We start from the raw sequence: 50,641 nt of genomic DNA, 5'->3' as shown, positions 1-50,641 counted from the left end.
CCGCCGGGGCCGCCCCCCGGCGGGCGCGCCCGCGCTCCCACCCCCAGCCCGGAAGAACGTCGACATGAACACCACCGCGCACTGCATCCGCCCCCTGTCCGCGTCGGAGACGGTCCCCGCGTCGGCCAAGGAGATCCTCGGCACCCGCTGCCGTACCACCATCGACCTGTTCGCCGAGTGGGCCTCGGTGCTCGGCTTCCCGACCTGGTTCGGCCACAACTGGAACGCGTTCGAGGACTGCCTGGGCACCCTGTCAGACGAGTCCGGACCCGTGACGATCGTGCTCCGCAACGCCGCCCTGCTCCTGGAGGACGAGGACCCGAGGCAGCTCGGCATCCTCCTGGACATCCTGGCCGGCAGCGACTTCGGCCTGCTGCTCCTGGACGACTCCGCCTGCGACCTGGGTCAGCTGGCCCGGCGCATGACGGCGGCAGGCTTCACCTCGCCGGCGATGCCATAAAACCGAGCACCGCCTGCGCCCTGCCCTTCGGACGGTTCCGCAAGACCGGCTCGCCCCGGCCGCCTCTGGTTACCGGCGCCCGGGAGGTCGGAAACGACCGCCCGAAGGTCATTCGGAAATCTACATCTCCCCCTGTGAGCCGGCCCGGCGAATCCGGCTGCCGGCTCACCCTGCGTGAAAGAGGGAAAAGTGAGATCCAGAACGCGAACGAAACGCCTCACAGGGGTGCTGATCACGGCTGCCTTCGCCGTCGTGGCACCATTGGCGATACCCGCATCCTCGGCGACATCCACCGCCTCCTCCGCGGAGCCCGCGCGGCAGCCGAGCCAGGCACAGCTCCAGCAACTGGACAGGGTGGCCCGATCACACAAGGCGCTCGGTGTCTTCGGGGACCCCGAGAAGGGCCATCCGATACTGATGCTTCCGGCCGGGACATCGGCTGCCGAGAAGGCGAAGGTCAAGAAGGAGCTCCCGGCCGGCCTGCAGGTCACCGTCAAGATCAGCAAGGTCACGAAGGCCGAGGTGGACACGGTCTTCAAGACGATCAAGGCGGGCAAGTGGAACAAGGACGCGCGCAAGTACGGCGTCGGCTACACCTATGACGGTGAGAAGGACAAGGTCGTCGTCAACCTTGAGGGCCCCAAGTCCGCCGCGCCCTCGCTGGAAGTCCTGAAGCCGGACGCGATCGAAGTGCAGCCCGGCCGCTTCACGCCGGAAAACACGCGCTTCAACGACTTCGCCCCGTTCTACGGCGGAGGCGCGATCAAAAAGGAGGGCTCTGGCAACACCCACGACTGCACAGCCGGTTTCGCCATCAGGCACAAGCCCGACGGTGAAAAGCGCATGGTCACTGCGGCGCATTGCTTCTATTGGAACGACAAGATCATGACCGGGGACGGGAAGTATCTCGGTAACGTGACTTCGGTCCACCAATGGCTTGACACCGAAGCCATGACGGGCACCAACTACACCGGCCGCATCTTCACCGGCGGCTACAAGGAAAGCGACAGCACCCTCTGGGTCAGCGACTACAGCAACTGGTTCTACTGGGGACGGCAGTTCTGCGTGAGCGGGGCGACGACCTACACCCACTGCGGCCATCCGGTCTCGTACTCCACCTACGGGTCCTGCTACATATGGCACGGCGCCACGTACTGCGTCGACCCGGCTGACCAGTTCCTCATGGACCGAGGCGGCAACAACGGCTGCGGGTGCGGGCAATTCACGGCGCCAGGTGACTCGGGTGCGCCCGTCTTCGAACCAGGGTACAGAGGGGACGACGCGATCATCGGGGGAATGCACCGCGGCGCCGTCTGGAACTACAACGGCCAGGATCGCATGTTGAACGTCAAGGTGAATTCGATCCTCAACAGCGCGAATGCCGAAATCGTGAAGGGCGACTCCTGAGGAGTCGAGAAGCCGTCGAGAAGCCGTCGAGAAGCCGTCGAGAAGGCATGACAGCACGGCCAGGTCCTCCTGACGTAGCGCATCAGCCTCGCCGGCTCCGTGCTTCGTGACGTGCGGCGCGGACGCCGCAGGTCCGGATGTCGCCCATCGAGGGCGGCACCCGGGCTCGCACTCGCCTCCACGAGCGACGCCGTGCCATGCCGGCCCCTCGCGCCCCGCAGCCGACGCGACCGCCCTCCCCCCACCGGCCCCCTCACCGGGCCGCGTTGACGTCTCAGACCGCCGACCACAGGCGCCACCCACCACCGGAGTTCGCGACCATGAACCACTCAGACAACCGGACCACCGCCCTGTCCGCCGCCCCCATGGACCACGGGTCCGACCGCAGCGGCCATATCGGCATCAGAATCGGCGGATGGCTGGCGTCCAGCACGCCCTACATGGCCCCCCTCGCCGCAGTCGGTGGTCTGCTGACCGTCCTCGCCTTCGCCATCAGCGGCCCTGACCTCACCGCGAAGATGTCCTCCGTCCTGAACGACGGCTCCTGGACCCAGCCCGACACCTGGGCCGCACTGCTGCTGCAGACCGGTGCCACCGCGGTGGGCATCTTCGCACTGGTCGTCGCCGGGTATGTCGCCTACGGCATGGCCGGCCTGCCGGCACTGGCTCCCGGACTCCTCGGCGGCATGGCGGCCATGGACTACCGATGCGGCTTCCTCGGCGGACTGATCGCCGGCCTGATCGCCGGTTCCGTCACCGTGCTGCTCCAGCGGATCACCGTTCCGCCGCGGCTGGGCGCCATGACCACCATGGTGATCGGCCCGCTGGTGTCCACGGTGGTCACCACGGCCGTGGTCTACGTATTCGTCGGACCGCGGATCACCTCGCTGTCGGATTGGCTGAGCCATGAACTGCCCCCTCTGACCTGGGGAAGCAGCATCGTGTGCGGTCTGGTTCTGGGCCTGATGGTCTCCTCCGACATCGGCGGAACGATCAGCAAGGCCGCCATCGGCTTCGCCGCCACGGGCCTGGAGACCGCGCCGAACAGCCTCAACTTCACGATCATGGCCACGGTGGTGGCGGCCGGCATGGTTCCGCCCCTGGCCCTGTCCCTGGCCACTGTGGTCCGCGGCTCGCTGTTCACTCCCGCCGAGCGAACCTATGGAAAGACCGCCTGGCTGTTCGGCGCGGCCTTCGTCCCCGAGGGCGCCATCCCCTTCGCGGTGGCCGACCCCCTGCGGGTGATTCCGGCCTCGACGGCGGGCGGCGCCGTCGCCGGTGCCGTGACCATGACGTTCGGCAGTTCCCTGACCGTCCCGTACGGCGGTGTCTTCGCCGCCGGACACCTCGGCAATCCCTTGGTCTTCGTGGCCGCCGTCGCCTTCGGCGTCTTCGTGACCACTGGCCTCGTGCTCGTCCTCAAGAGCCTGCGCCGCACGGCACCGGACGCGAGCACCGCCCGCGTCGCCACCGGCGCCCGCAAGAGGGCCGTAGCGGCCGGCCGAGCCTGACCGCGGCGCCCGCCTTGCGGGTGAACGCGCCACATCAGCAGCCTGAGCATGAAAGACGCCGGCCCTGGGGGAGCGATCTGGAGGTAGCGGGCGCCGCGTTCCTCGGCGAGGCGGGAGCCGTCGAAGCGCAGCCAGCCGCCGTTGTGGAACGGTCCGTTGAGATCTGTGACCTTCTCCGCTTCGTCCAAGGCGCGCTCGCAGGCGGACAGGTTCCCGAGTCCGGCATACGCCTCGGCCTGGACGGAGGCGACCCAGTGGCGGGTGGACAGGGAGCTGTCTTCTCGCCGCGCCACACTCTCAGACGCCGCGAGTGCGGTGGCGGCGTCGGCGTAGCGCCGTTCGTACAGGTCGACGTAGGCGTGTCGGACCAGGGCGCATGCCCAGAGGTCGTAGGACTTGGCTTCCTTGCCGGCGGAGGCGGCGAGTGTGTAGGACGCGGCTGCGTCGGTGTGGGTGGGCATGGTCCCCGCCTTGCGTGCTTCAGAGCGGCAGTCAGGGCGTGATTGCAAGCGTTCGTAGGGCTGCCGCCGAAGCGACCGGGCCCTGCCGCTCCAGCCTGGCGATCACGTCGTCCACTGTGCCTGGCGGCTTTCGCCAACTGTCCGCGATCCTCTGTACCGTGCCGTAGACGACCTGCGGGGCCAGATCGATCTATGCCTCCAGGAAGGCGTCAGGATGCACAGCTTCGACGTCCCAGGGGGCCAGGGCTTCGGGAGGGAAGTCCTTCAGGTTGAAGGTGACGACGACCTGTGCTTTGGCCCGGATCGCCGCGGCCAGGTCATGCCGGTCGTCCGGGTCTGGCAACTCCACGGCATCGATCAGTGGTTCGTGTCCCTTGACCAGGCAGTCCCGGATTGCAGCGTTCATCAAGGCGCGGACACGGTCGAGCTTCTCGGGTGGGATGTCCGGGTGGTTCTTGAGGATGTTACGGAATGTCTCGTCGAGGATCTGATCGGTCCACTTGGCTTGGACGAGGCCACCCTGTACTGCAGGAGTGACGACGCGGTGATCCGCCGATGTGTGCCGACGGTTCGGTATTCGATTTCTCCGGCATCGAGCAGCCCGATCAGGAAGGGCCGCGACACGTTGAGCATGTCTGCTGCCTGCTGTGTGGTGAGCTCGGCGTCGGACGGGACGACCGAGACAGCGCGGCCGGCTCCCAGGTGGGCCAGCATGGTGGCGAGCAGTTCAACGGCCTCGCGGGGGAGGGCTAGGGGCTCTCGCTCTCCGTCCTCGACCGTCACGGTGATCACCGCGAGGTCCTGGTGTGCCGCCAGGTAACTGCCGACCTGTGTGAGCGCGTGCGCTGCGGCCGCGGCCTTCTCAGGTGGCAGCTTCACGGGTCGGATGTCTGTCTTGGTCATGGTGCGCCCCTGTCGGTGCGGGAAGCAGGCGGCGATTCTGCCTCTACCCATTATTCGAAACAAGCGAAGCAAACGCAACAAGTGAAACAAGATGATGGTTCGGGAGGTTGTCGAGCCTGCGGTACTCCGAACATCCGGCCCTCTTCGTCAAGGGAACGGCAAGGTGATGGCTTCGGTCGCGCGACTTACCAGGGGTCCGTGCGCCAAGAGGCGGACCGGGCCGCGCAGTTGAGGAGGGAGCGCTGGTGGTGACCAATGCACCGAGGGGGACCCCGTGCCCTCCGTGTGCCCAATCTCGGGGCGTGTCGGGGGCATGAGGGCCGACGAGATGGTCTGGCCAGCAAATAAGCCCCAGGTCGCTGACCTGGGGCTTCAAGAAGAGCGGGTGACGAGAATCGAACTCGCGCTCTCAGCTTGGGAAGCGACGGCGCTTGGATGGCGGCATGGTTTCTGACCTGCGAGTATGCCGCCCGGGGTGCAGTTTCGAGGGCTGGTTTCGCACCGCTGTTTACCGTGGTTGTCCGGTCTTATGGGCACGCTATGGGCACGCCTCCGCGTGGGGACGCCACGGGGGCGAGACTGCTCCACTGTGGTTCTGCACCTGTGGATGCGGGATGTTCCCGACACATCGGCTTGCAGAAGCACACCCTTCCACGGGCACTTGACGGCCGGTGACGTCCACCTGCAACACGGTCAACAAGTGGGCCGCCTGCATCTCCGAACCCTCGTGCCGGGCATCCTGCGCAAGGCGTACGGCAAGCGCATACCCGCGGCTGTCCTGCGGTACGTGAACTCGGCTCAGGCCGCCCACCCGCGTATCGCCGGAGTCTGGAGCAACTCCGCGAGATGGGCGTCCTGATCATGTCGTACGAGCCGCACAGGCCAAAGGCCGGCGGTGGGGCCGACCGCTTGCTGCGGCCCGAGTTGCTGCCTGTAAACGTAATGATCGCCGCGCGCCTTCTCGGATGCAGGAAGGCACGGCGCCCCCGCGGTCTCCCCGAGCCACATTCACCGTGGCTCACGTGCTGTTCGAACTCGCGGTGCGTGAGCAGGGCGAGCCGTCGGCCTTTCGGCCGTCTGCCGCCGATGGTGCCGGTGCGCACCTGCCTCACAGCCGCCGCTCATGACATGGCGCTCGGTTCTGCCGCGTCAGCCGCCTTCGGGCTGCCTTACGGCACGGCACGGCTCGGGTACGGCTCGCTGTTCACCCGTGACGCCGAGCGCGGCTGCGGACAGGTGCACCGGGCTCCCGGCTGCGACGGCCTGCCAGTGGACGCTCAACTGACGGACTACGCCGCTGGTTTCTCCGCACTGCGGTCCATCCGGTGGGGCTTTGAACCATTTTCGCGGGCCTAGAAGCGATATGGAGCGATCTGCTGGGTAATCTCGCGCTGCCACTGGCCCAATCGCCTCCAGCAGACTCAGGAGAAGCGCCATCACTGAGCAGAAGCCCGGAGAGTCTGGGACCCCTCCGGGAGACCAGCCCCAAGAGGCCGACCAGTTGAGGAACATGCTGCGTCGGCCCGAGTACCGGCGGGCGTTGGTGTTCTGCGCCTTGATCGGGGTCCCGGTGTCCTTGGGCGCGTTCTGGTTCCTCGTCCTGCTCCATGAGCTGGAGAACCTGATCTGGGCGGACTGGCCGCACGATCTCGGGTGGACGGATCCACCGTGGTGGTGGCCCGTTCCCTTGGGTCTGCTGTCAGGCGTGGTCGTCGCCCTCGTCGTCCTGCGGTTTCCGGGCCGAGGAGGACACATTCCGGCGGCGGGCCTGCATTCCGGAGAGGCGTCGAGAGCCACTGTTCCCGGTGTCGTCCTCGCCGCGTTGGCCAGCCTGCCGCTGGGCGCCGTTCTCGGGCCCGAGGCCCCGCTGATCGCCCTCGGCGGTGGTCTGGCGCTGGCTTTCCGGGATCTGGTACGTGCTCCGGCGACCGAGGCGAGCACTGTGCTGCTCGGTGCCGCCGGTGCCGCGGCAGCCATCGCCGCGATCTTCGGCAGCCCGCTCGTGGCGGCCGTGATGCTCATGGAAGTGGCCGGAGTCGGCGGACCGCAGCTGTTCGCGGTGATGCTTCCCGCCCTGCTGTCCAGCGGAATCGGCGCCATCGTCTTCACGGGCTTCGGCCACTGGACCGGACTGAAGACCGGGAGCCTCAACATCGGGCTGCCCACTCCGCCCCTCCTCGACACCGGGGACGTGGTGTGGTCGGCGCTGATGGCGCTTGTCATCGGGGCGGCCGTCCACTAACGAGCGTTCAATCCCTGTCGAGGGTGGGGCTCGAAGGTCCCTTCTCTGTGCCGCGTTCTACCCGGTACGGGGCGTGGGTGGGGGCGTGCCCGTATAGGCCGGTGCGGACGGCAGGCCGGTCTCGGTGGGCACTCCGTCCGGCAGCAGCGGTTCGGACTGCTGTGAGGCGGCCTCGCCGGGCGTGCCGTCGGGGTCCCCTGGGTCATTGGACGCACGGCAAAGGAGCCCGGCAGTCAGGAGGGCCGCGGCGACTGCGTGGAAGACACGGCCCACCCTGCGGCGTCTGGCGGGGCCGTCCATGTCCCGCCATGCCGGGCGGGTCCACACCTCCTCCGGCTCCCAGACCTCACCCACCGCGTCCAGCGAACCCGGACCGGTCTCGCTGAACACGCCTCTTCGGATCTGCCGCCGCTTGCCCTGCGGGTGCGCCGGATCGGGGCGAACTTCAGCCGCCCGCTCCTGCGCGGAGAGTTCCCTGGGTGTGGAGGCTCGGATGGCCTGCTCGGTGTCGTCGAGGAACTTGCGCCATATGGCGTCCGGGACGGGCGGAACGCCGCCCCCGTACCCCGGCGTTCCGCCCTGCTCCGGATCGTCAACGACCATGGCGTCTCATCGCCTCGCCTCTCCTCGACCGGGCCTCTGCTGTGGATCGCAGCGGACCGTGCGGATCGGCGGAAAAGGCGCGGAATGCGCCCATGGCCGAGAACCAGGTGCTGGGAGACCTGCCGGCGGCCGGCATGTCGCTCCTACTCCCGACGGCATGCCGATCACCCCTGGGCGCTGGGCGACACCGACCGCCGACTCGGCCCCCGGGTGCAAATTTTGCATCATGCAAAATCTGATCGCCAGGGCCTTGGGGCGCTCTTGGTCTGGAGTTGAACCCGCGCAGCGCCGGAGCTTCACGGCAGCCGGGTTCCCGGGCCGGCCTCCAGGCGTACGAAGGGGATTGCCCGGCCGGCCTCCCGGAATCCGGCGTCGGTGCCGTCCGACCGCAGGCCCATGAATGCGCACAGACGGCGTGCGGTCCGCGGGTACCGCCGGGCGTAGCGGGCCATGATCTCGGCACCCTCGTCCGGCGTGAGGAAGCGGGCTGTGACGGCGTGACGGCGGGCGCCCACCTCGATCAGGGTCTTCGGCTCCGCGCGCAGATTGCGATACCAGGCCGCCTTCGGGCCGAAGCCGGACGCGACGGTCCAACTGCCCTTGTCCGGTGCGTACTCCACCACCTCCAGGACCACACAGCGGTCGAGTCCAGTGACGCGGCCCGTGTGATGCAGCAGGAGCAGCCGGCCGCCGAAGACCCATCCCAGCCCGCAGCGGAAGAGGAGTATGGGCGTGCGGGCGAGGAACCGCCGCCATCCGGCGGGGAGTCGGGGCCGGTCCGGTGGGATCTGTCTGTGGGGCATCTTCGCCTTCCGACGTCGGACATGTCGGCTCTCGGCCTCTATTGGGCAAAGGGCTGGGTCGAGAGCCCTTCCTCACAGGAACCTTTGCATAGTCTAAATGCGGGGAGGGGTGTCTGTGCCAAAAGCGATCAGACGGCTCTCATGCGCTGGAACTTCCCTGGAGGACGCATGGCCGAGCCGAAGCCGACGCGGGGTTCTGCGGTGCTGTCCTGGATGCCTGTGGCGGCGATGGCCGTGGTGGCCGGGGGCGGATGTCGTCGCCGGGCCGGGGGTGGGGTTCTTGCCGCTGGTCTCGCTCGGGCCGGCCTTCTCCGGGCTGGTCGGCGGATGGCGGCGGACGGCGCTGACCGGTGTGCTGGCGCTGCTCGTGTGCGTGGCCCTCGGGCTGTACGACGGACTGTTCGAGGAGCGGCGGGGCTTCGCGGCGATGGCGTCGGTGGCCGGGGTCACCGGCGTGGGCATCGCGGCCGCGGTGACACGCTCGCGCCGGGAGGCGGAGCTGGCCAGTGTCCGGTCGATCGCGGAGGTGGCACAGCGGGTGCTGCTGCGCCCCGTGCCACGCACGGCGGGCCCGCTGCAGGCGGCGGTGTCGTACACGTCGGCCGTCGCCAAGGCGCGCATCGGCGGTGATCTGTACGAGGTGGTGGCCTCGCCGCACGGGATCCGGGTGATCGTGGGCGATGTGCAGGGCAAGGGGCTGGCCGCGGTGGAGACGGCCGCCGTGGTGCTCGGCGCTTTCCGGGAGGCGGCCCACGACGAACCCGACCTGGTCGGTCTGGGGGAGCGGCTGGAGCGCAGCGTGGCCCGGGAGCTGGAAGGGGAGAAGTTCGTCACCGCCATCCTCGCTGAGATCGGATCGGATCACGGGGTCGTCTTCCTCAACTACGGTCATCCGGCGCCGATGGTCGTACGCCGGGACGGAGGCGTCGCCTTCCCGCAGCCGCCCGGCTATGCCCTTCCCCTGGGCCTGGGCGTTCACGGAGCCGAGGGCCCGACGCCCTATCGAGTGGACTTCGCCCCCGGCGAGCAACTGCTGCTGTACACCGACGGTGTCACCGAGGCCCGGGACCCTCACGGATCCTTCTACCCCCTCGGCGACCGGGCGGACCTGCTCAAGGAGCCCGACGCCGACCGCGCCCTCAAGGCTCTGCGGGAGGACCTGGTGAGGCACGCGGCCGGGCCGTTGCACGACGACGCCGCGATGTTGTTGCTCCGGTACCACGGTCATGGAGGATGAAAATCTGTTCCCATCGGGTGAGTGGGCAGCGGCTTCGGCGCGATAGAAAGGAGCTATGCCGGAGCACGAGAACCCTGCGGGGACCCTGGACGACGTCGACGCCGTCACGCGGGCGGTGCTGACCGCCTCGCGCCTGCTGGTGGCGGTCTCCGCCCGTTCGCTCGGCGAGGTCGAGGAGCGGGTGACGCTGCCCCAGTTCCGGATGCTGGTTGTGCTGGCCACCCGGGGTGCCACCAAGCTGGTGAGCCTCGCCGAGCTGCTCCAGGTGGCGCCGTCGACGGCGATGCGGATGGTGGACCGGCTCATCGCGGCCGGGCTCGCCGACCGGCAGACCAACCCGGACAACCGCCGCGAGACCCTGCTGCAGCTCACCGCCGAGGGCCGGCGCACCGTCGAGGACGTCACCGCCCGGCGCCGCGCCGAGATCGCCGCGATCGTCGCCAAGCTCGGACCCACCCAGCGACTGGCCCTGATCGAGGCCCTCAACGCCTTCAACAAGGCGGGAGCGGAGCCCCCGGCGGCCCCCGCCGCCGACCACCCCGAGCCGCACCCTCTCGGCTGGATCGTGGACGAGGCGATGGCGCACGACATGTGACCCTCGCCGGGCCGGTGCTTCCGGTCGGCGGCGCCGGATTCCGGTCTCTCCGTACGATCTGGACGGGAGTTGTGCTGCTCCGGCGACGCAATCAAGTGCGGCCCCGCGCAGGCGGGTGACATGATTGCCGTATGCATGACACTGCCTGTAACACGGCTGGCGCCACCCGCTCCGGGCTGGTCCTGGGGCTGGCGGTTGGGGCCGCGTTCGTCGTTGGCCTCGTCCTCGCTCCCACGGGGGTCGCACTGTCGTAGAGGGGATCCCTTTCCGCGAGGGTGTCCACGCGGGCGACGATCCGCCCGACGGGTCTCGGGCGCCGCTGAAGATCCATCGTCTGCCGTTTTAATGACCATTGATCCGGGACGCTTTGAGTCTTGCACGCTGCTGCAGCGCGGCTTCGCGGACCGGGAGGTCATCCCGCGGTCGGGGACGCCGTGGGGGCGGGGCTGGTGGTGGGGCCCGTGGGTACTCCGTCACCCGACACCCCAGGCGGGACCGTGAGAGCGATGACGGGTGTGCCCGGCTGCGGTACCGGTGGTGTGACCTGGCTGGAGGGGAGCTTCGGCGGGGTCGTCTCCTGGAAGTTGACCTGGTCGAAGTTGACCAGCCCGGTGTTCTCCATCTGCGTGATGTGGTCCAGGACCACGTCGTTGGCCTGGTCGGCCAGCTGGCGCACGAGGGTGTTCTCGGTGGTGGAGCGGATCTTGGCGATGGTGTTGAAGATCGAGCCATGCGTCATGCGCAGGATGTTGGCGAAGTCGGTGTCGAACTGCTTGCCCCTGTCGGACTTGAACGTGTCCAGGAAGCCCTGCTGCTGCGGGGTGGGCTGGTTGGGGATGGTGACGTTCAGCTCGGGGGCGATCTTGCGGCAGCTGGCGTCGAGTGCGGCGTGCCCGATGACCAGGTGGCGGCCGGCTTCGCGCACGGCCGCGGTCGTCCCCTTCTGCATGGCCAGCTGCCCGGACGGCTGCTCCCACAGTCCGGCGGAGCGTACGAAGACGACGAAGTTGCGGTCGGCCTCGGTGAGCGGTCCCCACTGGGTGCTCGCGATGACGCGGGACTGGTTGCTGGACGTGTTCTGGACTCCGAGCATGCTCGGATAGGCCAGGGCGGCGAGGGTCACGATCAGCGCCCCGCCGACGAAGACGGATCCGACCGTGTTGCGCGATATGGGCATGGTGCCTCCGGGTGCGGACAGTGGTCGTCAGCGCATACGCGGGCGGCACAGAAAGAGAATCTTTGCTCTGAGTAAAGATTGCATGATGCCATGAAGATGCCACGAAGGAGCCTCGCGCGCTCATAGCGGTCAGTCCTGGCGGACGTGCAGCCACACCGCCTTCGAGGGGGTGCCTGCGCCGTCCGTGGCGACGACCGTGTACCAGCCCGGCGGCACGAGCGACGGGTCGCCGGGGATCCGGACGGCGAGTGAACCGTCCGTGTGGCGGACCACCTTCAGGGCCACGGAGCGCTGGTCGAAGTCCGTGACGTGGGTGGCGGATCCGGGCCGCATGAGCCGGACCCGTGTGATGCGGGCGGCGTCGGGGGTGCGGAGCGTGACCTCGTCGCCGAGCGGGACATCGGTGGTGCCGTCGTGCTGGAGGCGGGGCCGGGCGCCGTGGAAGAGGTACGGGGGCGAGTAGACCTCGACGCGCTGTTCGAAGTGGCCGGGGCGGGTGTCGGCCTCGTCGGAGAAGAGCGGGTCGGAGCCGAAGACGGCGACGCGGCCGTCGGGCAGGAGCAGGGCCTCGGTGTGGTAGTTGCGGCCGACGGTGGGGTCGGCGGCCGGGACGAAGGCGCCTGCGGCGGGGTCGTAGAACTGGGCCTTGAGGATGTCGCTTGCGCCCTTGCCGCGGTAGCCCGAGCTGCCGCCGGTGGTGAAGACCGTGTCGTCCGGCATGATCACGCTGTTCAGGTAGCGGGTGTTCTCCGGCAGGTGCGGGCCGGGCCGGAAGGCGGGGTGTGCGGCCTTGAGGTCGACGATCGCCGTGCGGGAGGTGGCGGCGCGTGACTCGCCGACCCCTCCGCCGCCGAGCACCATCACCTTCTTGTCCTGCGCGGGCGGCAGCAGCACGGAGGAGGAGGTCTCCATGATGTCCGGGTCGGTGAGCCCGGGGACCGGGGTGAAGCGGTTGGTCTTCAGGTCCCACAGTCCGGGGGTGCGGCCCTTGTCGGAGGGCCCGTAGCCGGCGTTGGAGCCGGTGTAGAAGATCTTCCCCGGGGCGGTGAGGAAGAAGGACGGGTAGGTGGGGAAGTAGCGGGTGGGGGCCTTCGACCAGGTCTTGGTCGCCGGGTCGTAGATCTCGTTCTTGCCGGGAACGACCTGCCCGATGTCGTCGAGGCCCGAGACGGCCAGCACGCGGCCGTCGGGCAGAGTCGTCATGGTCGGGTACCAGCGGGCCTCGCTCATCGAGCCGACCTTGGTGTACTTCTCGGTGACCGGGTCGAACTCGTAGGCGTTCTTGATGCCCTGGAAGTCCTTCTTGTCCAAGCCGAGTTTGTCGGCGACGCCGTAGAACGTGTCGGTGTCCTTGCCCTGCAGACCCCGGATCTCGTACTGCTCGGTCGTGTTGGTGATCCCGAGCGGTCCTTTCTCGATGGCCTCGACGAAGACGCGGGCCTCGCTCGCGATGACCTTCGCGTTGCCTTCCTGGCTGATGACCTTCGCGTTGCCTCCCCGGCTGATGGGTGCCTTCTTCGCGGCGGGCACGGTTACGGCGAACTGGGAGCGGTACTCGACCCCGGAGGGGGAGCGGAAGACGGTGCCCTTCGGGAAGGTGCGGGCGTGGTCGGGGTCTTTGCTCATGACCAGCATGGCGCCGCCGGCTCGCGTCACGTCGCCTTCGAGGACCTCGTAGCGGGCGGTGCCGCCGGCGATGAGGATCTTGCCGTCGGGCAGTTGCGTGTGGCCGCTGCAGAACAGGTCCGCAGGCGTGTCGATCTTCTTGAAGGTGTCGGCGGCCGGGTCCCACAGCGTGCTCTTGAAGACACCGCCGTTGAAGTGCTTGACGTTGTTGCCGCTCCCGGCGATCAGCAGGACCTTGCCGGTGTGCAGCAGGATCGCGTGGATGGAGTTGAGCCGGTACCTCTCCGGCAGCGCGGCGAGCGCCCAGTGGCCGTACTTCGCCTTGTACTCGGGCCGGCTGATCTCGTACCGGTGATAGGCGTGCTGCGCGAAACCCGTCACCGCCGGGGCGTTGACGGCGGCGAGGACGACGACGGCTGCCGTGCCGAGCAGGTTCTTGCGGTTGGTGAGTCGGGCGAGTCGCTTGGCCATCGGGGGCGCCTCCGCGGCGGGCAGGTCGGGCGTGGGTGTATCGACGACTACCCCGCGTGACCCGTGAGCCCGGATCAGTCCGGGACACCCCACTCGTTTGCATGCTGCAAAATGCCCGATGTGAGCAATGCGGCGGCCGTCAGGGCGCCGGGTGCACCGCGCGCAGTGCGCTCTGGTGGCTGAGCCAGCCGACCGGCTTGCCCTGGTCCGCGTCGAGGACGGGCACCCCGGTCCCGGCGGCCGACAGCAGGGCGTGCAGGGCCTGGGCGAGGGGCTCGTCCGCGGTGACCGGCGCGGGCGGCTCGGCGAGCTGGCCGACCAGCGCCGGTGTGCTCCCCGGCTGTTCCGCGAGGGCTTCGGCCACCGCCTGCGCGGTGACGACGCCGACGTAGCTCCCGGTGTCGTCGATCACCGGGAGCGCGCCGTGGCCGGACAGGCTCAGCAGGTCGGCCGAGTCTGCCAGTGTCGTGGACGCCGGCAGCGGGGACGGCAGCGGCTCCATGACCGCGCCGACGTGCTGGGTGCCGATGACGGCGCCGGGGACGGGGCCGTCGAGGTCGATGCCGCGGCGGCGCAGCTTGAGGGTGTAGATGGTGTCGCGCGAGATCAGCCGGCTCACGGCGGTGGCCAGCACGATCGCCAGCATCAACGGCAGGATGATTGAGTACTCACCGGTGAGCTCGAAGAGGATGACCACGGCGGTGATCGGCGCCCGCGCGGCGCCGGCGAAGACGGCGCCCATCCCGACCAGCGCGTACGCGCCCACCGCACCCGCCGAATGGGGCAGCAGGTGGTGGACGCCGATGCCGTACGCCGAGCCCAGCATCGCCCCGATGAACAGGCTCGGCGCGAAGACCCCGCCCGAGCCGCCGATGCCGATGGTCAGGCTGGTGGCCAGCATCTTGCCCACCAGCAGCAGAAGCAGGAAACCGACCGCGTAGCCGCCCTCGGTCGCCTTCTCCAACACCGGGTAGCCGACGCCGTACATCTGCGGCAGGGCCAGCAGCACGAGGCCGAGGGCCAGCCCGCCGACTGCCGGGCGCAGCCATTCCGGGCCGCGCCACACCCAGTCGCAGGCGTCCTCGACCAGGTACAGGAACCGGGAGAAACCCACGCCCACGGCCGCGGCGACGATGCCGAGCACGGCGAACAGGCCGTACTGGGCGAGATGGCCGACATGGAAGTCGGGCAGGTTCAGGAAGGCGTGGTCGCCGAAGGCGGCGCGGCCGATGACGCTCGCGGTGACGCTGGCGAGCACGGCGGCGCCGAAGGCTTCCGCGCTGAAGGTGGCCAGGATCAGCTCCATGGCGAAGAAGACGCCGGCCAGGGGCGCGTTGAAGGTGGCGGCGATGCCGCCCGCCGCACCGCAGGCGACCAGCAGCTTCATCCGGCCCTCGGCTGCTTTGGTGAGGCGGCCGAGGGTGGAGCCGAGCGCCGAGCCGATCTGCACGATGGGGCCCTCGCGGCCCACGGAGCCGCCCGAGCCGATGCACAGGGCGGAGGCGAGCGTCTTGACCACGGCGACCTTGGGGCTGATCCGTCCGCCGCGCTGGGCGACCGCGAGCATCACCTCGGGCACGCCGTGGCCGCGGGCCTCCTTGGCGAAGCGGTTCACCAGCGGCCCGTAGAGCAGGCCGCCGATCACGGGGGTGAGGAGCACGAAGTAGGGGCCGAGCCAGGGTATGTGCGGATTGTCCGCACCGGGCGAGGCGGCGTAGTCGGCGTGGCCGGACAGCAGGTGCGTGAAGGTCTTGATGCACCAGCGGAAGACGACCGAACCGGCCCCGGCCCCGGCGCCGACCACGACGGCCAGGGCCATCAGGCCCCAGGGGGCGGTGCGCAGGCCCGCGAGCCTTGGCGCGGGCGTGAAGCCCCTCGTTGTGGTGCTGGACACGTCCTTGCCGTCCCTTGCTGTCGGTATCGCGCTCATCGCCTCCCCTTCCTCACATTTGCATTATGCAAAACTAGTCAAGGGTAGTACGTGACACGGCACCTTGTCCGCCCGTGGGGACCGAACGGCCCCTTGGCGTGCGGGTGTGCTCACGGGAACGTGGCCGGACGTGGCAACTGCGGAGGTGAACAGTGAGTGATCAGGTCTCCTCGCCGCTGATCGTGGTGGGAGTCGACGGCTCCGAGGCCAGCCGGGCGGCGCTGCGCTGGGCGGCCCGCCAAGCCGGACTCACCGGTGCGGAACTGCGCCCCGTGCAGGCGTGGCGGCTGCCTCCCACGTACGGCATGCCGACGGACTACTCCGACGTCGACTTCGAGAAACAGGCCCGCGAGAACCTACGGCGCACGCTCGACGAAACCCTGGGCGAGCACCCGGGAGTACCCGTCGCGCCCCAGGTCGTCGAAGGCCATCCGGCAGCGGTGCTGACCGAGGCGGCCAGGAACGCCGACCTGCTGGTGGTCGGCAGCCACGGGCACGGGGCCTTCGCCGGGATGCTTCTCGGCTCGGTCAGCCACCACTGCGTGCACCATGCGACCTGCCCGGTCACCGTCGTCCGTGCCGGTACGACCTGACCCTCGCGCGGGCGTCAGTCCGCCTCGGCGCGCGCCTCGACGTCCTCGATGCCGGTCGGACGGCCGGCTCGCGTCCACCGGATGTACAGGCCGCCCGCGATGAGCAGCGTCGCGGCGAGTGACAGGACCGGCCAGCCGCGCAGCAGGTTCACCAGGAGGGTGAACGCGACCGCCATCGCGGCCAGGCCGTTCATCCAGGCCAGGGCCGGCTTCCGCTCCCGGTGCGCGAAACGGGCCATGGCGATGAGGCCGATCAGGAAGCTGACGAAGACGGCGACGGCGTAGAACAGGACCAGTTCCTGCTCCTGGCCGGCGGCCGCGACGATGATCAGCGCCGCGGCGGCCAGATAGACGACCACCGACCAGTACGGGGTGTGGTGGTGGTTCGTCCGGCCGAGCACCGGCGGCAGCACACCGGGCCGCTCGGCCGTGCCCGACAGGGCCTTGAGCAGGCCGGGGCCGGCCTGGAAGGAGGAGCTGGCGGCGGCGAGCAGCAGCAGCGAGCTGGTCAGCTGGAACGCGCCGTACAGCCAGCCGGGTCCCGCGGCCGCGTGCGCGATGTCGGCGATCTGGGTGGAGTCGGCGCCGGGGATGCCGATGCGCAGCCGTACGGCGAGTGCGGTCAGCGCCAGGGTCAGGCCGCCGACGATGACCAGCAGCAGCGCGAGGGTGCCGCGGCCGAAGCGGCGGCGGTGGGTGTCGTCGAGCTGGCCGAGCTGGGCGATCGCGGTGGACGGCGCCTCGATGCCGGTGGCCAGCGCCATGGCGACCGGGAAGGCCAGGACCACCGCCAGCACGGCGGAACGGCCGGGGTCGGTCGTGGCGGCGGCGTGCCCGGCCGTGTGCGGCGAGGTGAAGCCCAGGACGAGGACCACCACGGAGATGATCACGAAGGCCACGGTCATGAAGGCGAACAGCAGCCGTCCTCCGTGACCGAACCAGGTCAGCCCGGCCACCACCACGAGCAGCAGCAGCGCCAGCGGGATGCGCCATGCGGCCAGCGCCGGGAACAGGGCGATCACCGCGCTGGCCGCGGCGGCGATCGAGATGCCGATGGTCAGCACGAAGTCGACGACCAGTGCGCCGATGGGCAGGAACGTCCAGCGTGCGCCGAAGGCCCGTCCAGCCGCGGCCGCCGCGCCACCGCCCTTGGGGAAGCGCCGCACCAGCTGCCAGTAGTTGGCGGTGACCACCACGACGAGCCCGATGACCAGGCTCATCGTCGGCAGCAGCAGGGCCAGGTCGCCGTGCAGGGCGCGCAGTGCGGCCTCGATCGCGTACGCCACCGAGGACACCGGGTCGGCGATCACCGCGAAGGCGAATGCGAAGAAGAGCACGGAACGGCGGGGGCCGCGGCCATGTGCGGTGGGGAACGGGGCGGTTGCGACGGACGCAGCCGACTTCGACGAGGTCACGCGAAGACCTTCCTGGAACGCTTCGTTGAGGGCACTTCGCCGACCCGTCTTCCCGGCACACCGCTCACGACAGTACGTCAAGAGACCGTCAGTGAGGTGTTAGGGATGCATCAAGATTCCCCGCCGTCCCGTCGGGCGGGACCCCGCATCCTTGCCTGCAAGGTTTGCATAGTGCAAAAGTAGGCGAGGGGATGAACGTCTGGGGAGTGGGAGAGGCGAGGGCGCACCGATGAGAGCAGTGATCTGCGGAGCCGGTATCGCCGGGCTGGCGCTGGCCGGCCGCCTGCACAACGTGCTCGGCTGGGAGGTCGTGGTCCTGGAGAAGGCTCCGCGCCCCCGCACCGAGGGATACATGATCGACTTCTTCGGCCCCGGCTACGACGCCGCCGAGGCCATGGGTGTGCTGCCGTGGCTGGAGGAGCTCGGCTACCCGGTCTGCGAGGCTGTGTTCCTCGACGACGCCGGCCAGTGCCGGGCCCGGCTCGACTACGAGCGGTTCGCCCGCTCCCTTGACGGACGCCTGCTCAGCATCATGCGGCCGGACCTCGAACTCGCCCTGCGGGAACGGCTCTCCTTCGCCGTCGGCCTGCGCCTCGGAGTCGGCCCGGCCCGCATCGACCCGAGCCCTGATGGCATCCGCGTCACCCTCACCGACGGCGATGTCCTCGACGCCGACCTCCTCGTCGGGGCCGACGGCCTCCACTCCACCGTGCGGGGCATGGTCTTCGGTGAGGAGCAGCGGTGCGTGCGCTACCTCGGCTACCACACCGCCGCCTTCACGTTCGACGATTCCGAGGTCCACGCGGAGTTGGGCGACCGGTTCTGCCTGACCGACACCGTCGACCGGCAGATGGGTCTGTACGCCCTGCGCGACGGCCGGGTCGCCGCCTTCGCCGTCCACCGCAGCGCCGATCCCCGGCGTCCCGAGGACGCACGGGCCGCCCTTCGTCGCGAGTACGGCTCCCTCGGCTGGCTCGTCCCGCGCGCCTTGGCGGCCTGCCCTCAGCACGGCCGTATCTACTACGACCAGGTCGCCCAGAGCAACCTGCCGTCCTGGAGCCGCGGGCGGGTCGTCCTGGTCGGCGACGCCTGCCAGGCCGTGTCCCTGCTCGCCGGGCAGGGCGCGTCCCTGGCGATCGCCGGCGCCTACGTTCTGGCCGACCAGCTCGCCGGCGCCCGCCGGGTGGAGGACGCGCTGCACGGTTACGAACGCCTGTGGCGCCCGGTCATCAGGGACAGACAGCGCGTCGCCCGCAGAACAGCCCGCTGGTTCGTCCCCGATTCGGCGCGGCGACTGCGCGTCCGTCGTGCCGCCCTGCGCCTCGCGGGCCTGCCCGGCGCGAGCCGACTCGCCAGCACCTCGCTGGCCGGGAGACAGCGGCCCTCCCTGCGGCAACTCGCCGCAGTGCCCGCGTAGTCCGATCTGGAGCAGGACGCGTGGCGTCGCACCCGTCGATGTGAGTCGGCGAGCAGAAACGACCGGGCGCCCAGCAGCCCCGTGAACTCGAGAGGTTCAGATGTCATCAGGTCCCCGGCTCGGTCCCGGCGCAGTCACCGCCCGGCTGCGTGAAGCCTTGGAGGCTAACGACTGCCGGCTGCTCGCCGAGGTACTGCACCCGAACGTGTGCTGGAACCCGCCCGACGGAGGCAATACCGGCTGCCACACCCGCTCCCACGTCCTCAGCCACTGCGCCCGCCTGCACGCCCTCGGGCTGCGGGCCGCTGTCGAGGAGACCTTCACCTACCCGGCCGCCGTGGTCCTCGGCCTGCGCATACACGGTGCCGTGCCTCCGGCCGACCCGCAGACCGTGCAGTACCACGTGTTCGACGTCAACGACGGCCTCGTCACCCGCATCACTGGCTATGCCGACCGCGCCGAGGCACTCGACGCGGCCTTCCCCGGCGCGCCTGCCGGGCACCGCGCGGGAGACCCGTGGCAGTGAACCCTCGCGGCCTGAGCCGGTGAAGCCTGCCCGAAGGACGGTGGTCAGGACGAGGACACGCGTGCCTGGACATGGACCGCCCGGCCACCCTGAACTGGAGAGCCACCGGGAGCGTGTGCCGGGCCGTGACGCCGCGGATGTGCTGCAGTTCCACGCTTGGCCCGCCGTCGTGGAGGTGACGATGGTGCCGGAGAGAGCAGAATCCCCGCAGTGGGCAGCAGCCGTTGCCTCGGCCGATTTCCCGCCGAGCAGCACCCCCCTTCCGTGGTCCTGGGTTGCGACCATGCCGAGGTGTTCGGGCACCGCGCCGTCGTTCCGTACCGACATGGTCAGCGTGCCGTCGCCAGAACCGTCGAGGTGCGCCACACATCCGTGACCGTCAGGTCGACGTCGGCGGTGTGCACGCTGAGGCGGTCGGGGGACGAGACGACGCCCATGCTGCCGGGACGGGGTGTGTGTCATCTTTGCATTGCGCCAAGGTTGGCTGCTGTCGGATTGCCCGGGGGTAAGCGCTGCTACGGACGAACAGCGGCAGCGGCGCGGGGCACGTCGCTTGGGGCTCGGTCCGCCGCAGCGGTTTTCCCCGGGCATGCGACCACCCCCTGGCCTCGACGGGCCTGTTGCAGGCTCCCGTGGGTTCGGAGCGCGGGGCGTCGAGCTAACGCGATGGCTGACGCCTCGTCGGCAGACCCTGGGGTTGACGTGGGTGATCCTCATACTTCCGTCTGCTGTGCTCGCGTATCGTCCCATTGGTGACTGACGCGACCGTGGCCGACCGGACTGCCATCCCGGGCAGCGTTCTCGCCGAGCTGGCCGATGCCTTCGGTGTCGGAGAGGTACGGGAACCCCACTACCTCGCCGACGGGCTGATGAACGTGAACTGGAAGGTAGACACCCCGGCCGGGACGTTCGCTCTCAAGCGGGTTACCGACGTGCCCCTTGACCGGCTGAGCCGCAATCTCGGCGTCCTTGCCGCGCTTTTCCACGACGGCTTCCCCGTCAGTCCTCCGGTCACGACTACGGCCGGTTCGCTGGTCGCGGAGGTTGGTGGCGGCGTCTGGTGCCTGTTTCCGTGGGCGGCAGGGGTTCACGTCCGGGGTATCGACCTCAGCCCGACTCAGGCGGCCGGGCTGGGCGCCCACCTGGGGCGCCTGCATATGAGCCTCGGCCGGGTTTGCAGTCAAGGGCTGCTGCCTGGCGTGCCCGATGCGGTGTCGGCGGACGTCACGCCGCCGGACAGGGCCGTCGAGAAGTCCCATCGGCTGTCCGAGGCAGTGGCCGCGAAAGGGGTCGGCAGCGCCTTCGACGAGGCGGCCTCTGCCGCTCTCGATCACCGTCGGGCACTGATCACCAAGCACGCTGAGCTCCGTCCGCAGCACGCGTCTCCTGAAGGCGCCCATGGGTGGACCCATGGTGACTTCCAGTACCGGAACCTGCTGTGGGACGGCGAGGAGCTGGCCGCCGTCCTGGACTGGGACCGGGTCGGCGTGCGGCCGTACGCGGAGGAGGTCGTACGGACTGCACAGGTGCAGTTCGGAGTGGGCGGGGTGTTCGACCTCGACCGTGTCTCGGCGTTCGTCGGCGGCTACCGGTCCGTGATGCCGTTGGAAGCCATCGCGCTCCTGGACGGTGCCCGCAGGCTGTGGTGGAAGCGGATGACCGACTTCTGGCAGCTGGAGTTCCACTACAACCGCGGCAACTTCTCCTGCGACGAGCTGTTCACCGCGGACGAGGCCCTGCTGCACTGGTGGACCGACCGGCTCGATCAGGTCGAGGACGCGTTCGCCGCCGGGTAGATCCCGAGGGATTGGAGGTCCGGCAGTCGCGGCCGGGCCAGACGTGCTGCCTGCCGACGGGCTTGCTCTCCGAGCGTCTTGTGATCGGCGGCGCGGATGGCGTCCGCCCACGCCTGTGGTCCTGCCGTGTGAGGCAGGACGATCCCGGTGGCGCCGATGGCTTCGGGAATGCCGCCCCGGTCGGTGCCGATGCTCGGCGTCCCGTCCAGTGCGGCTTCGATGATCACTCGGGGGAACGCGTCCTCCACCGTGGATGGCACCAGCAGCAGGCGGTGACTGCGGTAGAGGGGGGCCATGTCGTAGACCCGCGGGACGAAGGTCACGCTGGGGTAGGCGGCGAACTGGTCTGCGGTGTTCCACCAGCCTTCGACCAGGGTGAAGTGCTGTTCCGGCATGACGCGGATGAGCTGGTGCAGGAGGTCGGAGCCCTTGGCGGGGATCGGGTTGACCATGAGTACTGACGTGGTGCGCGGCACGTCGTTGCTTGGTTGGGGTGGCGCGAACGGCGGATAGAGGACGGCGAGTCGGGTGCCGTCGGTCTGTGGTGCGCGCCGGTGGACGAATTCGGAGACGGCCAGGCCGTAGTGCGGGTGGCCGGCGAGGACTCCGAGTCCGGTCTTCGACACGGAGTGCAGGATGCCCGCGACGAGTGCGGTGGGCCGGGCTTGTGCGGCAAGGTCGGCCGCGCCTTCTTGCGAGGTGAACACGACGTCGGGCCGTAGCCCGGACAGCAAGCTGTTCAGGGCTGACGCCGTCTGTTGCTGCGGTACGGCGATGCAGTCCACCCCATTCCAGCGGTAGCGCAGTTCGCCCTGTCCCTCCTCATAGGGGGTGTGGTGGGCGTCGAGGAAGGCGCGTAGCTGGCCCAGTTGTGCGGTTTGGTCCCAAGGGGCTTGGTGAGAGCCGAGATAGACGGTCTGCCAGCCGGCTGCTGCGAGTTCCTCGGCGAGGAGTTGCTGGGTGACTTCGGCCCCGCCGATGAGGAGCGGGGGCGGGGAGCGCCGCCAGGCGAAGAGGGCGGTGGGCATCGGCCGGTCACCTCATCCAGAACATGACGAGGGACTCCACCGCGTGCGCGACGTCGGCTGGGCCGGTGTCGGCAGGGATGACGGTCACCTCTCGCGAGACCGGTGGTCGCGCTCCTGAGACGAAGTAGTCCCGGGCATGGGCGAGGAACGCCGGATCGTGGAGGAAGTAGTCGGACTCGGCGGCCGTGTGCCCGGCCGTTTTGCGGCGCAGGCTCAGTACCTCGGCGGGTACGTCGAGGTAGAGGGTGTGATGGGGGCGCAGGAACGGGAGCTCCTGGAGCCGGTCGCGAAGCTGGTGATGGACGTCGTAACCGGACAGGGCGTCGAGGGCGTGCGCGTGGGCCAGGAGGGTGTCGACGGAGCGGTCGAGGACCGCTACGGGTCTGGCGCTGGCGCGTGCCGCCCGGACCCGGGCGTTCTCGATGGCCATGAACTTCTCGAAGGCGGCGAGCTGTGCGGCTGCGGAGTCAGGGCGGGCCGGGGGGATGTCGTCGCGGTGGACGATGTGATCGACGTAGCAGTCGGACACGAAGGCCCGCTCCTCGATGCCACGGCTGCGCAGGTGCTGTATCGCGGTGGACTTTCCCGCGCACGAGGGCCCTTCGAGAGCAATGATCTTCACTGGGACTCCGTCCGGTAGAAGCGTTCCGCGTAGGTTCCGGTGCCGGCCGGGAGGCCGGCGGCGGTGGTCCAGGCGTGCCGGATCGGCCGGTACATCTTCCGGGCCGGGTGCATCTGCGAGCCGTGCATCCGCAGGACGGTGGTCTTGTCGAGGACCACTTCGGTGATGTCGACCAGTTCGGTGGCCAAGGTCGGGCCGGTGCGGGCGCGGAAGAGGTGCTGGTCGCATCCGGCGAGAGCGTAGGTGGACCAGAACGCGAGGTCTTCCCAGAACCACCGGCATCCGAGGCGTGCCGCGGCCTCGTGCACGAGGAGGTGGTCGGGGTGCCGGGTGACGGCGGCCGGGGCGAGGAGTTCGGCGTCGGGATGGGCGTCGACGACTTCTCGGAGTTCGTCGGTGATCTGTTCCAGGCGGTCTGGGCTGTAGGGCAGGTACGGCGGGTCTGCGTCCTTGTGGCCGAGGAGGACCCGGGTGGCACCCAGCGGAGCGAGCGCGGCGGCGCCTTCCCGCTTGCGCAGGTCGGATACGGCGGCCTCGGTGGTGTAGGCGTCCTCCAGGGCCGGGTGGACGCTGGTGGACCGGGTGAACACCGTGGCCACGGTGAGCGGGCGGGGGTGGGCGAGGAGGGTTCCGGAGGCCGACAGGGCGAAGTCGTCGTGGTGCGGTTCGATGGCGAGGACGGGCCGGCCGGACGGGCGGCGCCGCTCGATGAAGTGGGGGCGGCCGTCGTGCGGGGCCATCAGCTCGATGACGTGATGGTCGTGGGCGCGGTGGCGTTTGACGAGGTGGTCGGTCCACTCCTGATGGGCGCGGACGAGGTCGTCGGGGAACGTGTAGATCCCTTCCGCGTCCGGCACCGGCAGGGGCACGGTCATGGGGGGCTCCTGGTTCATCGGACGGTGGTCTCGTACCAGTGGCGCCACATGCGTGCGGAGCCCAGCCGCATTCGGGCGGTCACCGGGTTCTGCCACCACAGCATCCGGAGGCTGGACCACTGGTCGTAGCGGCGGGTGGAGGGGCGTACGCGCAGGTCGTCCAGGATCGCGACCGGGGCGGCGGTGGCACGGCCATGGGCGGTCAGGCGGGTGAAGAAGTCGACGTCCTCGCTCATGAAGAGGTCGTCGCGGTAGCCGCCCACCTCCTTGAAGGCCGCGGCGGTGACGAACTGGGCGCCGCCGTGGGTGGTGCGGTAGTGGTCCCAGTACGCGCACAGCAGCCGTGCCCCGAGTCGCTTGGGGGTGTAGAGGGGTGGGATGGCGCCGCCGACGGCGCCGGCGTCCATCGCGGCAGCCGCGGAGGTGATCGCTTCCATGGGCAGGGCGACGTCGGCGTCGGTGAAGAACAGCCGCCGGCTGTCGGTGGCGGCTGCGCCGCTGTTGCGGACCCGGCCGATACTGCGGACGCTTTCGCTGATCACGCGGACGCCGAAGGAGGCGGCCATGTCGGCGGTGGCGTCGATGGAGGCGTTGTCGACCACGATCACCTCCCCCTGCTCGCCGCTGGTCTCCTCCCACCGGGAGAGGGAGGCCAGGACGGTGGGGAGGTAGCGCGGCAGGTAGGCGGCTTCGTTGTGGGCGGGGATGACAACTGCCAGGCCGGGGCTGGTCATCGGGGAGTCCCTTCCGTGCGTGGTGTGCGGAACAGGTGGGGTGTCTGGTGGGTGAGGTCGGCCAGTCGGCTTGACCACAGCGCTCGGTCCTCGCCGGGGGCGGCATGGACCCAGCAGCGAACGGTGATCAAGACCACCCATGCCGACAGACGGGCGTTGTCCAGGGCGAGGGGGTATCGGCTGGTGAATGCTTCGCGGTCCCACGGCGTGTGGGCGGCGGTCATGACGAGGGCGTGGGCGACGTCCGACTCCCGCCGGCCGGGGGCGGCGTCGGTGAAGTCGACCAGATGACGCGTGTTCCGGGGGCCGGAGAGGACGACGTTGTCGAAGTGGAGGTCCCCGTGGCACCAGACCGGTGGTGCCGTGTCGGGGGTGTCGGCGATGAGGGCGAGCGCGGGGGCGATCCGGTCGAGCAGGTCGGACGGACAGCGGCCGGACAGTGCGGAGACGACGTCGATGAACGAGCGTCGTGGAACCGACCGCGCGACCGGCGCCCGGTGCAGGCGGCCGAGCAGGCCGCCAAGGTCCTTCAGCGCCTGAGAGCGTGGGATACGGTCGGCGCGTACGGCGGTACCAAGGGTGCTGGTGCCGAGGTCGGACAGGATGAGCGCGGTGGCGCCCTCATCGGAGGCGGTCCCACAGCCGAGAATCTCCGGGACGGGCACGGCGGACGCAGCCGCGCGGATCGCTGTCGCTTCGGTGAGCGCGTTGCGGCGGGCCGTGGGCGCGTACAGCTTCACGATCACGCTCCGGCTGTCACGGAGGACAGCCCGGTACACGGCCGTGCGGGAACCCGCTTTCAGGCGCTCCGCCGTCCGGGCGGGCGTGCCGAGAAGCGTGGCGCAGGCGCGGGAGACCAACGGAGGGGGCGTGCTCATCGAAGCCCCACGGGCTCGGGGTGGGCGGCGCCCAGCGCACGGGTGTGGCGCAGGGTGCGCCGCAGGAGGGCGCGGTACTCCCGGACGTCGTCCGTGCGCGGGCACGCCGTCTGCCACGGTTTCTCCGGGCCCACGAAGTGGACGAGGGCCGCGGCCGGGTCGGGGCGCAGGGGGCGGGTGACGACGCGGCGTACCCAGTTGCCGCGTTCGAGGTACCGGCCGACTTCGAATCGGTTGTAGACGGCGTCGACCGGGCGGACGCGGCCGGTGTGCAGGAGCCACAGGTTCAGGGCGTCCTGGTCGTTGTGCAGGATGTGCCGACGCTGCTGGACCAGGGCATGTTCGACGCCGCGCCGGATGACGGGGAGGTCGGTGGTGTGGGCCCACAGTAGACCGGCGTTGTAGTAGGGCCGTCCCTTGAGGTGCGGCCAGTGCTCCGCGGCGCCGGGCAGGGCCGGGCACTCGCCGACGGCAGGGTTGAACTCGTCTAGTACTGCGCCGAGTTCACCGTATTGGAGGGAGTTGAGCGGAATGGTCAGATCGCCGCGTACGAGGGTGTCTGCGTCCACGTAGATCAGGTACGGGCGGCGGACGAACGCGGCCGTGAACTCGAACCGCAGGTAGGTGGTGACGGTGATGTACGAGGCGTCGGCCATCCGCGAGACGCGCAGCGGGAAGCGGTGGGCGAGGTCGAAGGAGCCGAAGCCGGCCCGCTTGGCGAGATCGGAGAGGAGCACCGCGTGGGCCGCAGTGAGGTCGAGGGTTAGGACGCGCAGCGCAGCGGCCCGGCGGGCTCTGTGGCTGAGGCTGTCCGCCAGGCCAGTGATCACAGCGAGGCCGGGGGTGAGGTAGTGCCGGTCTATGCACAGGCCGAACGCGTACACGGCGGGTCCGCCTTCCGGTCGTGGAGTGGTGCGCCCCGCGGCTGCTCGACCTGTCCAGGGATGCGCAGCCGCGGGGCGCTACGGGGAGGCCGCCGGTGGTGAGTGACTAGAGAAGCTCTGTCGGCGACCGGGTCTTGCCGCAGCACGGCACCCGCGAGGGCCGTGGTCGTGGATATCTGGTGTCTCAGAGGCCCGTGGCGGCTGTTCACCAGGTGATGCGCTCGCGGCTGAGGCGGGAGGCGCGGGTTTCCAGGACGTGGAGGGAGGCGGGGGCGTCGGTCTCCCACTGAGTGGTCGTGCCGCCCGTCGGCGGTCGCAGCACCCAGATCTTGCCCTGCTTGATGTCGGTCACGATCGCGTGCCGCCCCTGGCTGTCCTCGACCAGGTCGCCGACCTCGGCCCGCGCCCCGGTCACCGGGCGATCCCTGGTGTGAAGTGGTCCCGCAGCGACCAACCGACAGCTGCTTCAAGGAGGGCACGGCGACGTTCGTGCTGGCCTGGGGTGCGGTGCGGGGGTCCAGGAGCGGCTTCCGTGAGAAAGCCTCCTCGGTCGCGGATGAGGACACCGAGGGCCGCGAAGTGCGCGGCGTCGGCAGCGACGTGGGAGGCGCTCGCGACGACGATGCCGCGGATCAGGCCGGTGGACAGAGCGCTTGTTATGGCCGACCAGCCCGGTCGGGTGTCCAGGGCCATGGAGGGGTCGTTGTCGGTCCATGCTCCGGCGACGTGCCAGTGGCGGGCGTCGGCGTAGTGGCGGGCGCGTAGTTCGGCCGCGCAGACGACGGACGTCGCGGTGGCGCAGGCGTAGACGGCGACGGGGACGTGTCCGAGGCCGCCGGGCGGGGTGTTCGGCATGCCCCCAGCCTGCTGTCGGGGGCCTGCCTGGGACAGGCACGGCCCGTGGCGACGATGGAAGTTCCTGGTGCCGGGTGCTGCCACGCCCCGTGTCGGGCCGTCCGGTGTGGCCGGTGGGCGGTGCCACGGAGCGTGGTAGCCGTGCGGGTGGCGGCCGTCCGGCTGCCACGGCTCGTGGCAGTCAGCGCAGGCCGAGCGGGACGCCCGCGGCGTGAGCGAGTCCGCGCAGGCGGCCGACGGAAACCCCGGCCAGGCGGGAGATGATCACTCCGGGCAGCATCTGGTGCTGCACCCATCCCGGCGCCATGGCGCAGACGGCTTCGAGGGTGTCCGCGGCCTGCTCCCAGCGGCGGCACTCCACATGAGTCAGGGCGACGTCGAGGCCGTAACGGGCCCTGGTGGCGCGGGGAACGGTCTCGTCCAGCCGCACGGTGTCCATCAGACGCAGTGCTCCCCCGGTGTCGCCGAGGGCGACGGCGATGCTCATGGCCTGCGTGGCGGCGTAGAGCGGCCCGTAGGGCTGGGCATGCTCGCCGCGGGCGTGCTCGGTCCCGAGGCGGGCGCCGACCGCGTGGGCCTGGGAGAGGTATTCGCGGGCGGTGTCCGCGGAGGAGCCGCCGCGTGAGGCGGCCACGGCGGCGTTGATGACCAACTGTCCGAACACCGAGAGCCGGTCAGGATCGTGCTCCGACATCTTCGGCTCGATCCGGTCTGCCTGGGCCGCGGCGAGCGTGAACCCCTGCGCGGTCCGCCCGTCACGGAGGTTGACCCACGCTGTGGTGGCGGCGAGGTGGGCGTCACGCAGGTCGTCCCCGGCCTGAACGGCGATCTGACGGCCGTAGGTGAGCGCGGCATAGGCGAGGTCGCGTGACCCCCAGACGTTCGCGGCCATGCCCGCGGTCTGGAAGACATCGGCCAGGACACCGGCTGCGGCCTCCTTCTCAGCGGTGCCGGCGGCGTCGTGACGGGCGCGGGCCTCGGGCAGCAGGGCCCCCAGAAGCGCGCCAAGCTCGGTGTACCGGCCTTCCCAGTAGGCGGCGTCGGCACGGCGGACGACGCTACGGAGCTCTTCGACTGTGCCGGGTTCCGTGTCACTCGGGATACCGATGGCGGCATCGTGAGTGGCGGCGGACAAAGTACGCAGGGCTGCCCGCTCGTCGCGGTCCATGGAGCGCCGAGGAGCCTGCTGGCCGAGGAGCACGGCGATGTCGGTCCCGAGGGCGGAGGCGATGGACAGCAGGGAAGGCAGGGAGGCGGTGCCGCCGCGTTCCAGCTTCCGGACAACGCCGACAGACACGGCGGCGGCCTCTGCCAACTGCTCCTGCGTCATGCCGCCACGGAGAGTCTTGAGCCGCTCCGCGGTGGTGTACTCCGACCATTGCATGACAGCTCCTCCCCCAATCCGAACCGGCCGGCCAGACCCGGACGGTACCCACCGGACAACGGCCGCCAACACTCCCCGACACGCAGGGGGTTGTCCGAATGGCCGAAACCAGCCCCTTACGCTGCCAGGACCGCGCTCACTCCGAGGAGATGTTCCAACTCGGCAACGGTATCCGCCTCTTGAGCCGCGAGGACGGTGGAGATACCCAGGGTCTCGGCAGGCGGAAGGTTCACCGGATGGTCGTCGACGAACACACATTCCCGCCCGGGAAGGCCGAGGCGGTCCAGCGCCAGCTGGTAGATCGCCGGGTCCGGCTTCGCTAGGCCGACCTCCTCTGAAATGACGTGCACGTCGAACAAGTCCCAGATGCCCGCGTGCTCGTACGGATTGAACGGGTCCAGGCCGAAGCTGTTCGACAGGAGCGCCAGCCGGTAACCGGCGCCCTTGGCTGCCCGCGCGAGCGCGACCATGTGCTGCGCTGTGGGCACCCCGGACCAGGCGCGCCCCATCAAGTTCTCCGGGTTGACGTGTGTACCGAGCAGGGCTGCGGTGCCCTCGTTCCAGTCGGCTTGGCTGATCTGTCCTACCTCCAGGGCCGCGTACAGTCGTCGGCCCTCGGGGTTGTCGTTGAGCGTGGCTCGCCATGCTTCGGGTTGGAGCCCTTCCGATTCGCACCACGCGCGGTGCACGGAGCGAGGGTCAGCGGTCAGCACCCCGGCAAAGTCCAGGATGAGCCCGCGCGGGGCTTGAGGGCGGGTGCTGTCCGTGGGCTGCGGCATGCTGCGTTATTCCTCTCCGTTGGCCTCACGAGGGACGCTACCGCGCGCGGTGAGCGCGGAATGACGAGAATTCACGCGCTCCTCCCCATTGCCGCTTTCATCTCGGCGGTTCACCAGTTCGCCGGAGGCAGACAGGGAAGATCCCGCAACCACTGGCGCACCGCGAACAAGCATGCCAACGTGGACGACCTTCCGAACCCGCAGGTCAACGACCATCCATGACCTGTGCCCGAGCCTACGGAGGCGCCCCTGCAACCGCACCACCCAAGCGATCCCTTCCGACCCGAACTACCGGACCCGGTGTACTGGGTCACCCCGCGTCACTTGGCCGGAGATGACGATGCGCTCGCCGAGCGGATCGGCGACGCTCTGGTCGGCCTCGGCTGGCGCATGTGGCCGACCTCCCGTCACAGCCTGCTGTACGTCAGCCCGGACGGGCTGCGCGGCGCGGAGTGGATCCTCGCGACCTACCCGTTCGAGCTGGGCGGGCTGCCGGTGGCCTGGCAGTTGAGTGCACGTTCGTGTGCCATGTCTGTGATGGCGGAGTGGAATGCGTACTTCACTCCCGGCGTCCCGTACGAGGCGCTCGCTGATCTCCTCGTGGCGATCGACGCCCGCGAGGAGCCCGATGTCGGCCTCGTGGGGCCGGAGGCGGTCCTTGCCGCTCTCACTGCCCGCGGCTGGATCCGCGACGTGGACCGCCTCCACACCAGCGCCATGGATCCCGGATTCTCCTCCTCCGTCTCCCTGGAGCTGGTGCCGCCTCTCATCCAGGACGCCGACCCGCGCCCCGACATGGTGGGCTGGCAGGCGTGGGCGGAACCTGTTCTCGGCGCCCCGTATCTGTGGTGCGCCAGCTTCAGCACCAGCGTCCCGCACGACCTGGTCGCCGCGTTTGCCTCGTCCCTCGCCTCAACGGTTCCGGTACCCCGCCGCACCCTGCCCGAGAGCGTGGAGGGCCGGCTCACCGTCGTTCGTCGCAGCTGACGACCCCTGCCCCAGAGGGCCGACTGGTGGGCGGGGTTCGTCGCTCGACCCTGAGCGGAGGCACATACCTGTGCTCGCCAGACGACAGAGAGGAAGAGATCTTGTTCTTTCGACGTGCTCGCGAGGACCGTGCGTTCCGTGAAGCCCAGCGGGCGGGCTACGAGTTGCTCTTGCAGCTACGGGCGACGCAGCCGTAGCTCGACTTTCCCGAGCAAGCCGCACCGGCTCCCGTTGTGGAGGAATTGGTGGCGCCCGATTTTCTGCCGCCGGACTTGCGGGTGCCGTCCTGGCAGGATGTGGCCGGTCTGATGATGCGCTGGCAGCAGCTGCTCGTCGTCGACGGAGAGGTCCGTACGTGCCCGGGGTGCGGTGCGTACCGGGACTGGATCATCTTCTGCCTACGCGACGATTCGGTATGGCTGCGCTGCCGGGCCGGCCACGAGACGAAGGAACCCGGCCTGGATGCGGCCTGGTATAACCGCAACTCCGGTCCGGTCGACCGGTTCCACTCCACCCTAGAAGAGGGCCTGCGCCACCTCGGCCACTGAACCGCTGAAGCCCCGGACCCCTTTGTACCGCCGACGTCACCGACGTGGGCGGTACAAAGGGGTCCGGGTCGATGATGGGGTGATGACCGCCAACTCTCGCGCACAGTCGTTCAATATGGCAGCTGCCCAGTACGCGGCCAGTCGGCCTCCCTATCCGCCTGAGCTCTTCGATGGCATCGAGGAGCTCACGGGCGGCCGCCTGGCCGGTGCCCGTGTCGCCGATGTGGGTGCGGGCACCGGGATCGCTACCGCGCTTCTGTGCGAGAGAGGCGCTGAGGTGATCGCCGTAGAGCCCGGTGAGGCCATGGCACGCGAGTGTCGCGAGGCGCTGCCGGAGGTGCCGGTCGTGCGTGGGGACGGCAACTCTCTGCCGCTGGCTGGTGCTTCCTGCGATCTCATCACCTACGCACAGTCCTGGCAGTGGACCGATCCGGCCCGCTCTGTCCCGGAGGCGTTGCGTGCCCTGCGCCCATCTGGCGCGCTGGCGATCTGGTGGAACACCACGGCCTTCGACGTTCCGTGGATCCGTGCACAGCACGAGCGCATCGCGCGTTTCTGCGGGACGAAACCGCGGCCCGCCAGACGTCCCGGCGACAGCGATGCCATCCGGCTGGCGGGTTTGACGGGTCTGCGCGTCACGCGCCGTCAGGTGCGCTGGGCCCGGCTGGTCTCCCTCGACATGCACCTGGCCAACATCGGCAGCCGCTCAGCGTTCCTCGTCCTGGACGAGGCCCGTCGCCGTACCTTCTTCGTCGATGAGCGCAGGCTGCTGAGCGAATCCTTCCCGGATGGCATGGTCGAAGAGACCTACCTGGTTGACCTGCTGGTCGCCGTTCGACCGTGAACTCTCCTCCTGCGGACACGGTCGCGTCGCTGGGCGGTCCGGGCGTCGGGACGGGCAAGCCTGCGGAGGCTCTGGGGCAGAACCTGGTCTGCGCGGTGTGTCAGGAGGGCGTTGTGCCCTGCGTGGCCCACCAGTCGGCGATTGCTTCGCACAGCTCCTCCGGGGCATCCGATTGCAGGAAGTGGCCGACTCCGGGGAGTACGACGGTGGTGTGGTTGGGGAGCCTGGCTTCCCAGCGTTGGCGCTCTTTGTCGCCGAAGGCGATGTCGGAGTCTGCCCACACGATGAGGGCGGGGAGTTGCTCGATCGCCGTCAGGCGGTCCGCGACGTCGGTGAGGAACGTACGGCTTCCGATGATGGCGCCCGGTAGGACGGCGCTGGCGTGGCGGCGGTCCCGTGTGTCCAGTGCGGCGCGGTAATGGTTCATTTCGGCCTGGGAGGGTCTGTTGCGCCGGTGCCCCGCAGGGATCAGGGCGTTGACGAACAGGTTGAACTGCCTGATCAGCTCGCGTCCGACCAGGCTGCCCATGAGGCGGGCGCCCAGTTCGGCGCGCAGGTCGCCGTTCATCGGCCACGCCCAGGTGTTGGCCAGAACGAGGCGTTCGAACATCTCCGGGCGCTGCTCGGCCGCGTACAGGCCGATGGGGCCTCCCCAGTCGTGTGCGACCAGGGTGACCTCCGACAGGCCCAGGCGGTCGAGGAAGGACACGACCACGGAGGCATGCTCCTGGGGCAGGTACCGGTAACCGGGTGCCGCGACCGACAGGCCGAACCCCGGGTAGTCCAGCGCGATGCAGCGGAACCGGTCCCGCAGCGAGCCGATGACGTCGCGGTACAGGAAGGACCACGTCGGATTGCCGTGCAGCATCAGCAGGGTCGGGCCCGAGCCCTCGTCGACGTAGTGGACGACGTGTCCGTCCAGCTCCACGAAGCGGCTCTCGAAGGGGAACAGTTCGTCGTCCACCCACGACGGACGCGTGCCGACGGACTGCTGTTTCGTCATGCCTGAGCCTCCTGTGAGGTCTTGCTGCCGCGAAGTGCCGGGCCTGGTGGGGAAGTCGTCTCTGCGCCGGCCGAGCCGGTTGCGAGAGGGCCGAGGTAGCGCAGCCGCTTCAGCGGTGCCGTCGACCCCTCGGTCTCCAGCCCCAGCTGACGAGCCGCTTGGACCTCCAGTTGCCCGGTGAGCACGCCGAGGACCAGGGGGGCGGCACCCGTGAGGATGAGGTCCGGGGAACGCGGAGCGGTCGACGTCGTTCGCATCCCGCCGTTGCTCAGTTCGATGAACGCAGGCCGATCCCCGCTGCGGATCTCGACGACGACCGGTGGTCCGGAAGGTTCCGTGTCCTTGAGGAGTTCGGAGACGGGGAACGCCAGCCAGTGGCTGCGGAACTCCTCGTCCTCGGAGAAGTCGGCCATGTACCTGGCGCCGAACCGTCCGAGTGCCCGGATGACTGCCTCTAGTTCTCGGCCGGCGTCGGTCAGGTGGTACAGGGTCGTGGCCACCGGAGGCGGCGCCGACTCGCGCCTCACGAGCCCGTTTGCCTCCAGCTGCCTCAATCGGTCGCCGAGCAGGTTGGTCGATATCCCGGGCAGCCCGGTGAGGAGGTCGGTGTAGCGGCAGCCGCCCTGGAGGAGAAGCTCGCGGACCACAAGGAGCGTCCAGCGGTCGCCGATCGCATCGAGGGCCTTCGCGACCGAGCAGTACTGGCCGTAGGAGCGCATGATCCGAGACTAGGACCGAGGCTACTTGAAATCCAATAGGAGACACTTGTTTTTCTCAAGTCCTCCTTGAACGGATACGAGTACGCGGCATCGGGCCAGGTCGAGCAAGCGCGGCTCGCTGGCGTCTCTCATTGGTCCGGTTGGAGAACCTCGACAGCGGCAATGAGCAGGGCCTGCGCGTATGGCTGACGGAAGCGCCGGTGAAGGAAGGCCGGGTCGGCTGGGGGCCTCGTCCGCGACGGCGGGTACGTGCCCAGGAACGTTGGAAGACGGCAAGGCCGGCCGAACTACGTGGTGCCCGAAGACGTCGATCCGGCCCGGTGCGGCTGCGTCAGCACCTGGTGCGGCCGGTTCGACGTCTCCTTCGGTGCTGCCGGACTCGCCTGTACTTGACGGGTTTTGACAGCGCAGGCGCCGGTCCGTCGTCTGCTTCAGGCCAGCGCGTCGAGCGCGGCGAGGATGTCGGCCGGTTCGGCGCGGGTGGTGTAGTCGGTGTTGACGAAGGCCCAGCGGATCACGCCGTCGCGGTCGATGACGTAGGTGGCGGGCAGGGGGAGGGTGCGCGGGTGGCCGTCGTTGACGCGCTGGAGGTCGAAGCCGAGCTTGTCGTAGACGGCGGCGAGGTCGTCGGGGAGGTCGAAGGCGAGGCCGTACTGCTTGGCGGTGTCGGAGCCGATGTCGCTGAGGACGTCGAAGGCGAGAGCGTGCTTCTCGGTGAGAGTGAGGGACTCGTCGGGGATCTGTGGGGAGACGGCTACCAGACGGGCGCCGCGGGCGGTGATCGCCTCGTGGTGCTGTTGGAGGGAGCGCAAGGCGATGTTGCAGTACGGGCACCAGGCGCCGCGGTAGAAGGTCAGCACGACCGGGCCGTCGACGAGCAGGTCGTCCAGGGCCACGGTCTGCCCGGTCGCGGAGCGCAGGCTGAAGCGCGGGGCCTGGGCGCCGACGGTCAGGGCGCGGTCGGCCTGGCCGGAGTCGGCGAGTTCCTGGCCGGCCCGCTGCATGATCTGTCGGATCTCGGCAGGGATCTGCTGCTGGCGTGCTTCGTAGAAGGTGCGCAGTTCTGCGTTGAGGGTGGTCATGGTGCTCGTTCCTCCTGGTCGGCGACTGGAGCGGGACCGATCAATCTTGAAATGACCGTTCCAAGATAGGAGTATGCGTGGCCCCGCGCCAGTCGTGCGGAGGTGTGGGTGGGTCAGAGGCTGGTGAACGGTCGGTGGTCGGCCAGGGCCAGAGCCTTGATGAACGCGGCGAGATGGACGGCGCGGCGGGCGAGGTAGCGGCGAAGGCGGGGGGTCTGTGATCCGTATGCGGCCGCCCAGAGGGCTGGTATGCGATTCATGGGGGCATGGTCGCGGCGCGCGGCACTCCTGGGGCGGATCGTGGACGAAGCTGGACGCCTTCGCGCTGGTGGGGGGCCTGTCCGGCTCTGTGCCTGTCGGCACCTTTGCGGCGGGCTGAACTGGGAGTATCTTGGAATCCTCATTTCAGGATGGTGGGGTGAAACATGCCGGACATCAAGCACTTCGATCCGGACGCCACCCTGGAGACCGTGGTGCGGCTGTTCTGGCGGCAGGGCGTGGCCTCGACCGGGATCCAGGACGTGGTGACCGCGACCGGGCTCAACCGTTCCAGCCTGTATGCCACGTTCGGCGGCAAGCAGGAGCTCTACCTCGCTGCGCTGCGCCGCTACCTGGAGCAGCGGTCCCAGCCGATGTTCCGGCGTCTGGCTGAGGACGAGCGGGGACTGCCCGCTATCTCCGAGTTCTTCGCCGGCCTGATCGAGGCCCGTTGCTCGGGCGAGTACGCCCGGTGGGGCTGCATGGTTTCCAACGCGCATGCCGGGGCGGAGAACAGCGATCCGCAGGTGCGCGCCGTCCTGGATCAGCATCACCAGGAACTGCGTGATGCGATGTACGCGGCGCTCGTCACCGCCGGCCGCCAGGGGCAGCTGTCCCCTGGCGCCGACGCCGGTGCTTCCGCGGATCTGCTGGCGCTGCTCGCCTACGGCGTCAACCTGCGCTCGCGTGCCGGTGCGGACGCCGGGACCCTGCGCAAGACGGTGACCGCCGCCCTGGACTCGATCGGAGTCCGGGCGGCGGCCTAGACGTGCGTGGATCCGGCTTTCAACTGGGGTTGGGTGCAGGTGAAGTACCCGGACGCAAGGTGGGGGCGGCCTTCGCTTCCGCTTGTGCCGTATCCGCGGTGTAGTCCCCCGGCGATGTGACGTCGATGCCCTCGGGGGCCTTGGCCGCCTTCAGGACGAAGGTCAGGACCACCGTCACGGCCACGTTCAGGACGAACGCGGTGAGGCCGATGTAGCCGATCTGGCCGATGCCCGGGATCTCCTTGGCCGAGCCGCCGAAGTGCTGCTGGGTCGGGGAGGCGACGCCGTATGCCGCGAGGGTGCCGTAGATCATGCCGACCGCCCAGCCCGCGAGCAGCGCCCAGCGGTGGAACCAGCGGGTGAACAGGCCGCCGACCAGGGCCGGGAAGGTCTGCAGGATCCAGATCCCGCCCAGCAGCTGGAAGTTGATGGCCACCGTTTTGTCCATCGTGAGCACGAAGACCAGGGCGCCCACCTTCACCAGCAGGGACACCAGCTTGGAGACCTTGGTCTCCTGCTTCGCGGTCGCGTCCGGCTTGATGAAGTCCTTGTAGATGTTGCGGGTGAAGAGGTTCGCGGCCGCGATGGACATGATTGCCGCCGGGACAAGGGCGCCGATGCCGATCGCCGCGAAGGCCACGCCTGCGAACCAGGCCGGGAACATGTCCTCGAAGAGCTGTGGGATCGCCAGCTGCCCGTTGGTGACCTTGACCCCGGCCGCGATTGCCATGAAGCCAAGCAGTGCGAGCAGGCCCAGCATGAGGGTGTAGAGGGGCATCACGGTCGTGCTGCGTCGGATCACGTCGCGGCTGCGGGAGGACAGCGTCGCCGTGATCGAGTGCGGGTACATGAACATGGCCATCGCGGAGCCGAGCGCCAACGTCGCGTACGTCCACTGGGCGTTGGGGGCGCTGACGAGGGTGCCGCGCGGTTTGCCGGTGGCGGGGTTGGTCTGGCTGTATGCCTCGCTGGCCTTGGAGAAGATGTCGTCGAAGCCGCCCAGTTTGATCGGGATGTAGATGATCGCGACGACGATGACCAGGTAGATCAGTGTGTCTTTGACGAAGGCGATCATGGCGGGGGCGCGCAGGCCCGAGGAGTAGGTGTACGCGGCCAGCACGCCGAAGGCGATCAGCAGGGGCAGGTCCTTGATGAACCAGTTGGTGTTCTCGCCGCCGCCGACGCCCATCACGTCCAGCACGGCCTGGATGCCGACGAGTTGGAGCGCGATGTACGGCATCGTGGCCAGGATGCCGGTGAAGGCGACAGCGAGCGACAGGCCCTTCGAGCCGAAGCGGCCGCGGACGAAGTCGGCGGTGGTGACGTAGCCGTGGCGGTGGCACACGGACCACAGGCGGGGAAGGAAGGTGAAGATCAGGGGGTAGACGAGGATCGTGTAGGGCACCGCGAAAAAGCCGGCCGCCCCCGCCGCGTAGATCGCCGCGGGTACGGCGACGAACGTGTAGGCGGTGTAGACGTCGCCGCCGAGCAGGAACCAGGTGGTCCAGGTGCCGAACGAGCGGCCGCCCAGGCCCCATTCGTCGAGGGTGTGCTCGTTGTCGGCCTTGCGCCAGCGCGCGGCCAGGAAGCCCATGACGGTGACGGCCAGGAAGAACAGGGCGAAGACCGCGAGGGCGACGCCGTTGACGCCGCCGGTCATGGCGCCTCACTTCCCTTGCCCGGCAGCTGCGTTGTCGCCGTGGTCTGAGCGGCAACGGCCTCGCTGCTGACCAGTTCGTCGAGTTCGGCGTCCAGCGAGCTGGTGCCTTCGAGGCTCTGGGCCGCGACTTGCGGGTTGGTGCCGCGGACGGCGACGGCGAGTCCTGCCAGGGCCATGGGGAGCGCGACGAATATCGCGGCGGTGCGGATGCCACCGGGGGCCGAGAGGATCAGGGCGATCAGGGGCGGGCCGAAGGCTCCGCCGGACTTGCCGATCGCCGCGGCCCATCCGCCGGCGGTGCCCCGGATGGCCATGGGGTAGATCTCGGCAGTGTAGGGGCCGATGAGCGCGATCACACCGGCGGTGCCGGCGAACAGCAGCATCACGGTGGCCAGCAGGAGGGGCCTGCTGCCGTCCAGGCCGATGGCTGCCAGCGTCAGCAAAGCAGCGACGGTGAGGGCCGCGTAGACGACCATGGTGCCCCTGGCCGACCAGCGCATGTACAGCCAGGCGCCGAGCGCGCAGGTGGGGATGGCGAGCAGGGAGGAGATGAACAGCAGGGTGGCGGCGGACATGCCGTGCCGGCCTGCGGACTCCAACTGGCTGGGCAGGAAGGTGATGAAGCCCCAGTAGACCAGGCCCCAAGCCAGCGCGTAGGCGCTGACCACCAGGGTCTTGGCTGTCTGCGGGCGTTTGAACAGAGCAGAGGCGGGGACTTTCGCGGTGCGCGTCTGGCGGGTGGTGAAGGCGGCCGATTCGGGGATCCAGCGGTTCAGCGCGATCAGGATCAGCACCAGTGGGAGCTGGGCGAACCAGGTCACGCGCCAGCCCGCCAGCGGGATGAGGACGGCGGCGACTCCGGAGGCGGCCATGTAGCCGCCGGTGGTGGTGAGGCCGGCCTGGAGGACCATGATGGCCGCGCGTCGCCCGGGCGGCAGGCTCTCGGTCATCAGGGCGTAGACGACGGGCAGCATGCCGCCGGCCGCCATACCCATCAGGGCGCACATGACGAGGGTGCCGCTGTAGGTCGGCATGGCACCGCAGACCGTGGTGCCGAGGAAGAGCAGGGAGGCGAGGAGGATGGTGGCCCGGCGGCCGATGCGGTCCGCCGCGCGCCCCCACACGAGCGATCCGAGCACGGTGCCGCTCAGCGCGACCGTGGGCAGCCACGAGACGTCCGCGGCGCTGAGGTGGTACTCGGACCGCAGGCCGGGCGAGATGAACGCCAGCGTGGCGGGCTTCATCTGGTCCACCAGGAGGGCGAAGGTCAGGATGGCGATGAGGCGGCGCCGGCTCACCGTCGTGGTGTGTGCCGAAGCGGCAGCGGCAGCGGCAGTGCGCGGTGGCACGACCGCGAGGCCGGAGAGCACCACGCCGACCACGATGGCGACCATGGCCGCCCACATCACCGGCGACATTCCCGTCATGGCCATGTGGAAATGCATGGATGCGGAGTCGAGGAACATCCACAGGTGCTCGGCGACGCCGGCGCAGGTGAGAGCGACGCCGGTCCAGAACAGTAACGGCCGGGGTATCAACGAAGCTGGTGGCGCGGACAAGGTCAACTCCTCGCGGAAAGCTGGGCGTCGGGGTCTTCAAGGGCGCGGCCGGAGGCGGCATGCTGCTCAGCAGAGGGGCGGTCCTTGAGGCCGAGTACGGTGGGCCAGCGCGGGTCGTCGGGGGCGACGACGAGGTGGCGGGCGTAGAAGCTGTCGAAGAAGGACAGGACGAACATCGGCAGCAGGGTCCAGATCGCCACCTGCTCCAGCGGCTGGTTGCCGGTGAGCGCGGCGATGATGACCACCACGAACACGTTCGGGTAGGTCATGGCGGTGTAGTCGTCGAGCGTCTGGACGTGGCGTCGGCGCTTGAGCAGGGCGGCGACCAGGCGCAGGCCGACGGCGATGCCCACCGCCGTCGGGCCGTAGCGAGTGAAGCCGTGCAGGTCGAGCTTGAGGCAGACCAGCACGATGAATGCGGTCAGCAGCAGCACCGCCACGTAGCCGTTGCGTTCGCCGTACTTGGCGGTGCGGATGGGCGAGCGTTCCCGCAGGCGTTTGACCAGGACGTAGACCGCGGTGACGACGCCGGTCGAGGTGGCGGCGCTGATGGCGATGGCCGGGGCGACGTCCTCGTGCAGGGTCAGGGCGAGGACGGTCGAGAAGGACACGGTCGCGGCCAGCGAGGAGAGCAGGACCTGCGCGAACGTCGGCATGATCATGCCGCCGAGGCAGCGGCTGACGGTCATCGCCACCACCGAGCTCGGGGTGGCGAGGAACACCGCGGCGATCGCCGCCGTACTCGTACTGCCCGCGTCCGACCAGCGCACCAGGGCCGCGAAGGCGATCGGCAGGGCGAGGTAGCGCAGCGCAACCGACCGAAGCGTGCCGCGGTCGGTGACGAACGTGCGCGCGTTCTCCAGCTCGATGCGGCACATGGTGATGACACTGGCCAGCACCAGAAGCATCAACAGCACGTACGGCGAGGCGGACAGCCGCAGCCCGGCCAGATTGGCCAGGAGACCGGCGGCCAGACCGACGCAGAACACCACGGGATGGTTGACGACGATCCAGTCGTAGACCATGTTCATGGTCTCGTTCTCGTTCTTGACGTAGCTGTGGATCCGATCGCCCTGCAGCATCTGGGAGTTGGGCAGGCGCAGGTCGTAGGACTCGTCGGCTGGCCGGGCCAGGATGAACCGGCAGATCAGCTCGACGACGTACTTGTGCGAGACCACGCAGACGACTTCGCCGCGGCGCAGCGCGGGCAGCAGTTCCTGTTCGTAGAAGGCGTGCACGCGGTCCTTGAACTGCTGGAACGTCTCCCCACCGTGCATGGTGGGGCTGTCGGCGTTCATGGCCCGCTCGTACTCGGCGATGCCGTGGCGGCGCTGGAGGATGGACTTGCTCTCCAGGGTGTAGCTGCCGAAGTCGCGCTCCATCAGGCGCTCGTCGACCACGACGTCCGGAGCGTCCGCGTCGGGGGCGTCGAGACGGAAGATGGTGTTGGCGGTTTCGTAGGCGCGGGTCAGCGGGGAGACGTAGACGCGGTCGAAGTGCTGGCCACGGTGGCCCTTGGCGACCTTCTCGGCCTGGATCCGGCCGAGGTAGGTCAGGGGGGCGTCGCGCTGTCCGGCGATGCGGTGGACGGAATTGCAGGTCGATTCGCCGTGCCGGACCATGAACAGCCGGCTCAGCAGCTCCTGCTCGGTGTGCTCGGCCATCACGCGCCCTTCGTCGGGGCGTGGTTGATCTGCTCGGCGTACTGGGAGTCCCAGCCCGCCAGCTTGGTGATGTCGCACAGGTTGTGGACCGCGTGCTTCTGTACGAGCGTGGCCAGCAGGGAGACGGTCCGCCGGGCCTGCTGCGCGGTGAGGCCGAACTCGCGGGTCAGGGCGGCGCCGAAGTCCGCCAGGTCGTCGTCCAGGATGGTGCGGTACTTGCGGCGCTCGGTGCGGTCCTGGGCCTGCAGGTAGTTGACGGCGTTGGGGTAGGCGCTGTCGCGGGCGTGGTCCTGTAGGCGCTTGCGCAGGCGGGTGGCCTGCGGTTCCTCGGTGGCGAGGTCGGCGGCGATCCAGTCGCTGCTGCGGATCAGGCAGTGGTGGATGCCGTCGGGAATGTCCATCTGCTCCTCGTCGCTGGCGGATTCGAGGCGGCGCAGCACCTCCATGGCCGTGTCGAAGCACTGGTTGCGCAGGGTGCCGATGCTGAAGACGAACGCGCCGAGCCGGCCGCGGCGGGTGGTCTCGTCGCCCTGGCGCATCGGGCCGACGCCGAACAGGCCCGCTGCCACCTCGCCGTCGGCTGCGATGAGCTGACCGTGGGTGCCGACCTCGATGCCCCGGTGGGTCTTGGTCTGCGGCTGCGCGTAGCCGTGTGCGTTGACCAGGCCGTGCCACAGGGGGTGGTCGGTGCGCTCGTAGTCGGTGTTGTTGCCCAGGCAGTTGACGACCCGGTCGACGACGATGTCCGGCTGGTCGGCGAAGACCACCCGGATCTTCCTGCCGTCCTCGACGGAGCGCATGTCCTGGATGCCGGCGGACAGGACGTCGACGGTCTTCGGGGCGCCGTTGTAGCCGCGCATCCGGCTGCGCACGACGCCGCCGATCTCCCGCACGGTGCTGGTGCGGTTGGTGACGATCAAGCTCTTGTACTTGTCGAGCAGCATCCGTACGTCGCGGGCGTCCATGCGGGAGACCAGCTCGATGACGTACGGCTCCCACGCTTTCATGACCCGCTCGGGGAAGACGGCCTCCAGCGCGCTGCCCGGCTCCACGTCGTGCTTGTCGCGTAGATGCACGTACTCCGCCTTGATCCCCTCCACCACCGCCTCGGGGGTGAGCTCCTTGGCGTCAAGGAAGGGCGGGCGGCGGGCCTGCCAGATGTCGTGCTCGTGGTCGACGGGGTAGGTGCCGTGCATGTGGCCGCCGCGCGAGCAGATCAGGATCTGTCCCCGGTGGCCGGCGTGGATGAGGGAGATCACTGTGTCGAAGGCCGACAGCGCCGAGCCCGTGACGAGCACCGACTCCTCGGCGCCGACCTCCTGGAACCAGTTCTGCGCGCCGGGGGCGTAGGGGTCGGCGAGGAAGCGATCGCAGTCCTTGATGCGGTGGTAGAAGGGTGCCTGCACCGGCGAGAGGTGACCGGTCGCCAGGATCACCTGGTCCGACGGCAGATCGTGCACACCGCCCTGCTCCGAGGCGTCGGCGTACTTGACGACATAGCCCTCGCCCTGTCGGTGTACGTCGATGACCTCACCGGAAAGCTCCCGCAGGGTCACCTCGGCGTGGGCGTCGGCGGCCGCGTCGCGCAGCCGCTCGGCCAGGTACTGCCGGAAGATCCGCCGCGGCACGACGCAGGCCACACCGAAGCTGTGGTACTGCCATTTCTGCGGCCACTCGGTGCGGTCCGCCTCCTCGTTGGCCCACTCCAGGAAGTCCTCCGGGCGCTCGCGGCGCAGGGTGATGCGGCCTGCCTGGATGTTGAGCATGTGCTCCCAGTTGGTCGATGCCTGGCCGAAGGCGATACCGCCGTAGCGGTAGCCCTCCTCCCGCTCTATCAGGCATATCTCCAACGGCGCCTCGGCGAAGTGGAGCAGCCGGATGGCGGTGAGCGTGCCCGAGAAGCCCGCGCCGACGATCGTGACGCGCCGCGTGCCGGGGCCCGCACTGTCCATGGAGTCGTGTTGCATGTTGCGCTCGTGCATGGCCATGTCCGCCATGCCGCGGTCCTGGCTCGGGGTGTCCTGCATCGTGGTGTGCTGCATTTCCACGGTCTTGTCTCCTTCGGTGGGGGGAAGAGTCAGCGCCACTCGTGGGTGAAGCGGACCGTTATGGCGTCGCGGATCGAGTTGTGGACGATGCAGCCCCGCTCGGCCTTGAGCAGAGGCTTGGAGATCAGGTCCTGGAGGGCGGCGGGCGCCGAGACCTGCACGGTGATCTCGCAGAAGCGGGTCGGCGCGCTCACGAGGCTTCCGTCGACCTGGAAGCTGATCTCGGAGGCGTCGGCCTGCGGGTCCTCGGCTTTCAGGGCCGCGAGGAAGGTGCTCACGTAGCACCCGCCGAGTGCCAGAAGCAGCAGCTCCCCGCCCATGGGGCCGGCGTCGGTGCCCTCCTTCTCCTTGGGCCGGTCGATGGTGAGCGTGTGGTCTCTGGCCTGGCCCACGACGACGCTGCCGCCGACGGGGCGCAGGGACACACCGATTTCGGGCATGGCGATGCACGGACTCCTGTCCTGGAACGGGGCACGCGGGGCTCGGCGTCGGTGGCGAGTGGGAATCCCGGGGTGCCGGTGAGGGGGGCGGGCCTCAGCATCAGGACGGAATGCGGCCTTCCGGAGTGAACGTGGATGATCCTGGATGCGCTCTGTGGCGGGAGGTCAACCCTCGGATACCGCTTGACAGTCGTGACCTTATGTCGTCTAACTTGAAACGAGTGTTCCAAGTTGTTGGTGGCCCAGGTGTCCCAGGGGGAGGATGTTCGTGCCGCAGGTACTGGATCCAGGAAAAGCCCGCACGATCGATGAATTCATCGCGGAGCTGCGGCTGCTCAAGGCATGGGCGGACAACCCGTCGATCACCGAGATCACACGGCGTATCCACCGGGACTGGCAGCGGGCAGGACGCCCGCGCGGCGAATGGCCGGCCCGCTCGACCGTGGGCAACTGCTTCCAGCTGGGCCGCCGCCGCCCCAGCTCCGACCTGCTGCTGGCTGTGGTCCAGGCACTCGTGGGGGCCGACGAAGCGATCCTCTCCGTCTGGCGGCAGTCACTTCGGGCCGTGCTCGGCGAGGCCGAGGCCGCCGCACGGGTCAGCGCGTACGACCGGCTGCCCGCGGCACCGTCCGCGTTCGTCGGCAGGACTGATCTGGTGGCCCGGGCGGAGGTCTTACTGGCCAGCGACCAGGACGGGTCGGCGCTGTCACTGGAGGGCATGCCCGGCGTGGGCAAGACGTCGCTGGCCCTGCACCTCGCCCACCGGCTGCTTGCCGAGGAACGCAGTGACGTACCCATCCTGTTCGCGCACCTGCGCGGTTCCGCACCTGATGGCCCGCCTTCCGACCCAGCAGCCGTCCTGGGGACCTTCCTTCGTCTGCTCGGCACCACCGGCGACCGCATCCCGTACGACCTCGACGCACGCGCAGCCCTCTACCGGCAACTGCTGGCGGGAACCGGCGCGCTGATCGTCCTGGATGACGCGGCAGACGCGGAAAAGCTGCGGCCCCTGCTGCCCGGGATCCGAGGATGCCGCACGGTGATCACCAGTCGGCCCTGACCGGCGTCGGCGGCATCAGTCGCCTGGCGGTGCAACCGCTCGACGCGGACGACTCCGTTGAGCTGCTGCGGGTGACGGCGGGAGCCGACCGCATTGCCCCTGATGTCCCGACCGTCCAGCAGATCGCGGACTTGCTGGGCCATCTCCCGCTGGCACTGTCGGCCATCGGCCGCCACATGCGCGACCACCCCGCGTGGGCGCTGGGCGACTACTACCGCGAGCCCCTGATCAGCCTGGCACTGGAGGACGGCGTACGGACCGCGCTGTGTGCTTCCGACGCACAGCTGCCGAAGGGCGCGCGACGGCTACTGCGCCTGCTGGCCCTCCAGCCGCTGCAGGAGATCGACGCAGCCACGGTGGCCGCGCTCTTGGGCGAACCACCTGCCGCGGCCGAGCACCACCTCACCACCCTCTCGGCAGCGCACTTGATCGAGCGGACCGCGCCCGGTGGCTTCCTGCTCCACCCTCTCGTCCATGCCTATGCGGAGGAACGTATCTGCATTGACGAACCGGCCACCCGCATCCGACAGGCCCTGGGCCGCCTGCTGGAACACGGCCGCAGCCGCGATGCCGCCGTACGACTGGAAAGCCGCACCCTCCGTGCACTCCGCCTGCCCGTACCCCGGCAGCACGCCGAAGCGGACGCGGAGACCAGGCTGCTGCAGCAACTGCACGGAGGGCGGGTACTCGCAGCTTGATGGGCCTCGATGGGCCTCGCACCCGATTCGCCCTAAAGACGCCAAGGAGGAGCAGGCCATGCCCGCCAATCAGCTGCCGGTCCTCGTCTTCGACGTCAACGAGACGCTCAGCGACCTCACGCCGCTACGCACCCGCTTCGAGGACGTCGGTGCGCCTGGGCATCTGCTGCCGACCTGGTTCGCCGGGGTGCTGCGCGACGGCTTCGCGCTGACGGCTGTCGGCGCGTATGCGGACTTCGCGGACGTCGCACGTGACGGGGTACGGGCGGTGCTGTCCGGGCTGGAGGGCTGGGCGGGAGACGGCGAGGCCGCAGCGCGGCACATTCTGGACGGCTTCGCCGACTTGGGTGTGCATCCCGATGTTCCGGACGCCGTACGGAACTTGAGCGACACGGGGTACCGGCTGACGGCGATGACCAACGACAGCGTCGCCCTGACCGAACGGCTGCTGGACAAGGCCGGAGTGCTGGACCGCTTCGAGGCCCTGTCCGATGCGAGCGGCCCACGCTGCTGGAAACCAGCTGCTGCCGCCTACCTCCATGCCGTCGAACGGGTCGGCGTACGACCCGACCAGGCACTCATGGTCGCCGTGCACCCCTGGGACATCGACGGGACGCAGCGAGCCGGACTGCACGCTGCGTGGCTGCGACGCGGGGCCTCCGTATACCCACAGACGATGACCCCGCCCAACTACAGTGCGCGACATCTGCAGGAGCTTGCAGATGTGTTGGCCTCAGGCCGACCGTGACGTCACCGACGTCCGCACCGGGGAGATGTCTGCACCGGCCTTGGGGGACGAGCAGTGGAGCCAGCTGCCTCATGTTCACCGCCGGCGGGTGGCGCTGCGTCGTTACTGTAGGCAGACAGCGGTGCGCACGGGAACCGTTGCAGCGATCGTCTCCGGCTGGCCCGGCCTCGTCGACGCCAACCTGGGGAAGGCACGCGCCAAGGCCCGGGCCGAAAATTGACCGTCCTGCTTCCCCCGGTGCCCTCCGCCTTGGCGGAGGGCACCGGCGTATCTGCTCGATCACCGTGCCCTGCGGGGCGGATCGATTCGGCTCGGCGAAGACCGAACGACCCCGCCCTTGGCAGCGGCGGTGTGGGGTTCGGGCATGGCGGTCGCGTCGGCGGGCAGGTGGGCCATGCGGCGCAGCCGCCACGTAAGGACGTCGCTGACCGAATCCGCAGTCTGAAGCTCCCGCCTTCCAGCCGCCTCTGTCAGGAGTGCCGTTGGGTCGTGTCCTGCGGCTTCGGCATCGGCGAGCGTGGCGGCCAGGGCGTGCCAACCCGGCTCGGCCAGGACTTGTTCGGCCAGCTCCGGCACCGCACGGCGCAGGTGAGCAACCTGCTTCTGGCGCAGAGGCTGGGACAGGCGCTGGCCGCGCTGGTACAGCACGCCCAGCGGGATCTCGGCTGCTGCCCGGTAGGCGGCGCGCAGGTGCTCGGCGGCCTCGCGAGCTGCGGCGGCCTGCTGGGCGTGCTCCTTCTTGGCGTGCCAGTGGGCGGCGGCGGTGACGAGGAAGAACGCCATGTCGATCACCATGGCGGTGGTGGCGCCGTCCTCCCCGCGGCCGAGTGCCGGCCCGCTGTAGACAAGGTCGCGGGCGGCCTGGCGCAGGGCGCGGTCGTGTCCTCGTTCGGCCTTGACGTGGGAGCGGGTGGCCCGCTCGAAAGCGAAGGCCGCCTCGCGCAGTTCGGCGCGGGTGTGGGCGGCGGAGGTTTTGGCGAGAGCGTCCAGGACCTCTCCTGCCGCGGCGATGTGCGCGGCCACCTGCGCGTCCGCGCCCTGGTCGATCACCAGTACCGCCTGCCAGGCCGCGGTGGTGGCTTGGCGCCGAGCTGCCGCTGGGCCACTTGGCGCCGGGCTCGTGGTCCGGTCCGGTGGCTCGTCGGGGTTGTGGGTGGCGGTGTCGTCGGACCAGCGACGGCGGATGCGGGGCAGGGACAGGTCGGGGGCCAGCGTGGAGCCCGCGTAGAAGACGGGCTCTTTCTCGCCGTTGCGGTCGTCGGGAAGGGCGACCTTGTAGCCGAGCAGGTCACCGGAGGGCGCGACGCGCTTGTGGATCAGTACGCCGGCGGCGGCCAGCCGACCGAAGAACTCCTCCTCGCTGGTGGCGCCGGCCACCGCGCGGCGCACGGTCTCCCGCAGTTCCTCGCGGGAGGTGCGGTCCTTGCCCTGCCGCTTGGCCTTGTGGCGTTCGGCGCTGGTGGGGCGCTTGGCGGCGGTGCCGTCCCCGGATGCGACGCGGCGCAGGTCGTAGTCGGCTTCGATGCGGCGGCATTCGGTCTGGGCGCGGCGGGCCTCGTTGTGCAGGCGCGGCCGGCGGCCGTCGTCGCGGACCAGAGTGGCGATGATGTGGATGTGGTCGTCGGCGTGGCGGATAGCGGCCCACCGGCAGGCTTGCTCGTCGCCGTCGGGGGCGATGCCGGTGGCGGCGACCGTGCGGCGGGCGATGGCCGCCCATTCCTCGTCTGACAGGATCGGATCCTCAGGGGCGGCCCGCACGGACAGGTGCCACACATGCTTCTTGGGGCGCCGGTTGGCAGGCAGAGCGTCGACGGGCTGGTCGAGCAGCCGCTGCAGTTGCTCGTAGGTGGCCTTCGGGTCGCGGCCGGGGTCGGGGGTGAGCGGGTCGAAGGCGGCGACCAGGTGCGGGTCGATGTGCTCCTCGTCGGTGCCCGGGCCGTAGAGATAGCGGATCAGCCCGATCGTCTCGTTGCCGCGCTCATGGATGCTGGGGATCACGCCGGGGCGCCGCCGTCACGGTGGGCGAGCAGGGCGTCGGCGGCGTCCTCCATACGGCGGGCGGCGTTGCTGACGGCTTGGGCCGCCGCTGCCAGGTGGGGTGCGTCGGCACCGGAGTTGAGGGCTTTGGCAACTTGGTTGAACAGGCCGTGGATGCGGCCCAGGTGGCGGCGGGCGGCGAACAGCTCGTTGATGACTTCTCGTTCGGTGGCGATCTCGGCGGCGGTGCGGGTCAGGTCGCGGGCGGCTTTGTCGACTGCGTAGGCGAGGAAGGCGGCGTTGGACATCTCGCAGTGAGTGGCTGCGTGGGTGAAACGCTCGAACTCGGCGTCGTTCATACGGCAGCTGGGCTGGTGCGGGCGCAGCTTCTCCTGACGCGGACGCTGACGCCTGCGCGACAGGGACTCGGCCTGCCGATTCCCTGCTGGCTGTGGGCCGCCCTCGGCCGCTGCCTGACGGTCCGGCGCCCCCTGGCGCCGGACCGTTCCCGCCACCCCCGGGGCGGGAAATCCGGGAGCATTGCTCCCGGGACAACTTGCTGCGCGGTTGTCTGGGGCGATGGGAGTCTCCTGCCGGTTGGTGTGTTCGTGGTGTCGGTCGTGCACGAGTGGTTCTCCAGGGTGTGTTCGGAAGGGGAGCTGAGCCGCCGTGGTGCCGACCGACGGCAGAGGAGGGCCGTGGCCGGAGCAATTCGGCGGCTGTGGGAGGGGATCTGGACAGGGCAACCGAGGTCGGCGCTGTCGAGCCCGGGACTATGGCTGCAGAGAGCGCAACGGGGACCGGTCCTCACAGTGGTGCGGTGCACGGTCCCCAAACCCTTGGGGACGGGGATCGCGACGCTCATCGGGGACGGTCCCCCTGACGCATCGTCAACGGGACGGTCCCCTTGACAGGTCGTCACGGGGACCGTCCCGCTCCCCAAGGTTGCGGTCCCCGAGGGGGACTGGAACGGGCTGGTGCGGGGACGGTCCGCGTCGCTGGGGACGCTTTGGGGACGGGCACAAAATGCCCTCTGAGCTGCGGCTTCCTCGGGGACCGGTCCCCTCTCGGTCCCCGGTGCGTCGTCGTCACGGTCCCCGCGGATACGGTCCCGTGCGCCACCGTCCCCGCCATGAGGTGATCGTGATCGCGGGGACCGTCGGGGACCGAGGTTCGGTCCCCGATCTTCGCGGGCTCGGTCCCGGGGACGCGGTTGCCAGGATGGCCTCGTCGATCGCGTACGGCTCGTCCGGGACCGATCGGTCGTAGGACGGCGCGGCTGCGAGAGGAGCGAGGCGGGGCTGCGTCATGCAGCGCGCTGTCGGACCAGCCGGGCGATGGCGAGATCGATGCGCGACGGGTGGGGAGTCGCACGTACGGCGTTGCCCCTGGTGGTGCCGTCAGGGTTCGTCCGCCGTTGACGGCACGGGGCACCCGCAGGTGCGTGGCACCACTCGCATCGGACGCTGAGCGCGTCGGGGACGCCGCTGGTGCCGGCGGCCTCGCGCGTGGCGCGGGTCGGACGGTAGCGGGCCAGCTCGGCGCGGACAGCCGGCGGGATGCACGACCCGATCTCGCGCAGGCGCTCCTCGACGTCGCGGGACCGGCCACCGCTGGTGATCTGCCGGTGCGTCGAGGGGGCGGCCAGACCGGCGGCGACAGCGTTGCGGGACCGGAGCAGCTCGGCTCGCCAGGGGGCTGGATCGTCCGGGTCGGCAGCTGGTGTGGGGTCGGTGTGCCGGTCGAGGCGGTCGCGTCGGTGGGCACGCCACTTGCGGGCGACGTCCACGGGCAGGATCGGGTACGGAGAGTCGAGGACGTGGGACCGTATCGCCTCGCGGACGTCCCATCCGTGGTCGGTGGCGAAGGGCACGTCGTCGAGCAGCTCCTGCCACTGGGCGATCTGGTCACGGGCCTCGCCCGTGCCGGTGCGGATGGTGCGGGGGTCCAGGCGTCCGATGTAGGCGAGGACGGCGGCGATTTCGTTGCGCTCCAGGGGTGGTTGCTCCTTACGATCCGGTCGGTTCGTCGAGGGCGGCGAGCAGGGCGGCCATGTGCGCTTCGGAGCGCGTCATGCCGGGGGGCGGGGCGGGCGTGCCGCCGGGCAGGGCGTAGAGGTTGGGGCGTCCGGCGGCGGGGGTGCGCTCGCGGGCGATCCACGTGCGCCAGTCGGCAGCCCAGGCGGCGGCGGTGCGGGGGTCCCAGGTGGCCCGGTAGGTGCGCCACTTCTCGTCGGCGGCGTGGAGGGCATGCTCGCCGAGTCGGTCGAGGTGGCCGTGGTCCTGGAGCCAGGCTCGGGCGTCGTCGTCGATCTGCCAGTCGGTGGCGGGGATGAGCGGGGCAGAGCTGCTGCTGTTACTACCGTTCACCTTCGGTTCTCTTCTGTTCTGGGGGTCGGAATCCGCACCCCCAGAGGGTCTGAATCCGACCCCCCTGGGGGTCACATTCCGTACCGGGGGATCAGATTCCGGCCCCCCGTCGAAGGCGTCGGCAGGGTCGGATTCCGGTCCCCCAGGGGTCGGATCCTGACCCCCCGGGAGGGTCAGATCCTGACCCCCCTCGGCAGCCTGATCGGCGAGGAACCGGGCAGCGTCCGGCAGGTGGTAGTACGTCTCTCCCCGTGGCCCCTTGCGTCCGGGGAGCGGGATCAGTTCCCCGCCGGCGATCAGCTTGGCCAGTGCGTCACGCACCGCGGTGCGGGAGGCGTTCGCGCGCTTCATGAGGGTGGGCACGGACGCGTAGGCGATGCAGCGCCGGTCGATGCACCGGTCGGCGATCAGGGCGAGGACCAGGCGGGCGGTGCCTTTGCTGTGGCTGTGGTTCCACACCCATTCGCGGGCGTCGTGGCTCATGAGGCGGCGGCTCCTAGGTGAGGGCGGGGAGGTGCGGGCGGCCCTCGATGGGCGGTGCACAGGGGAGGGGGTGGCACACAGCCCCGGCCCGAAGGGGCGGGGGAGGGCTGGTGGCGTCGTATGGCCAAGACAGCCACACCCATGCCGCACAAGTCCAGCATTCCGCCGGGAAATCAGACAGCTGACGGCGAACGCTTACGGCGAGCTAGGGACCAAAACTATAAACCCGAATCGCCGGTTGCCGAAATAATGCTCCGTCAGATAAAGCCAGAAGCATCACATTGAGAAGCCGTTGACTCCCGCTGCGAGCGCAAGCTACAACACAACACCCCACGTCAGAGCATGTCTCCGGGCTGGCGAAGGCACCGCCGGCCGGATGCTCGAAACCCAGCCCGCAGGTAAGTCCCGGCCGCTGCGCCGGGCGCAACATAGCCGACGATCGCCGGTTAACCAAACCGGCGATTGGAAGCTACAAATGGAGCTATGGCAGCACGATCCCTGGAAATCGGACCGGC

General features: G+C 69.6%; 49 protein-coding genes and 4 pseudogenes (1 of these 53 cut by a window edge). 21 read left to right on the top strand and 32 right to left on the bottom strand.

Features of this window, described 5'->3' with window-relative positions:
- Positions 1-64 precede the first annotated feature (64 nt).
- The 3 genes from AB0N07_RS02010 to AB0N07_RS02000 all read left to right on the top strand — a co-directional run bounded on the left by AB0N07_RS02010 (position 65) and on the right by AB0N07_RS02000 (position 3,378).
- Positions 65-460 (top strand): barstar family protein, encoded by a 396-nt coding sequence (locus AB0N07_RS02010; protein ID WP_365831068.1) that lies wholly within the window; start codon positions 65-67, stop codon positions 458-460.
- Positions 461-685: 225 nt separating this feature from the next.
- Positions 686-1,867 carry a hypothetical protein gene (locus AB0N07_RS02005; RefSeq protein WP_365831066.1) on the top strand — a complete coding sequence of 394 codons (1,182 nt, stop codon included), beginning with the start codon at positions 686-688 and terminating at the stop codon, positions 1,865-1,867.
- Between the two features lie 320 nt (positions 1,868-2,187).
- On the top strand, positions 2,188-3,378 hold the full coding sequence (locus tag AB0N07_RS02000; protein ID WP_365831064.1) for a PTS fructose transporter subunit IIC: 1,191 nt from the start codon (positions 2,188-2,190) through the stop codon (positions 3,376-3,378).
- Positions 3,379-3,452: 74 nt separating this feature from the next.
- On the opposite strand, the pseudogene AB0N07_RS01995 reads toward AB0N07_RS02000, so the two are convergent.
- The 3 genes and pseudogenes from AB0N07_RS01995 to AB0N07_RS01985 form a co-directional block, all read right to left on the bottom strand.
- A pseudogene (locus AB0N07_RS01995) lies at positions 3,453-3,830 on the bottom strand (transcriptional regulator); the annotation flags it as partial.
- 199 nt (positions 3,831-4,029) lie between these two features.
- Positions 4,030-4,326 (bottom strand): hypothetical protein, encoded by a 297-nt coding sequence (locus tag AB0N07_RS01990; protein ID WP_365831178.1) that lies wholly within the window; start codon positions 4,324-4,326, stop codon positions 4,030-4,032.
- A complete protein-coding gene (locus AB0N07_RS01985) occupies positions 4,245-4,742 on the bottom strand; it encodes a helix-turn-helix domain-containing protein (RefSeq protein WP_365831062.1) in 498 nt (165 codons plus the stop codon). The genes AB0N07_RS01990 and AB0N07_RS01985 overlap by 82 nt, the downstream gene beginning before the upstream one ends.
- Positions 4,743-5,419: 677 nt before the next feature.
- Here AB0N07_RS01985 and AB0N07_RS01980 point away from each other — a divergent pair.
- The 3 genes and pseudogenes from AB0N07_RS01980 to AB0N07_RS01970 form a co-directional block, all read left to right on the top strand.
- Positions 5,420-5,651 (top strand): annotated as a pseudogene (locus tag AB0N07_RS01980) (flavoprotein); the annotation flags it as partial.
- Between the two features lie 219 nt (positions 5,652-5,870).
- Positions 5,871-6,098, top strand: coding sequence for a hypothetical protein (locus AB0N07_RS01975; protein WP_365831192.1), 228 nt, complete (start codon positions 5,871-5,873; stop codon positions 6,096-6,098).
- A 154-nt stretch (positions 6,099-6,252) separates the two neighbouring features.
- Positions 6,253-6,984, top strand: a complete 732-nt coding sequence (locus AB0N07_RS01970) for a chloride channel protein (RefSeq protein ID WP_365831060.1) — start codon at positions 6,253-6,255, stop codon at positions 6,982-6,984.
- 57 nt (positions 6,985-7,041) lie between these two features.
- Here the strand turns inward: AB0N07_RS01970 and AB0N07_RS01965 are convergent, their stop codons facing one another.
- Positions 7,042-7,587 carry a hypothetical protein gene (locus AB0N07_RS01965; protein ID WP_365831058.1) on the bottom strand — a complete coding sequence of 182 codons (546 nt, stop codon included), beginning with the start codon at positions 7,585-7,587 and terminating at the stop codon, positions 7,042-7,044.
- A 296-nt stretch (positions 7,588-7,883) separates the two neighbouring features.
- A complete protein-coding gene (locus AB0N07_RS01960; RefSeq protein ID WP_365831056.1) occupies positions 7,884-8,390 on the bottom strand; it encodes a nitroreductase family deazaflavin-dependent oxidoreductase in 507 nt (168 codons plus the stop codon).
- Positions 8,391-8,558: 168 nt separating this feature from the next.
- Between AB0N07_RS01960 and AB0N07_RS01955 the strand changes: the two are divergent.
- Together AB0N07_RS01955 and AB0N07_RS01950 are read left to right on the top strand one after the other, a co-directional pair.
- Positions 8,559-9,627, top strand: a pseudogene (locus tag AB0N07_RS01955) (PP2C family protein-serine/threonine phosphatase).
- A 55-nt stretch (positions 9,628-9,682) separates the two neighbouring features.
- Positions 9,683-10,222 (top strand): MarR family transcriptional regulator, encoded by a 540-nt coding sequence (locus AB0N07_RS01950; protein WP_365831054.1) that lies wholly within the window; start codon positions 9,683-9,685, stop codon positions 10,220-10,222.
- A gap of 412 nt (positions 10,223-10,634) precedes the next feature.
- Here the strand turns inward: AB0N07_RS01950 and AB0N07_RS01945 are convergent, their stop codons facing one another.
- The 3 genes from AB0N07_RS01945 to AB0N07_RS01935 all read right to left on the bottom strand — a co-directional run bounded on the left by AB0N07_RS01945 (position 10,635) and on the right by AB0N07_RS01935 (position 15,315).
- Positions 10,635-11,399 carry a DUF4142 domain-containing protein gene (locus AB0N07_RS01945; protein WP_365831052.1) on the bottom strand — a complete coding sequence of 255 codons (765 nt, stop codon included), beginning with the start codon at positions 11,397-11,399 and terminating at the stop codon, positions 10,635-10,637.
- Positions 11,400-11,528: 129 nt separating this feature from the next.
- On the bottom strand, positions 11,529-13,496 hold the full coding sequence (locus AB0N07_RS01940) for a kelch motif-containing protein (protein WP_365831050.1): 1,968 nt from the start codon (positions 13,494-13,496) through the stop codon (positions 11,529-11,531).
- Between the two features lie 139 nt (positions 13,497-13,635).
- Positions 13,636-15,315 (bottom strand): chloride channel protein, encoded by a 1,680-nt coding sequence (locus AB0N07_RS01935; RefSeq protein WP_365831176.1) that lies wholly within the window; start codon positions 15,313-15,315, stop codon positions 13,636-13,638.
- Between the two features lie 263 nt (positions 15,316-15,578).
- Between AB0N07_RS01935 and AB0N07_RS01930 the strand changes: the two genes are divergently transcribed.
- Positions 15,579-16,019, top strand: coding sequence for a universal stress protein (locus AB0N07_RS01930; protein WP_365831048.1), 441 nt, complete (start codon positions 15,579-15,581; stop codon positions 16,017-16,019).
- Between the two features lie 14 nt (positions 16,020-16,033).
- Here AB0N07_RS01930 and AB0N07_RS01925 read toward each other — a convergent pair whose 3' ends face one another.
- Positions 16,034-17,434, bottom strand: a complete 1,401-nt coding sequence (locus AB0N07_RS01925; protein ID WP_365831046.1) for an amino acid permease — start codon at positions 17,432-17,434, stop codon at positions 16,034-16,036.
- A gap of 229 nt (positions 17,435-17,663) precedes the next feature.
- Between AB0N07_RS01925 and AB0N07_RS01920 the strand changes: the two genes are divergently transcribed.
- The 3 genes from AB0N07_RS01920 (at position 17,664) to AB0N07_RS01910 (ending at position 21,173) form a co-directional block, all read left to right on the top strand.
- Positions 17,664-18,851: an FAD-dependent monooxygenase gene (locus tag AB0N07_RS01920; protein ID WP_365831044.1), complete on the top strand. Its 1,188-nt coding sequence runs from the start codon at positions 17,664-17,666 to the stop codon at positions 18,849-18,851.
- Positions 18,852-18,951: 100 nt separating this feature from the next.
- Entirely contained in the window at positions 18,952-19,377 is a 426-nt protein-coding gene (locus AB0N07_RS01915; RefSeq protein ID WP_365831042.1) for a nuclear transport factor 2 family protein, read from the top strand.
- 752 nt (positions 19,378-20,129) lie between these two features.
- Positions 20,130-21,173 (top strand): phosphotransferase, encoded by a 1,044-nt coding sequence (locus AB0N07_RS01910; protein WP_365831040.1) that lies wholly within the window; start codon positions 20,130-20,132, stop codon positions 21,171-21,173.
- Here the strand turns inward: AB0N07_RS01910 and AB0N07_RS01905 are convergent.
- The 10 genes from AB0N07_RS01905 to AB0N07_RS01860 form a co-directional block, all read right to left on the bottom strand.
- A complete protein-coding gene (locus AB0N07_RS01905; protein ID WP_365831038.1) occupies positions 21,143-22,201 on the bottom strand; it encodes a glycosyltransferase in 1,059 nt (352 codons plus the stop codon). The genes AB0N07_RS01910 and AB0N07_RS01905 overlap by 31 nt on opposite strands.
- A gap of 7 nt (positions 22,202-22,208) precedes the next feature.
- Positions 22,209-22,823, bottom strand: coding sequence for an AAA family ATPase (locus tag AB0N07_RS01900; protein ID WP_365831036.1), 615 nt, complete (start codon positions 22,821-22,823; stop codon positions 22,209-22,211).
- A complete protein-coding gene (locus AB0N07_RS01895; protein WP_365831034.1) occupies positions 22,820-23,698 on the bottom strand; it encodes a PIG-L family deacetylase in 879 nt (292 codons plus the stop codon). Before AB0N07_RS01895 ends, AB0N07_RS01900 begins: the two co-directional genes overlap by 4 nt.
- A gap of 14 nt (positions 23,699-23,712) precedes the next feature.
- Positions 23,713-24,432: a glycosyltransferase gene (locus AB0N07_RS01890; protein ID WP_365831032.1), complete on the bottom strand. Its 720-nt coding sequence runs from the start codon at positions 24,430-24,432 to the stop codon at positions 23,713-23,715.
- Positions 24,429-25,310, bottom strand: coding sequence for an aminoglycoside phosphotransferase family protein (locus tag AB0N07_RS01885; RefSeq protein ID WP_365831030.1), 882 nt, complete (start codon positions 25,308-25,310; stop codon positions 24,429-24,431). The genes AB0N07_RS01890 and AB0N07_RS01885 overlap by 4 nt, the downstream gene beginning before the upstream one ends.
- Complete coding sequence (locus AB0N07_RS01880; protein ID WP_365831028.1) at positions 25,307-26,194, bottom strand: glycosyltransferase; 888 nt, start codon at positions 26,192-26,194, stop codon at positions 25,307-25,309. The genes AB0N07_RS01885 and AB0N07_RS01880 overlap by 4 nt, the downstream gene beginning before the upstream one ends.
- Before the next feature lie 205 nt (positions 26,195-26,399).
- Positions 26,400-26,609 (bottom strand): hypothetical protein, encoded by a 210-nt coding sequence (locus tag AB0N07_RS01875; RefSeq protein WP_365831026.1) that lies wholly within the window; start codon positions 26,607-26,609, stop codon positions 26,400-26,402.
- Positions 26,606-27,049 (bottom strand): hypothetical protein, encoded by a 444-nt coding sequence (locus tag AB0N07_RS01870; RefSeq protein ID WP_365831024.1) that lies wholly within the window; start codon positions 27,047-27,049, stop codon positions 26,606-26,608. Before AB0N07_RS01870 ends, AB0N07_RS01875 begins: the two co-directional genes overlap by 4 nt.
- Before the next feature lie 181 nt (positions 27,050-27,230).
- A complete protein-coding gene (locus AB0N07_RS01865; RefSeq protein ID WP_365831022.1) occupies positions 27,231-28,433 on the bottom strand; it encodes a helix-turn-helix domain-containing protein in 1,203 nt (400 codons plus the stop codon).
- A 116-nt stretch (positions 28,434-28,549) separates the two neighbouring features.
- Positions 28,550-29,212, bottom strand: coding sequence for an HAD-IA family hydrolase (locus AB0N07_RS01860; protein WP_365831020.1), 663 nt, complete (start codon positions 29,210-29,212; stop codon positions 28,550-28,552).
- A 300-nt stretch (positions 29,213-29,512) separates the two neighbouring features.
- Between AB0N07_RS01860 and AB0N07_RS01855 the strand changes: the two genes are divergently transcribed.
- The 3 genes from AB0N07_RS01855 to AB0N07_RS01845 all read left to right on the top strand — a co-directional run bounded on the left by AB0N07_RS01855 (position 29,513) and on the right by AB0N07_RS01845 (position 31,591).
- Positions 29,513-30,199, top strand: a complete 687-nt coding sequence (locus tag AB0N07_RS01855) for a DUF317 domain-containing protein (protein WP_365831174.1) — start codon at positions 29,513-29,515, stop codon at positions 30,197-30,199.
- A 245-nt stretch (positions 30,200-30,444) separates the two neighbouring features.
- Entirely contained in the window at positions 30,445-30,747 is a 303-nt protein-coding gene (locus tag AB0N07_RS01850; protein WP_365831018.1) for a hypothetical protein, read from the top strand.
- A gap of 82 nt (positions 30,748-30,829) precedes the next feature.
- Positions 30,830-31,591, top strand: coding sequence for a class I SAM-dependent methyltransferase (locus tag AB0N07_RS01845; protein ID WP_365831016.1), 762 nt, complete (start codon positions 30,830-30,832; stop codon positions 31,589-31,591).
- Between the two features lie 100 nt (positions 31,592-31,691).
- On the opposite strand, the gene AB0N07_RS01840 is transcribed toward AB0N07_RS01845, so the two are convergent.
- The gene (locus AB0N07_RS01840; protein ID WP_365831014.1) at positions 31,692-32,594 is read right to left on the bottom strand and encodes an alpha/beta fold hydrolase; all 903 of its coding nucleotides are present in this window, start codon (positions 32,592-32,594) and stop codon (positions 31,692-31,694) included.
- Positions 32,591-33,313: a helix-turn-helix domain-containing protein gene (locus AB0N07_RS01835; protein ID WP_365831012.1), complete on the bottom strand. Its 723-nt coding sequence runs from the start codon at positions 33,311-33,313 to the stop codon at positions 32,591-32,593. The genes AB0N07_RS01840 and AB0N07_RS01835 overlap by 4 nt, the downstream gene beginning before the upstream one ends.
- A gap of 234 nt (positions 33,314-33,547) precedes the next feature.
- On the opposite strand from AB0N07_RS01835, the pseudogene AB0N07_RS01830 reads away from it, so the two are divergent.
- Positions 33,548-33,706: pseudogene (locus AB0N07_RS01830) on the top strand (DM13 domain-containing protein); the annotation flags it as partial.
- 38 nt (positions 33,707-33,744) lie between these two features.
- Here AB0N07_RS01830 and AB0N07_RS01825 read toward each other — a convergent pair.
- Both AB0N07_RS01825 and AB0N07_RS01820 read right to left on the bottom strand, forming a co-directional pair.
- A complete protein-coding gene (locus AB0N07_RS01825) occupies positions 33,745-34,395 on the bottom strand; it encodes a peroxiredoxin-like family protein (protein WP_365831010.1) in 651 nt (216 codons plus the stop codon).
- A gap of 113 nt (positions 34,396-34,508) precedes the next feature.
- Entirely contained in the window at positions 34,509-34,655 is a 147-nt protein-coding gene (locus tag AB0N07_RS01820) for a hypothetical protein (protein ID WP_365831008.1), read from the bottom strand.
- 165 nt (positions 34,656-34,820) lie between these two features.
- On the opposite strand from AB0N07_RS01820, the gene AB0N07_RS01815 reads away from it, so the two are divergent.
- Positions 34,821-35,420: a TetR/AcrR family transcriptional regulator gene (locus AB0N07_RS01815; RefSeq protein WP_365831006.1), complete on the top strand. Its 600-nt coding sequence runs from the start codon at positions 34,821-34,823 to the stop codon at positions 35,418-35,420.
- Positions 35,421-35,439: 19 nt separating this feature from the next.
- On the opposite strand, the gene mctP is transcribed toward AB0N07_RS01815, so the two are convergent.
- From mctP to AB0N07_RS01790, 5 genes are read right to left on the bottom strand one after another with little or no spacing between them, the layout of a single operon-like run.
- Positions 35,440-37,080 (bottom strand): monocarboxylate uptake permease MctP, encoded by a 1,641-nt coding sequence (gene mctP / locus AB0N07_RS01810; protein WP_365831004.1) that lies wholly within the window; start codon positions 37,078-37,080, stop codon positions 35,440-35,442.
- Complete coding sequence (locus tag AB0N07_RS01805; RefSeq protein WP_365831002.1) at positions 37,077-38,639, bottom strand: MFS transporter; 1,563 nt, start codon at positions 38,637-38,639, stop codon at positions 37,077-37,079. Before AB0N07_RS01805 ends, mctP begins: the two co-directional genes overlap by 4 nt.
- A gap of 2 nt (positions 38,640-38,641) precedes the next feature.
- Positions 38,642-40,303, bottom strand: a complete 1,662-nt coding sequence (locus AB0N07_RS01800) for a histidine phosphatase family protein (RefSeq protein WP_365831000.1) — start codon at positions 40,301-40,303, stop codon at positions 38,642-38,644.
- Positions 40,303-42,345 carry an FAD/NAD(P)-binding protein gene (locus tag AB0N07_RS01795; RefSeq protein WP_365831172.1) on the bottom strand — a complete coding sequence of 681 codons (2,043 nt, stop codon included), beginning with the start codon at positions 42,343-42,345 and terminating at the stop codon, positions 40,303-40,305. The genes AB0N07_RS01800 and AB0N07_RS01795 overlap by 1 nt, the downstream gene beginning before the upstream one ends.
- Positions 42,346-42,380: 35 nt before the next feature.
- The gene (locus AB0N07_RS01790) at positions 42,381-42,791 is read right to left on the bottom strand and encodes an OsmC family protein (protein ID WP_365830998.1); all 411 of its coding nucleotides are present in this window, start codon (positions 42,789-42,791) and stop codon (positions 42,381-42,383) included.
- A 268-nt stretch (positions 42,792-43,059) separates the two neighbouring features.
- Here AB0N07_RS01790 and AB0N07_RS01785 point away from each other — a divergent pair, with 268 nt between their 5' ends.
- From AB0N07_RS01785 to AB0N07_RS01775, 3 genes are read left to right on the top strand one after another with little or no spacing between them, the layout of a single operon-like run.
- Positions 43,060-43,851, top strand: coding sequence for a hypothetical protein (locus tag AB0N07_RS01785; RefSeq protein ID WP_365830996.1), 792 nt, complete (start codon positions 43,060-43,062; stop codon positions 43,849-43,851).
- Positions 43,821-44,549, top strand: coding sequence for a hypothetical protein (locus AB0N07_RS01780; protein WP_365830994.1), 729 nt, complete (start codon positions 43,821-43,823; stop codon positions 44,547-44,549). Before AB0N07_RS01785 ends, AB0N07_RS01780 begins: the two co-directional genes overlap by 31 nt.
- Before the next feature lie 58 nt (positions 44,550-44,607).
- Positions 44,608-45,297, top strand: coding sequence for a haloacid dehalogenase type II (locus tag AB0N07_RS01775; protein WP_365830992.1), 690 nt, complete (start codon positions 44,608-44,610; stop codon positions 45,295-45,297).
- A 279-nt stretch (positions 45,298-45,576) separates the two neighbouring features.
- Here the strand turns inward: AB0N07_RS01775 and AB0N07_RS01770 are convergent, their stop codons facing one another.
- The 4 genes from AB0N07_RS01770 to AB0N07_RS01755 form a co-directional block, all read right to left on the bottom strand.
- Complete coding sequence (locus AB0N07_RS01770) at positions 45,577-47,295, bottom strand: relaxase/mobilization nuclease domain-containing protein (RefSeq protein WP_365830990.1); 1,719 nt, start codon at positions 47,293-47,295, stop codon at positions 45,577-45,579.
- Entirely contained in the window at positions 47,292-47,633 is a 342-nt protein-coding gene (locus AB0N07_RS01765; RefSeq protein WP_365830988.1) for a plasmid mobilization relaxosome protein MobC, read from the bottom strand. The genes AB0N07_RS01770 and AB0N07_RS01765 overlap by 4 nt, the downstream gene beginning before the upstream one ends.
- Positions 47,634-48,580: 947 nt before the next feature.
- Positions 48,581-49,270, bottom strand: coding sequence for a hypothetical protein (locus AB0N07_RS01760; protein ID WP_365831170.1), 690 nt, complete (start codon positions 49,268-49,270; stop codon positions 48,581-48,583).
- A 13-nt stretch (positions 49,271-49,283) separates the two neighbouring features.
- Positions 49,284-50,126 (bottom strand): helix-turn-helix domain-containing protein, encoded by an 843-nt coding sequence (locus AB0N07_RS01755; protein WP_365830986.1) that lies wholly within the window; start codon positions 50,124-50,126, stop codon positions 49,284-49,286.
- 483 nt (positions 50,127-50,609) lie between these two features.
- On the opposite strand from AB0N07_RS01755, the gene AB0N07_RS01750 reads away from it, so the two are divergent.
- Positions 50,610-50,641: the 5' portion of a helix-turn-helix transcriptional regulator gene (locus AB0N07_RS01750; protein WP_365830984.1), read on the top strand. The gene runs 226 nt beyond the window's last position; the window shows 32 of its 258 coding nt (coding positions 1-32); it begins with the start codon at positions 50,610-50,612; its stop codon lies off the right edge, out of view.

Origin of the sequence: Streptomyces sp. NPDC051172 (assembly GCF_040682555.1) — a bacterium.
GTDB lineage: Bacteria > Actinomycetota > Actinomycetes > Streptomycetales > Streptomycetaceae > Streptomyces.
The sequence above is the reverse complement of the archived record's forward strand: the minus strand, read 5'-3'. Positions and strand labels throughout refer to the sequence as shown.

Bases quoted from the DNA above. Each gene is read 5' to 3' on its own strand.
- AB0N07_RS01790 (WP_365830998.1), bottom strand. From the start codon at position 42,791: ATGCCCGAAATCGGTGTGTCCCTGCGCCCCGTCGGCGGCAGCGTCGTC.
- AB0N07_RS01840 (WP_365831014.1), bottom strand. From the start codon at position 32,594: ATGACGAAACAGCAGTCCGTCGGCACGCGTCCGTCGTGGGTGGACGAC.
- AB0N07_RS01935 (WP_365831176.1), bottom strand. From the start codon at position 15,315: ATGGCCCTGGCCGTCGTGGTCGGCGCCGGGGCCGGGGCCGGTTCGGTC.
- AB0N07_RS01885 (WP_365831030.1), bottom strand. From the start codon at position 25,310: ATGAGCACGCCCCCTCCGTTGGTCTCCCGCGCCTGCGCCACGCTTCTC.
- AB0N07_RS01765 (WP_365830988.1), bottom strand. From the start codon at position 47,633: ATGAACGACGCCGAGTTCGAGCGTTTCACCCACGCAGCCACTCACTGC.
- AB0N07_RS01945 (WP_365831052.1), bottom strand. From the start codon at position 11,399: ATGCCCATATCGCGCAACACGGTCGGATCCGTCTTCGTCGGCGGGGCG.
- AB0N07_RS01870 (WP_365831024.1), bottom strand. From the start codon at position 27,049: ATGCCGAACACCCCGCCCGGCGGCCTCGGACACGTCCCCGTCGCCGTC.
- AB0N07_RS01825 (WP_365831010.1), bottom strand. From the start codon at position 34,395: ATGACCACCCTCAACGCAGAACTGCGCACCTTCTACGAAGCACGCCAG.
- AB0N07_RS01820 (WP_365831008.1), bottom strand. From the start codon at position 34,655: ATGAATCGCATACCAGCCCTCTGGGCGGCCGCATACGGATCACAGACC.
- AB0N07_RS01800 (WP_365831000.1), bottom strand. From the start codon at position 40,303: ATGGCCGAGCACACCGAGCAGGAGCTGCTGAGCCGGCTGTTCATGGTC.
- AB0N07_RS01890 (WP_365831032.1), bottom strand. From the start codon at position 24,432: ATGACCAGCCCCGGCCTGGCAGTTGTCATCCCCGCCCACAACGAAGCC.
- AB0N07_RS01775 (WP_365830992.1), top strand. From the start codon at position 44,608: ATGCCCGCCAATCAGCTGCCGGTCCTCGTCTTCGACGTCAACGAGACG.
- AB0N07_RS01780 (WP_365830994.1), top strand. From the start codon at position 43,821: ATGCCGCACGGTGATCACCAGTCGGCCCTGACCGGCGTCGGCGGCATC.
- AB0N07_RS01940 (WP_365831050.1), bottom strand. From the start codon at position 13,496: ATGGCCAAGCGACTCGCCCGACTCACCAACCGCAAGAACCTGCTCGGC.
- AB0N07_RS01835 (WP_365831012.1), bottom strand. From the start codon at position 33,313: ATGCGCTCCTACGGCCAGTACTGCTCGGTCGCGAAGGCCCTCGATGCG.
- AB0N07_RS01970 (WP_365831060.1), top strand. From the start codon at position 6,253: ATGCTGCGTCGGCCCGAGTACCGGCGGGCGTTGGTGTTCTGCGCCTTG.
- AB0N07_RS01895 (WP_365831034.1), bottom strand. From the start codon at position 23,698: ATGACCGTGCCCCTGCCGGTGCCGGACGCGGAAGGGATCTACACGTTC.
- AB0N07_RS01920 (WP_365831044.1), top strand. From the start codon at position 17,664: ATGAGAGCAGTGATCTGCGGAGCCGGTATCGCCGGGCTGGCGCTGGCC.
- AB0N07_RS01965 (WP_365831058.1), bottom strand. From the start codon at position 7,587: ATGGTCGTTGACGATCCGGAGCAGGGCGGAACGCCGGGGTACGGGGGC.
- AB0N07_RS01975 (WP_365831192.1), top strand. From the start codon at position 5,871: ATGGCGCTCGGTTCTGCCGCGTCAGCCGCCTTCGGGCTGCCTTACGGC.
- AB0N07_RS01815 (WP_365831006.1), top strand. From the start codon at position 34,821: ATGCCGGACATCAAGCACTTCGATCCGGACGCCACCCTGGAGACCGTG.
- AB0N07_RS01845 (WP_365831016.1), top strand. From the start codon at position 30,830: ATGACCGCCAACTCTCGCGCACAGTCGTTCAATATGGCAGCTGCCCAG.
- AB0N07_RS01905 (WP_365831038.1), bottom strand. From the start codon at position 22,201: ATGCCCACCGCCCTCTTCGCCTGGCGGCGCTCCCCGCCCCCGCTCCTC.
- AB0N07_RS01915 (WP_365831042.1), top strand. From the start codon at position 18,952: ATGTCATCAGGTCCCCGGCTCGGTCCCGGCGCAGTCACCGCCCGGCTG.
- AB0N07_RS01795 (WP_365831172.1), bottom strand. From the start codon at position 42,345: ATGCAGCACACCACGATGCAGGACACCCCGAGCCAGGACCGCGGCATG.
- AB0N07_RS01985 (WP_365831062.1), bottom strand. From the start codon at position 4,742: ATGACCAAGACAGACATCCGACCCGTGAAGCTGCCACCTGAGAAGGCC.
- AB0N07_RS02000 (WP_365831064.1), top strand. From the start codon at position 2,188: ATGAACCACTCAGACAACCGGACCACCGCCCTGTCCGCCGCCCCCATG.
- mctP (WP_365831004.1), bottom strand. From the start codon at position 37,080: ATGACCGGCGGCGTCAACGGCGTCGCCCTCGCGGTCTTCGCCCTGTTC.
- AB0N07_RS01860 (WP_365831020.1), bottom strand. From the start codon at position 29,212: ATGCCGCAGCCCACGGACAGCACCCGCCCTCAAGCCCCGCGCGGGCTC.
- AB0N07_RS02010 (WP_365831068.1), top strand. From the start codon at position 65: ATGAACACCACCGCGCACTGCATCCGCCCCCTGTCCGCGTCGGAGACG.
- AB0N07_RS01755 (WP_365830986.1), bottom strand. From the start codon at position 50,126: ATGAGCCACGACGCCCGCGAATGGGTGTGGAACCACAGCCACAGCAAA.
- AB0N07_RS01950 (WP_365831054.1), top strand. From the start codon at position 9,683: ATGCCGGAGCACGAGAACCCTGCGGGGACCCTGGACGACGTCGACGCC.
- AB0N07_RS01960 (WP_365831056.1), bottom strand. From the start codon at position 8,390: ATGCCCCACAGACAGATCCCACCGGACCGGCCCCGACTCCCCGCCGGA.
- AB0N07_RS01865 (WP_365831022.1), bottom strand. From the start codon at position 28,433: ATGCAATGGTCGGAGTACACCACCGCGGAGCGGCTCAAGACTCTCCGT.